Source organism: Curtobacterium sp. MCLR17_044 (assembly GCF_003234435.1).
Lineage (GTDB): Bacteria > Actinomycetota > Actinomycetes > Actinomycetales > Microbacteriaceae > Curtobacterium > Curtobacterium flaccumfaciens.
Genome location: NZ_QKTC01000015.1, coordinates 1 through 56,995 on the forward strand (window position 1 = coordinate 1; position 56,995 = coordinate 56,995).

50 protein-coding genes (1 of these 50 cut by a window edge) are annotated in these 56,995 nt (G+C 70.8%); 25 read left to right on the top strand and 25 right to left on the bottom strand.

The genetic code is table 11. The annotated features are described in order from the left end of the window. Positions 1–329: 329 nt before the first annotated feature. The gene (locus tag DEJ04_RS11805) at positions 330–1,355 is read right to left on the bottom strand and encodes a LacI family DNA-binding transcriptional regulator (protein ID WP_181437806.1); all 1,026 of its coding nucleotides are present in this window, start codon (positions 1,353–1,355) and stop codon (positions 330–332) included. Between the two features lie 196 nt (positions 1,356–1,551). Here DEJ04_RS11805 and DEJ04_RS11810 point away from each other — a divergent pair, with 196 nt between their 5' ends. From DEJ04_RS11810 to DEJ04_RS11825, 4 genes are all read left to right on the top strand, one after another. Next, complete coding sequence (locus tag DEJ04_RS11810; protein WP_071404236.1) at positions 1,552–2,496, top strand: carbohydrate ABC transporter permease; 945 nt, start codon at positions 1,552–1,554, stop codon at positions 2,494–2,496. Beyond that, entirely contained in the window at positions 2,493–3,464 is a 972-nt protein-coding gene (locus DEJ04_RS11815; protein WP_027466151.1) for a carbohydrate ABC transporter permease, read from the top strand. Before DEJ04_RS11810 ends, DEJ04_RS11815 begins: the two co-directional genes overlap by 4 nt. A 95-nt stretch (positions 3,465–3,559) precedes the next feature. Continuing rightward, positions 3,560–4,894, top strand: coding sequence for a sugar ABC transporter substrate-binding protein (locus DEJ04_RS11820; RefSeq protein WP_181242986.1), 1,335 nt, complete (start codon positions 3,560–3,562; stop codon positions 4,892–4,894). A gap of 87 nt (positions 4,895–4,981) precedes the next feature. Next, positions 4,982–6,811 (top strand): beta-galactosidase family protein, encoded by a 1,830-nt coding sequence (locus DEJ04_RS11825; RefSeq protein WP_111047183.1) that lies wholly within the window; start codon positions 4,982–4,984, stop codon positions 6,809–6,811. A 130-nt stretch (positions 6,812–6,941) separates the two neighbouring features. On the opposite strand, the gene DEJ04_RS11830 is transcribed toward DEJ04_RS11825, so the two are convergent. Then, positions 6,942–7,247: a biopolymer transporter Tol gene (locus tag DEJ04_RS11830; protein WP_111047184.1), complete on the bottom strand. Its 306-nt coding sequence runs from the start codon at positions 7,245–7,247 to the stop codon at positions 6,942–6,944. 44 nt (positions 7,248–7,291) lie between these two features. Between DEJ04_RS11830 and DEJ04_RS11835 the strand changes: the two genes are divergently transcribed. Then, on the top strand, positions 7,292–8,365 hold the full coding sequence (locus tag DEJ04_RS11835; protein WP_111032859.1) for a spore photoproduct lyase family protein: 1,074 nt from the start codon (positions 7,292–7,294) through the stop codon (positions 8,363–8,365). A 15-nt stretch (positions 8,366–8,380) separates the two neighbouring features. On the opposite strand, the gene DEJ04_RS11840 is transcribed toward DEJ04_RS11835, so the two are convergent. Further along, positions 8,381–9,481 (bottom strand): SDR family oxidoreductase, encoded by a 1,101-nt coding sequence (locus tag DEJ04_RS11840; protein WP_111047185.1) that lies wholly within the window; start codon positions 9,479–9,481, stop codon positions 8,381–8,383. Positions 9,482–9,603: 122 nt separating this feature from the next. Here DEJ04_RS11840 and DEJ04_RS11845 point away from each other — a divergent pair, with 122 nt between their 5' ends. Next, complete coding sequence (locus DEJ04_RS11845; protein WP_111047186.1) at positions 9,604–10,197, top strand: nucleotidyltransferase domain-containing protein; 594 nt, start codon at positions 9,604–9,606, stop codon at positions 10,195–10,197. A gap of 11 nt (positions 10,198–10,208) precedes the next feature. Further along, complete coding sequence (locus DEJ04_RS11850) at positions 10,209–10,595, top strand: hypothetical protein (RefSeq protein WP_146248701.1); 387 nt, start codon at positions 10,209–10,211, stop codon at positions 10,593–10,595. 22 nt (positions 10,596–10,617) lie between these two features. On the opposite strand, the gene DEJ04_RS11855 is transcribed toward DEJ04_RS11850, so the two are convergent. Continuing rightward, positions 10,618–11,016, bottom strand: coding sequence for a DUF3253 domain-containing protein (locus DEJ04_RS11855; protein ID WP_111047188.1), 399 nt, complete (start codon positions 11,014–11,016; stop codon positions 10,618–10,620). A gap of 81 nt (positions 11,017–11,097) precedes the next feature. On the opposite strand from DEJ04_RS11855, the gene DEJ04_RS11860 reads away from it, so the two are divergent. After that, on the top strand, positions 11,098–12,438 hold the full coding sequence (locus tag DEJ04_RS11860) for an alpha-amylase family glycosyl hydrolase (protein WP_258371367.1): 1,341 nt from the start codon (positions 11,098–11,100) through the stop codon (positions 12,436–12,438). Between the two features lie 105 nt (positions 12,439–12,543). Here the strand turns inward: DEJ04_RS11860 and mmsB are convergent, their stop codons facing one another. From mmsB to chvE, 3 genes are all read right to left on the bottom strand, one after another. Further along, complete coding sequence (mmsB, locus tag DEJ04_RS11865; protein ID WP_027466160.1) at positions 12,544–13,725, bottom strand: multiple monosaccharide ABC transporter permease; 1,182 nt, start codon at positions 13,723–13,725, stop codon at positions 12,544–12,546. Further along, a complete protein-coding gene (mmsA, locus tag DEJ04_RS11870) occupies positions 13,712–15,265 on the bottom strand; it encodes a multiple monosaccharide ABC transporter ATP-binding protein (protein ID WP_027466161.1) in 1,554 nt (517 codons plus the stop codon). Before mmsA ends, mmsB begins: the two co-directional genes overlap by 14 nt. A gap of 102 nt (positions 15,266–15,367) precedes the next feature. Beyond that, a complete protein-coding gene (chvE, locus tag DEJ04_RS11875) occupies positions 15,368–16,495 on the bottom strand; it encodes a multiple monosaccharide ABC transporter substrate-binding protein (RefSeq protein WP_111047189.1) in 1,128 nt (375 codons plus the stop codon). A gap of 179 nt (positions 16,496–16,674) precedes the next feature. Between chvE and DEJ04_RS11880 the strand changes: the two genes are divergently transcribed. Beyond that, positions 16,675–17,724, top strand: coding sequence for a substrate-binding domain-containing protein (locus DEJ04_RS11880; RefSeq protein ID WP_071404246.1), 1,050 nt, complete (start codon positions 16,675–16,677; stop codon positions 17,722–17,724). Between the two features lie 252 nt (positions 17,725–17,976). Here the strand turns inward: DEJ04_RS11880 and DEJ04_RS11885 are convergent, their stop codons facing one another. The 4 genes from DEJ04_RS11885 to DEJ04_RS11900 form a co-directional block, all read right to left on the bottom strand. Then, positions 17,977–18,930: a carbohydrate ABC transporter permease gene (locus DEJ04_RS11885; RefSeq protein WP_027466164.1), complete on the bottom strand. Its 954-nt coding sequence runs from the start codon at positions 18,928–18,930 to the stop codon at positions 17,977–17,979. A 4-nt stretch (positions 18,931–18,934) separates the two neighbouring features. Further along, positions 18,935–19,903, bottom strand: a complete 969-nt coding sequence (locus DEJ04_RS11890) for a carbohydrate ABC transporter permease (RefSeq protein ID WP_111023502.1) — start codon at positions 19,901–19,903, stop codon at positions 18,935–18,937. Between the two features lie 69 nt (positions 19,904–19,972). Further along, positions 19,973–21,280, bottom strand: coding sequence for a sugar ABC transporter substrate-binding protein (locus tag DEJ04_RS11895; protein ID WP_258367200.1), 1,308 nt, complete (start codon positions 21,278–21,280; stop codon positions 19,973–19,975). A gap of 5 nt (positions 21,281–21,285) precedes the next feature. After that, positions 21,286–23,361 carry a glycoside hydrolase family 127 protein gene (locus DEJ04_RS11900; protein ID WP_111047191.1) on the bottom strand — a complete coding sequence of 692 codons (2,076 nt, stop codon included), beginning with the start codon at positions 23,359–23,361 and terminating at the stop codon, positions 21,286–21,288. 164 nt (positions 23,362–23,525) lie between these two features. Here DEJ04_RS11900 and DEJ04_RS11905 point away from each other — a divergent pair, with 164 nt between their 5' ends. The 10 genes from DEJ04_RS11905 (at position 23,526) to DEJ04_RS11955 (ending at position 37,164) form a co-directional block, all read left to right on the top strand. Beyond that, positions 23,526–24,524, top strand: coding sequence for a LacI family DNA-binding transcriptional regulator (locus tag DEJ04_RS11905; protein WP_111047192.1), 999 nt, complete (start codon positions 23,526–23,528; stop codon positions 24,522–24,524). An 809-nt stretch (positions 24,525–25,333) separates the two neighbouring features. Beyond that, positions 25,334–27,037, top strand: coding sequence for a xylulokinase (locus tag DEJ04_RS11915; protein ID WP_111047194.1), 1,704 nt, complete (start codon positions 25,334–25,336; stop codon positions 27,035–27,037). Next, positions 27,034–27,744: an L-ribulose-5-phosphate 4-epimerase gene (locus DEJ04_RS11920; protein WP_111047195.1), complete on the top strand. Its 711-nt coding sequence runs from the start codon at positions 27,034–27,036 to the stop codon at positions 27,742–27,744. Before DEJ04_RS11915 ends, DEJ04_RS11920 begins: the two co-directional genes overlap by 4 nt. Continuing rightward, positions 27,741–29,276 carry an L-arabinose isomerase gene (gene araA, locus DEJ04_RS11925; protein ID WP_111029926.1) on the top strand — a complete coding sequence of 512 codons (1,536 nt, stop codon included), beginning with the start codon at positions 27,741–27,743 and terminating at the stop codon, positions 29,274–29,276. Before DEJ04_RS11920 ends, araA begins: the two co-directional genes overlap by 4 nt. A gap of 17 nt (positions 29,277–29,293) precedes the next feature. Further along, positions 29,294–30,568 (top strand): D-arabinono-1,4-lactone oxidase, encoded by a 1,275-nt coding sequence (locus tag DEJ04_RS11930; RefSeq protein ID WP_111047196.1) that lies wholly within the window; start codon positions 29,294–29,296, stop codon positions 30,566–30,568. A gap of 94 nt (positions 30,569–30,662) precedes the next feature. Next, positions 30,663–31,601, top strand: a complete 939-nt coding sequence (locus tag DEJ04_RS11935) for a cation-transporting ATPase (protein WP_258371368.1) — start codon at positions 30,663–30,665, stop codon at positions 31,599–31,601. 205 nt (positions 31,602–31,806) lie between these two features. Next, positions 31,807–33,474, top strand: coding sequence for an ABC transporter substrate-binding protein (locus DEJ04_RS11940; protein ID WP_110865217.1), 1,668 nt, complete (start codon positions 31,807–31,809; stop codon positions 33,472–33,474). Then, the gene (locus DEJ04_RS11945) at positions 33,471–35,231 is read left to right on the top strand and encodes an ABC transporter ATP-binding protein (RefSeq protein ID WP_111047197.1); all 1,761 of its coding nucleotides are present in this window, start codon (positions 33,471–33,473) and stop codon (positions 35,229–35,231) included. The genes DEJ04_RS11940 and DEJ04_RS11945 overlap by 4 nt, the downstream gene beginning before the upstream one ends. Beyond that, positions 35,228–36,163, top strand: coding sequence for an ABC transporter permease (locus DEJ04_RS11950; RefSeq protein WP_017888404.1), 936 nt, complete (start codon positions 35,228–35,230; stop codon positions 36,161–36,163). Before DEJ04_RS11945 ends, DEJ04_RS11950 begins: the two co-directional genes overlap by 4 nt. Beyond that, the gene (locus tag DEJ04_RS11955; protein ID WP_111047198.1) at positions 36,160–37,164 is read left to right on the top strand and encodes an ABC transporter permease; all 1,005 of its coding nucleotides are present in this window, start codon (positions 36,160–36,162) and stop codon (positions 37,162–37,164) included. Before DEJ04_RS11950 ends, DEJ04_RS11955 begins: the two co-directional genes overlap by 4 nt. 160 nt (positions 37,165–37,324) lie before the next feature. Here DEJ04_RS11955 and DEJ04_RS11960 read toward each other — a convergent pair whose 3' ends face one another. The 7 genes from DEJ04_RS11960 to DEJ04_RS11990 form a co-directional block, all read right to left on the bottom strand. Then, positions 37,325–38,314: a squalene cyclase gene (locus tag DEJ04_RS11960; protein WP_111029931.1), complete on the bottom strand. Its 990-nt coding sequence runs from the start codon at positions 38,312–38,314 to the stop codon at positions 37,325–37,327. A gap of 177 nt (positions 38,315–38,491) precedes the next feature. Next, positions 38,492–39,811, bottom strand: coding sequence for a GNAT family N-acetyltransferase (locus DEJ04_RS11965; protein WP_111047199.1), 1,320 nt, complete (start codon positions 39,809–39,811; stop codon positions 38,492–38,494). A gap of 635 nt (positions 39,812–40,446) precedes the next feature. Further along, positions 40,447–40,878, bottom strand: coding sequence for a hypothetical protein (locus DEJ04_RS18440; protein WP_111047200.1), 432 nt, complete (start codon positions 40,876–40,878; stop codon positions 40,447–40,449). Beyond that, entirely contained in the window at positions 40,844–41,644 is an 801-nt protein-coding gene (locus DEJ04_RS11975; protein ID WP_258371369.1) for a signal peptidase I, read from the bottom strand. Before DEJ04_RS11975 ends, DEJ04_RS18440 begins: the two co-directional genes overlap by 35 nt. Continuing rightward, entirely contained in the window at positions 41,641–42,537 is an 897-nt protein-coding gene (locus DEJ04_RS11980; protein ID WP_110865287.1) for a hypothetical protein, read from the bottom strand. The genes DEJ04_RS11975 and DEJ04_RS11980 overlap by 4 nt, the downstream gene beginning before the upstream one ends. Next, complete coding sequence (locus DEJ04_RS11985; RefSeq protein WP_111047202.1) at positions 42,534–43,112, bottom strand: TasA family protein; 579 nt, start codon at positions 43,110–43,112, stop codon at positions 42,534–42,536. Before DEJ04_RS11985 ends, DEJ04_RS11980 begins: the two co-directional genes overlap by 4 nt. Positions 43,113–43,157: 45 nt before the next feature. Continuing rightward, positions 43,158–43,712: an alternate-type signal peptide domain-containing protein gene (locus tag DEJ04_RS11990; protein WP_111022073.1), complete on the bottom strand. Its 555-nt coding sequence runs from the start codon at positions 43,710–43,712 to the stop codon at positions 43,158–43,160. 393 nt (positions 43,713–44,105) lie between these two features. Between DEJ04_RS11990 and pnuC the strand changes: the two genes are divergently transcribed. The 4 genes from pnuC (at position 44,106) to DEJ04_RS12010 (ending at position 46,318) form a co-directional block, all read left to right on the top strand. Further along, positions 44,106–44,771 carry a nicotinamide riboside transporter PnuC gene (gene pnuC, locus DEJ04_RS11995; protein WP_111047203.1) on the top strand — a complete coding sequence of 222 codons (666 nt, stop codon included), beginning with the start codon at positions 44,106–44,108 and terminating at the stop codon, positions 44,769–44,771. 90 nt (positions 44,772–44,861) lie between these two features. Further along, complete coding sequence (locus tag DEJ04_RS12000; protein WP_071404264.1) at positions 44,862–45,494, top strand: hypothetical protein; 633 nt, start codon at positions 44,862–44,864, stop codon at positions 45,492–45,494. 84 nt (positions 45,495–45,578) lie between these two features. Continuing rightward, entirely contained in the window at positions 45,579–46,013 is a 435-nt protein-coding gene (locus DEJ04_RS12005; RefSeq protein WP_111029938.1) for a chemotaxis protein CheY, read from the top strand. Then, entirely contained in the window at positions 46,010–46,318 is a 309-nt protein-coding gene (locus tag DEJ04_RS12010; RefSeq protein ID WP_111022077.1) for a transcriptional regulator, read from the top strand. The genes DEJ04_RS12005 and DEJ04_RS12010 overlap by 4 nt, the downstream gene beginning before the upstream one ends. A 10-nt stretch (positions 46,319–46,328) precedes the next feature. Here DEJ04_RS12010 and DEJ04_RS12015 read toward each other — a convergent pair whose 3' ends face one another. From DEJ04_RS12015 to DEJ04_RS12040, 6 genes are all read right to left on the bottom strand, one after another. Next, positions 46,329–47,549 carry an ABC transporter permease gene (locus tag DEJ04_RS12015; protein WP_111047204.1) on the bottom strand — a complete coding sequence of 407 codons (1,221 nt, stop codon included), beginning with the start codon at positions 47,547–47,549 and terminating at the stop codon, positions 46,329–46,331. After that, positions 47,546–48,481, bottom strand: a complete 936-nt coding sequence (locus DEJ04_RS12020; RefSeq protein ID WP_071404266.1) for an ABC transporter ATP-binding protein — start codon at positions 48,479–48,481, stop codon at positions 47,546–47,548. The genes DEJ04_RS12015 and DEJ04_RS12020 overlap by 4 nt, the downstream gene beginning before the upstream one ends. Before the next feature lie 223 nt (positions 48,482–48,704). Further along, a complete protein-coding gene (locus DEJ04_RS12025; RefSeq protein WP_111047205.1) occupies positions 48,705–50,363 on the bottom strand; it encodes a glycoside hydrolase family 13 protein in 1,659 nt (552 codons plus the stop codon). 32 nt (positions 50,364–50,395) lie between these two features. Further along, a complete protein-coding gene (locus DEJ04_RS12030) occupies positions 50,396–51,310 on the bottom strand; it encodes a carbohydrate ABC transporter permease (protein WP_071405176.1) in 915 nt (304 codons plus the stop codon). Beyond that, complete coding sequence (locus DEJ04_RS12035; RefSeq protein WP_111047206.1) at positions 51,310–52,266, bottom strand: carbohydrate ABC transporter permease; 957 nt, start codon at positions 52,264–52,266, stop codon at positions 51,310–51,312. The genes DEJ04_RS12030 and DEJ04_RS12035 overlap by 1 nt, the downstream gene beginning before the upstream one ends. Positions 52,267–52,278: 12 nt before the next feature. After that, positions 52,279–53,577 (bottom strand): ABC transporter substrate-binding protein, encoded by a 1,299-nt coding sequence (locus tag DEJ04_RS12040; RefSeq protein ID WP_110865282.1) that lies wholly within the window; start codon positions 53,575–53,577, stop codon positions 52,279–52,281. A 132-nt stretch (positions 53,578–53,709) separates the two neighbouring features. Here DEJ04_RS12040 and DEJ04_RS12045 point away from each other — a divergent pair, with 132 nt between their 5' ends. Continuing rightward, positions 53,710–54,939: an ROK family protein gene (locus tag DEJ04_RS12045; RefSeq protein ID WP_111047207.1), complete on the top strand. Its 1,230-nt coding sequence runs from the start codon at positions 53,710–53,712 to the stop codon at positions 54,937–54,939. On the opposite strand, the gene DEJ04_RS12050 is transcribed toward DEJ04_RS12045, so the two are convergent. Next, a complete protein-coding gene (locus DEJ04_RS12050; protein WP_258371370.1) occupies positions 54,851–55,543 on the bottom strand; it encodes a CoA pyrophosphatase in 693 nt (230 codons plus the stop codon). The genes DEJ04_RS12045 and DEJ04_RS12050 overlap by 89 nt on opposite strands. Positions 55,544–55,726: 183 nt before the next feature. Between DEJ04_RS12050 and DEJ04_RS12055 the strand changes: the two genes are divergently transcribed. Then, positions 55,727–56,995, top strand: the 5' portion of a protein-coding gene (locus DEJ04_RS12055) for an esterase family protein (protein ID WP_111047208.1). 63 nt of this gene lie beyond the right edge of the window; the window shows 1,269 of its 1,332 coding nt (coding positions 1–1,269); it begins with the start codon at positions 55,727–55,729; its stop codon lies off the right edge, out of view.

The following is a 56,995-nucleotide window of genomic DNA, read 5'->3' on the forward strand; positions in this document are numbered from 1 at the left end:
GCCGTGGCGGCTGCGGGGGCAGGGCGGGCATGCCGGTCCGCGAAAGCGACAGTTTCCAGGCTTGCCGCGGCGTGCGATCCGCGAAAGCGACAGATTCCCGCGAATGGTTGGCGGCAGACTGTCGCTTTCGGGGGTGTGTCCCGCAGGCGGACGGGAGGCCCGTGGCGGGCTGGCAGCGCGCCTCCCGTCCGGGTTGTGGTCGCGAAAGCGACAGATGTGCGGCCGGCTACGCCGTCCTGTCCGCGTCAGCGACAGTTCTCCGCGGAAGGTTGGCGGCACAGTGTCGCTTTCGCGAACCGGCGGAGCGCGATAACCCGCGCCGCGCCGCGTCAGTGCGCCGGCGGCGCCGCCGTGCTCGCGCGCTCGACGAGCCGCACCGGCACCAGGTCGGCCGCGACGCTGACCCGCTCGCCGTCGATCTGGGCGAGCAGGTTCGCGACCGCTCGGCGGCCGACCTCGTCGAAGGACTGGTGCACGGTGGTGAGCGGCGGCCAGAACGAGTCGGACTCGGGGGAGTCGTCGAACCCCACCACGCTCAGCGACGACGGCACCGGGCGTCCGGACTCGTGTGCGGCGCGCAGGACACCGAGGGCGGTCTGGTCGTTCGCGGCGAACACCGCGGTGATCTCCGGGCGTGCGGCGATCTCGAGCCCGGCCTCGTAGCCGTGCTCGGTCGTCCAGCCGCCGCGGAACACCGGGGGGACCGGTCGACCGGCGCGTTCCAGGGTGTCCTGCCACGCGGCGAGGCGACGGGCTGCCGAGTACGACGACTCCGGACCGGCGACGTGCCAGACGGTCTCGTGCCCCAGGTCGAGCAGGTGCTGCGTGGCCTGCCGGGCACCGTCGGCCTGGTCGGTGTCGATCGCGGGGTGGTCGGTGCTGCCCGTGGAGTCGATGATGACCATGGGCACGCCGTCGGGCAGCACGACCTCGGCGGTGTCGATGATGTGCGACTCGATGATGATCACGACGCCGTCGACGGCCTGTTCGTGCAGGCGCGAGAACGCGGAACGGACGCCCGCTTCGGTGCGCGAGGCCATGGGCAGCAGGGTGATCGTGAAGTCGGCGACCCCGGCGGCGTCGGCGATCGCCTCGAGCGTGCGCATGTTGCCGAAGGACGCGAGCGTGAACATGATCACACCGATGGTGCGGAAGCGGCCGGAGCGCAGGGCACGGGCGGCACGGTTGGGCCGGTAGCCGAGGGACTCCATCGCGCGCTGGACGCGGTCGCGGGTCTCCGGGCTGACGTTGTCGAAGCCCCGGGCGACGCGCGAGACCGTCTGCATCGACACCCCGGCGGCGTCGGCCACGGCGGCCATCGAGGGGGCGCGGCGGGTGCCGGCGGGGGACTCCATCGTCACGCTGGCGCTCCTTCCGGATCGAGGGGCCGAGCGGTCGGCCTCCCCGGACGCTAGCGCATGTTGACGTTGCCATGCTATCGTCGCGTCGTTCGATGTTGACGTCAACATCGGTGACCGCCCGGACACCCTGATCCGGCCCGGGCCGAGCCGCCGACATCGACCACCCGAACGCAGCAGACGAAGGAGTCACATGAGCACGCTCGCAGCGCGCCCCGGTGAGGCAGCACCGCGCCCCACCGCCGAGCGCCCGGCCGGCCGCCGCCCCAAGCCGCGGGGACGGCTCACCGGATGGCTGTTCGTCGGCCCGTTCGTCGTCGTCCTGGTCCTGATGCTCATCGTGCCGATCGGCTACGCGCTCTGGCTCAGCCTGTTCCGCGACCAGCTCATCGGCGGCAACCAGTTCGTCTGGTTCGCCAACTACGTGCAGCTCTTCCAGGACGCCAAGTTCTGGTCCGGGTTCGGCCGGGTCGCGATCTTCCTGGTCGTCCAGGTGCCGATCATGCTCGGCCTCGCGCTCGTCGCCGCCCTGGCTCTGGACAGCGCCCGACTGTGGGGGACGAGCTTCTTCCGCATCGCGGTGTTCCTGCCCTACGCCGTCCCCGGTGTCGTCGCCGCCCTGATCTGGGGCTTCATCTACGGCAACCAGTTCGGTCTGACGGGCGCCGCGAACGACGCGCTCGGCATCGACCTGCTGCAGCCGTTCAGCCCGAGCTGGGTCCTGACGTCGATCGGCAACGTGGTCACGTGGGAGTTCCTCGGCTACAACATGCTGATCTTCTACGCCGCACTCCGCACCGTCCCCGGTGAGCTGTACGAGGCGGCCGAGCTCGACGGTGCCGGCCCGATGCGCACGGTCTTCTCGATCAAGCTCCCGGCGCTCCGCGGCCCGATGGTCATCGCCACGATCTTCTCGATCATCGGCAGCTTCCAGCTCTTCAACGAGCCGAACCTGCTCAAGACGCTCGCCCCGAACGTCATCGGCAGCGCCTTCACCCCGAACATGTACGCCTACTCGCTGTCCTTCAGCGGTCAGCAGTTCAACTACTCCGCCACGGTCGCGATCGTGATGGGCGTGATCACCGCGGTGATCGCCTACGTCGTCCAGGTCCGCGGCACCCGCGAGGAGAACCGATGAGCACCATCCAGCACCCCGCCGGGCCCGCAGCGGCCACGGTGACCGAGGCGACCACGACGCAACGTGCGCCGCGCACCCGCTCGATCCGCGCCTCCAGGCAGCTCCGCACTGCGGAAGGCGGACGCAAGCCGAAGCGTTCCGGCCTGCTGACCGCGGTCATGGTCGTCTTCGTCGTGTACTCGTTCGCGCCGCTGTTCTACCTGCTCGTGAACAGCACGAAGACGCAGGCGTCGCTGCTCTCCACGTTCGGTCTGTGGTTCGGCGGGGACTTCAACCTCTGGCAGAACATCGTCGACACGCTGACCTACAACGACGGCATCTTCCTGCAGTGGTTCGGCAACACGCTGCTCTACGTCGTCGTCGGTGCCGGCGGGGCCACCCTGCTCGCCACCGTCGCGGGCTACGGCATGGCGAAGTTCCAGTTCCCCGGTCGCCGCGCGGTCTTCGCCGTCGTCCTCGGTGCCATCGCGGTCCCCGGCACGGCCCTGGCGGTCCCGACGTTCCTGCTGTTCTCGCAGGTCGGCCTGACCAACACCCCGTGGGCGATCATCCTGCCCTCGCTGATCAGCCCGTTCGGCATGTACCTGATCTGGACCTACGCGGTCGACGCGATCCCGGCCGAACTGCTCGAGGCCGCCCGCATGGACGGCGCCGGTGAGTTCCGGATCTTCTTCACCATCGCGCTCCGCCTGCTCGCGCCCGGTGTCGTCACCGTCCTGCTGTTCGCGGTCGTCGCCACCTGGAACAACTACTTCCTGCCGCTCATCATGCTGAGCGACCCGAAGTGGTACCCGCTGACGGTCGGCCTGAACCAGTGGAACGCGCAGGCCACCGGGTCCGGCGCGCAGCCGATCTACAACCTCGTCGTCACGGGATCGCTCCTCACGATCATCCCGATCGTGGTCGCGTTCCTCTTCCTCCAGCGCTTCTGGCAGTCCGGCCTCGCGGCCGGGTCGGTCAAGGCCTGACCCCGCGGACACCAGGCGCACGGCGACCCCGCCGCGACGCCCGGTCCGGCACACAGCAGCACCACCCCCTCCACGAAGAAGTGAAAGGCACTCCCATGAACAAGCGTCTCCGGCGCGGGCTCAGCGCCCTCGCCATCGGCGTCACCGCCGCGATCGCCCTCGCCGCGTGCGCCTCAGGCGGCTCCGGCTCCGGCGGATCGGCCGACGACATCGACAAGGCCCTGCAGGACGGTGGCACCCTGACCTACTGGTCGTGGACCCCGTCGGCGAAGGCCCAGGTCGCCGCGTTCGAGAAGCAGTACCCCAAGGTGAAGGTCAAGCTCGTCAACGCCGGCACCGGTGCCGACCAGTACACGAAGCTGCAGAACACGATCAAGGCCGGCTCGGGCGCCCCCGACGTCGCCCAGGTCGAGTACTACGCCCTGCCGCAGTTCGCCCTGTCCGAGTCGCTGCTCGACCTGTCGAGCTACGGCTTCGACTCGCTCGAGAAGGACTTCGCGAAGAGCACCTGGAGCTCGGTGTCGATCGACGGCAAGGTCTACGGCCTGCCGCAGGACTCCGGCCCCATGGCGCTGTTCTACAACAAGAAGGTCTTCGACAAGCACGACATCGCCGTGCCGAAGACGTGGGACGAGTACGTCACCGCGGCCAAGAAGCTGCACGAGGCGGACCCGAAGGCCTACATCGCGGCGGACTCCGGCGACGCCGGCTTCACCACGAGCATGATCGCCCAGGCCGGTGGCACCCCCTTCACCACCGACGGTGACAAGGTGACCATCAACCTGCAGGACGAGGGCACCAAGAAGTGGACGAGCACCTGGAACGAGCTCGTCGAGCAGGGCCTGCTGTCGAAGACGGTCGGCTGGACCGACGACTGGTACAAGCAGCTCGGCAACGGTGAGATCGCCACGATGATCACCGGCGCCTGGATGCCCGGCAACCTGGAGTCCGGCGTCGCCCAGGCCTCGGGTGACTGGCGCGTCGCCCCGATGCCGACCTACGACGGCGGCACCGCCCAGACCGCGAACAACGGCGGCAGCGCCCAGGTCGTCATGAAGCAGTCGAAGAACCCGGCCCTCGCCGCGGGCTTCCTCAAGTGGCTGAACTCCTCGAAGGAGTCCACGAAGGTCTTCATGGAGTCCGGCGGCTTCCCGTCGACCACCGCTGACCTCGACTCGTCGGCGTTCCTCGACGAGAAGCCGGAGTACTTCGGCGGTCAGCAGATCAACAAGGTGCTCGTCGACGCGTCGAAGTCCTCGGACAACGACTTCACCTACCTGCCCTACCAGGTGTACGCGAACAGCGTCTACGCCGACACCGTCGGTCAGGCGTACGAGAACGGCACCTCGCTCGACGCCGGCCTCGAGGCCTGGCAGAAGGCCCTCGCCAAGTACGGCAAGGACCAGGGCTTCACGGTCTCGTCGAAGTAGTTCGACAGCATCCCCGCGGGGCCGTGCGGACACGTCCGCACGGCCCCGCTCCACGCCCGGCCCGGCCGGCAACGAAAGAAAGACACCATGCGCTTCGCCATCGGCGACACCGACTTCCTGCTCGACGGCGAGCCGCACCGGGTCCTCTCCGGCGCGATCCACTACTTCCGCGTCCACCCCGACCTGTGGGCCGACCGGATCCGCAAGGCGAAGCTGATGGGCCTCAACACCATCGAGACCTACGTCGCCTGGAACGCGCACGCGCCGTCGCCCGGGGTGTTCGACCTGTCGGGTGGCCTGGACCTCGGCCGCTTCCTCGACCTCGTCGCCGCCGAGGGCATGCACGCCATCGTCCGCCCCGGCCCCTACATCTGTGCCGAGTGGACGAACGGCGGTCTGCCGTACTGGTTGTTCGCGGACGGCTCCGTGGGCGTCCGGCGCAACGAGCCCGGGTTCCTCGCAGCGGTCGAGACGTACCTGCAGCACCTGGCCCCCGTGCTGGTCCCGCGGCAGATCGACCAGGGCGGGCCCATCGTCCTGGTGCAGGTCGAGAACGAGTACGGCGCCTACGGGTCCGACCCCGAATACCTGCGCGCACTCGAGCAGATGCACCGCGACATCGGGCTGACCGTCCCCTTCACGAGCGTCGACCAGCCGATGGGCACGATGCTCGAGGACGGCTCCCTGCCCTCGCTGCACAAGACCGGTTCGTTCGGCTCACGGTCCGCCGCCCGCCTCGAGCGCCTGCGGCAGGCACAGCCCACCGGGCCCCTGATGTGCTCGGAGTTCTGGGACGGCTGGTTCGACAGCTGGGGCGAGCACCACCACACCACGCCGGCGTCCGCCAGCGCGGAGGACCTCGACGTCCTGCTCGCGGCCGGCGGCTCGGTGAACATCTACATGTTCCACGGCGGCACGAACTTCGGCTTCACGAACGGCGCGAACGACAAGGGCGTCTACCGCCCGATCGCGACGTCGTACGACTACGACGCCCCGCTCGACGAGGCCGGCCGACCGACGGAGAAGTTCCACGCCTTCCGTGCGGTGATCGCGCGCTACGCGCCCGTCCCGCCGCTGCCCGCGACGATGGAGCCGGGTGGATCGGGTCGCCTCGGTCCCGTGGACGCGTCCGGCGACGGCCTGGAGGCCCGGATCACCCCCGCCACGGACCTCGCCGTCCGTCTGGACCGCGTCGCGTCGCTCCGTTCCCTGCTGCCCACGCTCACGGCGTGGTCCGCGCACGACGAGCCGCCGACCTTCGACGCCCTCGGAGCCGCGAGCGGCTTCGTCGCCTACCGCGCAGAGGTCGACCTGCCCGCCGGAGGGGTGCTGACCGTCGGCACCGAGGTGCGTGACCGAGCGATCGTGTCCGCCGACGGTGTCGTGGTCGGGGTCCTGGAGCGCGAGCACCACGACCGCGCCATCACCCTGCCGCCGGTGACCGGCACGCTCGAGCTCCTCGTCGAGGACCAGGGCCGCGTCGACTACGGCGTCCGCATCGGCGAGCCGAAGGGCCTGATCGGGGGCGTCTCGATCAACGGCGTCCCGGTGGCCCGGTGGACGGCGTCGCCGCTCGCCCTCAACCCCATCGCGCCGGCAGCCGTGACCGCGCTGTCCGAGGTCGCTCCGACCGGCGGCGACGTGCTCGCCGGGCCGACGTTCGCAGCTGGCTCGTTCGACCTCGACACCGTGGACGACCGGTACCTGTCGCTCGACGGGTTCCGGAAGGGTGTCGCCTGGGTCAACGGGTTCTGCCTCGGTCGGTACTGGTCGCGAGGCCCGCAGCAGACCCTGGCGATCCCGGGGCCGGTGCTCCGCCGCGGTCGCAACGAGCTCGTCGTGCTCGAACTGCACGCCGCCGCGTCCCGCACCGCGTGCCTGCTCGTCGAGCCGGACCTGGGTCACACCGAGGCCTAGTCACGCCGCCTGGTCGATTCGGGCGTACCTGGTCGAATCGGGCGTCCCTGTTCGAATCGGGCGTACCTGGTCGGAAGGTTCGACCAGGGACGCCCGATTCTGCTTTCCATCGCGGGCGTCATGGGAAGGATCAGTCGCGGTCGAGGGCGTCCAGGGCGGCGAGGGCCTGCTCGGCATCGGCGATCCGGTCGGCCTCGGGGCGCGTCCACCACTCGGGGCCGCGTTCGCCCAGCCCGTGCTTGGCCAGGCCGTTCCGGTGCCGCGCCGCCGCCAGGGCCTCGTCATCGCCCGCGCGCTTCGCGGTCTTCACAGCGTTGCGCCCGCGCCCCAGGTGGGAGCGGAGCGCGGCGGCGAGTTCCTCGGGCAGGGCGGGGTCGGTGCGGCGCCAGCGTCGGCCGTCCACGACGAAGAAGTGGTCGTCGGGTTCAGCGGTCATGGTCCGAGTCTGCACCGTCGGTGGTGCCGGGTAGACAGGAGCCGATGAGCCACGAACGCGTCCGCCCGATGCTCGACGTCCGACGCATCTACGCCGAGCCGGCCGCCCTCGAACTCCAGCGCGGGCAGGAGATCGTCGGGCGCTGGCCGGACGCCGAGATCGTCCCGGTCGAGTCGCACTGGAACATCCCCGAGGTGCACGGCGACGAACGGAACGTCCAGCGCTGGGTGCGGATCAAGACCGAGGCGCTCGTGCTCGGCGTGAAGAAGTCGTTGGTGACCCGGCCGAACGGTCGCTCCGCCGACTTCATCGCACCGTCCACCGCGAACGGCTGCGCGATGGCGTGCGCCTACTGCTACGTGCCGCGGCGCAAGGGCTACAGCAACCCCGTGACGGTGTTCGCGAACATCGACCAGATCACCAAGCACGTGGCGCGGAACATCGCCAAGCAGGGGCCGAAGACCGAACCGAACCAGTGCGACCCGGAAGCCTGGGTCTACGACATCGGCGAGAACAGCGACTGCTCGGTCGACGCGATGATCAGCGACAACGTCCGCGACCTCTGCGACCTGTTCCGGATGACCCCGACGGCCAAGGCCTCGTTCGCCACGAAGTACGTCAACCGCGACCTGCTCGACTGGGACCCGATGGGTCGGACCCGGATCCGTTTCTCGCTGATGCCGCACGAGACCGCGAAGGTCACCGACATCCGTACGAGCCCGATCGCCGAGCGCATCGCCGCGGTGAACGACTTCGTCGACGCCGGCTACGAGGTCCACCTGAACTTCTCGCCGGTCATCCTCACGCCGACGTGGGAGTCGGACTGGGCCGAGCTGCTCCGGCAGGTCGACGACGTGCTGTCCCCGGGCGCCAAGGCGCAGCTCGCGGCCGAGGTGATCTTCCTGACCCACAACCAGCCCCTGCACGAGGTCAACCTCGGGTGGCACCCCAAGGCCGAGGACCTGCTGTGGCGTCCGGACCTGCAGGAGCAGAAGGTGTCCCAGAACGGTGCCGTGAACGTGCGCTACCGGTCCGGCATGAAGGGGCAGCTCGTCGAGCGCTTCCGCGAACTCGTGGCCGAGCACCTGCCGTCCTGCCGGATCCGGTACGCCTTCTGACCGGCCCCCGACGGATCAGGGGATGAGGCGGTCGGCCCGGTACCGGGCGAACAGGTCCGCGAAGGCCTGCTCGGTCCGGCGGAACGCCGTGAACCCGGCGTCGCGGCTCTTCCCCATGTCGGTGACGACCTCCATCGCACGACCGAGGTCGGCGTCGGTGTGCCACCACGAGGCGAGCCGGGTGATGTCGGCCTCGGCGAGACCGTGGCGCTCGGCGATGCCGGCCCACTCGGACTCGTACGGCGCCATCTGCTCCTCGAGCGGTCGCGGAGCGTCCTCGTAGCCCACGACGCGCGCGGGGTCGACACCGAGGTGCGCGGCCAGGCGCGGCCACATCCAGCGCCACCGGAAGACGTCACCGTTGACGATGTTGAACGGCTCGTCCGCACCCTCGGGTGACGTCGAGGCCCACACCATCTGCTCGGCGAGGATGCCGGCGTCGGTCATGTCGGTCAGGCCGTTCCACTGGGCCTCGCTGCCCGGGAACACGAAGTCCAGGTCGAGTTCCTTCGCCAGCGTGGCCTGCACGGCGAGTGTGAGGCCCATGTTCATGGCGTTGCCGACCGCGTGCCCGATCACGGTGTGCGAGCGGTGCACGGACCAGGTGAACCCCTGGCGCTCGGCTGCGGTGAAGAGCTCGTCCTCTTGCGCGTAGTAGAAGTTCGGGGTGTCGAGGCGCGGCTCCTCCTCGTGAAAGGGGGTGTCGGGCATCTCGCCGGCGGCGTACGCCTCGAACGGGCCGAGGTAGTGCTTCAGGCCGGTGACGAGGGCGACGTGCTCGAGCGGAGCGTGCGACAGTGCGGCGAGCAGGTCGCGGACCATGCCGCCGTTCACGCGGATGTTCTCCGCCTCGGTGTCCTGCCGCTGCCAGGCGGTGAAGAAGACGTGGGTCGGGTGCTCGTCGGCGAGTGCGGCCGTCAGGCTCTCCGGGTCGCGCAGGTCGGCCGCGACGGTCCGGACGCCCTGTTCGGCGAGCGGTCGGCGGGAGAGTGCCGTCACGTCCCAGCCGAGGTCGAGCAGGTGGCGCACCAGGGCGGAACCGGTGATGCCACTGGCTCCGACGACCAGGGCTTCGCGGCGGGCAGGGGTCGGTTCGGTCGATCCGGTTGCAGTCATCCCTCGATGCAACCCACGTTGGGCGACACGTGTTCCCTCACCGCGTCCCGGCGACTGGCCTGTGTACACAAAGACGCACCACTTGTACCGTTGAGCGGTACACTCCTCGCGGAGGAACCAACATGCAACTCGTGCAACCACTCGCCACGCTGCTGGGAGCCACACAGGCCGACGCGCTCCGCGTCCTCGCCCGGACCGATTCCGGCATGACCGGACGACAGGTTGCGCGGGTCGCGGGCGCTCCGCAGCACACCGGCATCAAACGAGCGCTCGACAAGCTCGAGGCGGCAGGGCTCGTGCAGGTCGAGCGCGGTCTGCAGCACTCTGCTTACCGGGTCAACCGGGAACACCTGCTCTGGCCGGCGGTGGAACTCGGACTCGAAGCCAGCGACGAACTCGAACGCCGGATCGGCGCGTACGTCGCGTCGGCGCAGGCCGGGGTCCTCTCGGTCTCGATCTTCGGTTCAGTTGCCCGAGGCACCGCGACGCCGACGTCCGACCTGGACCTCCTCGTCGTCTTCGAGGAGACCGTCGACACGGACGTCGTCGTCCGCCTCGGTGACCTCGTCCGGCGGTGGACCGGCAACGAGTGCCAGGTCTTCGACGTGACCCGCGCTGATCTCCGTCGGTTCGTGGCCGAGGGAGACGCGCTCGTCGGGTCGTGGCGAGAAGAAGCCCGAACAGTCTTCGGCGAGGAGATCAGGACGTACATCTGATGGGTTCCCGCGTGCGCGCCGTCGACAGGGCCGCAGTCGCGATGCGCCGAGACGAAGCGGAGTCCTACCTCGAGGTCGCGCTCCTCTACGTCGAGTCGACGAGTCACGCGGACTGGAAGGCCGCCGGTGCGAACGCTGTGCTCGGCGGGATCGCGGCGTCGGACGCGATCTGCGGTGCGATCCTCGGCCACCACCATCTCGGCGACGACCACGCCGCCGCTCGACGGCTGCTCGACACGGCCTGCGCACCGGACACCCGACCCGGCCTGCACTTCAAGCGCCTGACCGATGAGAAGACGAACTTCCAGTACTCGACGTCACGTGTGACCCAGGAGAAGACACGGGCGCTGGTGACCGCGCTCGAACGGCTCATCCGAACGGTTCACGAGCACACCTGAAACAGGCCCGCCGCGACCCGGATCACCGCGGACGGCGGATGCGGATCGGGCCCTTGGCGGTCGACGGGTCGACGACGGACCCGCCCTGGGTGATCTCGACCTCGCCGCGCGCGACCATGCGCCGGGCGGCTCGACGTGCGGGCTCCATCAGCGGTCGCCAGTCGTCCGGGTCGAGTGAGCGTGCGACCTCGGACGGGCAGATGCTCGAGGTCCGCGCCCGTGCCGCGAGCAGTTCGTCGATGCGCTGCTCGAGGGCCCGGTCGGTGTCGTCGAGACCGCGTCGGCGGCAGGCTGCCGAACACCACTTCGCCTCCGGTGCCGCCGAGGACGGCATCCGTCGCCCGCACGAGGCGCAGGTCCGTTCGGCGTGTGCCGACTCCGATGCCGACGCGTCGGCTTCCGTCCTGATCGCCCGTCCCATGGCCCCATCCTCGTCCTGCTCGGCAGGGCGGCACACAGCGACCACGCACACGGTCCAGGTGCGCCTGGCAGCATCGGAGCGGTGAACCCCGACACCGCCCCCGCCCGTCCGTCCGAGCCGGCCTGGGTCCAGCACGTGATGTGGTGGCACGTCTACCCGCTCGGCTTCGTCGGCGCCGAGGTCCGCCCTGCGTCACCGGTGGGGGAGCGTCCGCTCGAACACCGCCTCGACCGCTTGACCGGGTGGCTCGACCACGTCGTCGACCTCGGTCTGAACGGCCTGCTGCTCGGCCCGGTGTTCGCGAGCTCCACCCACGGGTACGACACGGTCGACCACTTCCGCGTCGACCCGCGCCTGGGCGACGACTCCGACTTCGACGCCCTGGTCGCCGCAGCGCACGAGCGGGGCGTGCGGGTGCTGCTGGACGGGGTGTTCAACCACGTCGGCCGTGAGCACCCGGCGTTCCGTGCGTTGTCGGACCAGGGCCCGGAGGCGCCCACCGCCGACCTGTTCGCCATCGACTGGTCCGGGTGGCAGCCGGGGCAGCCCGTGCCCGTCGGACTGTTCGAGGGCCACGACATCCTCGTCGCGCTCGACCACGACAGCCGCGCTACGGAGGACCTCGTGGTGCAGGTCATGACGCACTGGCTGGACCGCGGGGTGGACGGCTGGCGACTCGACGCGGCGTACGCGGTGCCGCCGGCGTTCTGGGCGCGGGTGCTGCCGCGGGTGCGGGAGCGGTTCCCGGACGCCTGGTTCAGCGGCGAGGTGATCCACGGCGACGCGGCGGCGATCGCACGCGACTCGACGATGGACTCGTTGACCCAGTACGAGCTGTGGCAGGGGATCTGGCACGGCATCGCGGACCGCAACGGCCACGAGCTCGCGCACGCGATCGAGCGGCACGACGCGCTGCTGGCCACCTTCGCCCCGACGACGTTCGTCGGCAACCACGACGTCACCCGGATCGCGAGTGCGGTGGGGGAGCGGTTCGCCGGGCATGCCGCCGCGGTGCTGTTCACGGTGGCGGGGACCCCGGTGGTCTACGCGGGCGACGAGTACGGCTGGACCGGGGTGAAGGAGGAACGCGAGGGCGGCGACGACGCGGTCCGCCCGGAGTTCCCGGCCGAGGTGCCGGAGCCGACGGACCTGACCCACGCGTACGAGGCGCTCATCGCCCTGCGCCGTCGGAACCCGTGGCTGCACCGCGCGCACACCGACGTCGTGCACCTGACCAACACCGCCGTGGTGCTGCGGACCGCGACGGCGGACGCCGCCGTGGTGACCGCCCTGAACCTGTCGGACGACCCCGTCGAGGTGCCCGTGGCCGACGCGACGCAGGTCGAGGCGGGCGGGGCCGATCTCGGGGACGGGACCCTGCGCCTCCCGGCCGGGGGTTGGGCCGTCCTGTCGCGATCGTGAGCAGAAACGGTCGGGTCCCCATCGAGGACCCGACCGTTTCTGCTCACCAAGCGAACGCGCGAACACGCGAACACGCGCACGCGCGAACGCGCACGCGCGCGAACGCTACTTGCGCGCGGACGCCGCCCGGCGCTTGTTGAACACGTCGAACGCGACGGCGGCGAGCAGCACCAGACCCTTGATCAGGGACTGGAACTCGGTGCCGACCCCGAGGATCGACATGCCGTTGTTCAGCAGGCCGATGATCAGACCACCGACGATGGCTCCCGGCACGGTGCCGATGCCACCGGTGACGGCAGCGCCACCGATGAACACGGCGGCGATGGCGTCGAGCTCGAAGCCGTTGCCCGCGCCCGGTGCCGCCAGGTTGAGCTGGCCGGTGAAGACCACGCCCGCCAGGGCCGAGATGACACCCATGTTGACGAAGAGCAGGAACGTGACGCGCTTCGTCTTCACACCCGACAGCTGCGCGGCCAGGGCGTTGCCACCGATCGCGTAGATGTGGCGGCCGAACACCGCGCTCCGCATGACGACCGAGTAGATCACCACGAGGGCGCCGAGCACGACGAGCACGATCGGGGTGCCGTTGTAGCTGGCGAGCAGGAGCGCCACGTAGATCACGAGCACGGCGCCGAAGGCCGTCTTCACGATGAACCAGGCGAACGGCTCGCTCTCGAGCTGGTACTTGCGACGCGTGATGCGACCGCGGAACGCGGCGATCACCATGACGGCCGCGGCTGCGAAGCCGAGGATCATCGTGAGCGGCTCGTACCCGGTGGTGCCGAAGGACGGCAGGAAGCCGGAGCCGAGCGAGCGGAAGCCGGCGGGGAACGGCGAGATCTGCTGGTTCTGCAGCACGATCTGGGCCGCGCCGCGGAACGCGAGCATGCCCGCCAGCGTCACGATGAACGCCGGGATCCCGAAGTACGCGATCCAGAAGCCCTGCCAGGCGCCGACGAGTGCACCGACCACCAGGCAGAGCACGACCGCGATCGGCCACGGGATGTTCCACTGCGTGATCATCACGCCGGCCATCGCACCGGTGAAGGCGACCACCGACCCGACCGACAGGTCGATGTGGCCGGCGATGATGACCATGACCATGCCGATGGCCAGGATGAGGATGTAGCTGTTCTGGACGATCAGGTTCGAGACGTTGATCGGGGCCAGCGTGATGCCGTTCGTGGTCACCTGGAAGAAGATGACGATGACGATCAGCGCGATGAACAGGCCGATCTGTCGGAGCTGCCCGGTGAGGTAGCCGACGGCGGACTTAAGCGCGTTCATTGACAGGGGTCTCCCGTTCCTGGGTCATGTACTGCATGAGGACCTCGGGCGTCGCCTCGGCGCGCGGGACGTCGGCCGTGATGGTGCCCTCGGAGAGGGTGTAGATGCGGTCGCAGATGCCGAGCAGTTCGGGGAGCTCGGAGGAGATCACGATGACCGCCTTCCCCTGGTCGGCGAGCTGGTTGATGATCGTGTAGATCTCGTACTTCGCGCCGACGTCGATGCCACGGGTCGGCTCGTCGAGGATGAGCACGTCGGGGTCGGCGTACATCCACTTCGACAGGACGACCTTCTGCTGGTTCCCGCCGGAGAGCTTCCCCGTCACGACGTCGACGTTCGGCGCCTTGATGTTGAGGCTCTTGAGGAACTGGGTCGCGACGGTTGTCTCCTCCGAGGAGTTCACGAACCCCCAGTTGGCGAGCTTGCCGAGGGCCGACCCGGAGATGTTCCGCTTGATGTCGTCGATCAGGTTCAGGCCGTAGCGCTTGCGGTCCTCGGTGACGTAGGCGATGCCGTTGTCGATCGCCTGCGAGACGGTGTGCGTCTTGATCGGGGTGCCGCGCTTGTAGACGGTGCCGCTGATGCCGGTGCCGTAGGACTGGCCGAAGACGCTCATCGCGAGCTCCGTGCGGCCGGCGCCCATCAACCCGGCGATGCCGACGACCTCGCCGGCGCGGACGTTGAGGTTGGCCTGGTGGATGATCTCGCGCGACGAGTCGAGCTGGTGGTGGACGGTCCAGTCCTCGATCCGCAGCAGTTCCTCGCCGATGACGGGGTTCTCGCGCTCGGGGTACCGGTTCGACAGGTCACGGCCGACCATCCCGCGGATGATCCGGTCCTCGGACACGTCGTCGGCCCGCATGTCGAGCGTCTCGATGGTCTTGCCGTCGCGGATGATCGTGACCTTGTCCGCGATCGCCTTGATCTCGTTGAGCTTGTGGCTGATGATGATCGCCGTCATGCCCTCGGCCTGCAGCGAGCGGATGAGCTCGAGCAGGTGCGCGGAGTCGTCGTCGTTCAGCGCTGCGGTGGGCTCGTCGAGGATGAGGAGCTTCACCTCCTTCGAGAGCGCCTTCGCGATCTCGACGAGCTGCTGCTTGCCGACACCGAGGTCGACGACCTTGGTGACGGGGTTGTCCTTCAGCCCGACGCGCTTGAGCAGCTCGGCGGCCGTCAGGTTCGTCTTGTTCCAGTCGATGAAGCCGCCCTTGGACTGCTCGTTGCCGAGGAAGATGTTCTCGGCGATCGACAGGAAGGGGCTGAGCGCCAGCTCCTGGTGGATGATGACGACGCCCGCAGCCTCGGAGTCGTTGATGTTCGCGAACCGCACGGGTTCGCCGTCGAGCAGGATCTCGCCGTCGAAGGAGCCGGCCGGGTAGACACCCGACAGCACCTTCATGAGCGTCGACTTGCCCGCGCCGTTCTCGCCGCAGATCGCGTGGACCTGGCCGCGCTCGACCTCGATCGAGACACCCTGCAGGGCCTTGACGCCGGGGAACGTCTTGGTGATGTCCCGCATCTCGAGGATGGTGTCCGCCATGTGGACGCCTTTCCGTCGTGCGCGCGTGCGCGCGCTGGTGGAGACGGACTGGAGGCGCGGTGCGGGCTGGCACCGCGCCTCCGGTCCGTGAGATGGGCCTGACTACTTCAGGTCGGCTTCGGTGTAGTACCCGGAGTCCACGAGGACTTCCTTGTAGTTGTCCTTCGTGACGACCGTCGGCTGGAACAGGAAGGTCGGGACGACCTTGACCTTGTTGTCGTAGCTCTTCGTGTCGTTGACCTCGGGGTCCTTGCCGGTGAGCAGGTCCTCGGCCATGGTGACGGACTGCTTGGCGAGCTTGCGCGTGTCCTTGTAGATCGTCGAGTACTGCTGGCCGGCGATGATCGACTTGACCGAGGCGGCCTCGGCGTCCTGGCCCGTGACCGTCGGGAGCGGGCGGTCACTCGTGCCGTACCCGGCGCTCTGGAGCGCCGAGATGATGCCGATCGAGATGCCGTCGTACGGCGAGAGCACGCCGTCGAGCGTGGTGCCGCCCGAGTAGGACTTCGCGATCAGGTTCTGCATGCGGGCCTTGGCCGTGGCCGGGTCCCACTGCTGCGTCGCGGCCTGGGACAGCTTGTCCTGGCCGGACTGGATCTTCAGCGTGCCGTCCTCGAGGTACGGCTTGAGCGTCTTCATGGCGCCGTTGAAGAAGAACCCGGCGTTGTTGTCGTCGAGCGAGCCGGCGAAGACCTCGATGTTGAAGGGGCCCTTCTCGCCGGTCTTCTTGCCGTCGGCGTCGAGCACGCCCAGGCCGGTGAGCAGGCTGTTCGCCTGGTCGACGCCGACCTTCTCGTTGTCGAAGGACACGTAGTAGTCGACGTTCTTGTTGCCCGTCAGCAGGCGGTCGTACGAGATCACCTTGATGCCGGCCTTGGCGGCGGCGTCGAGCTGGTCGGAGAGCGCGCCGCCGTCGATCGACGCGATGATCAGGACCTTCGCGCCCTTGGTGATCATGTTGCTGACCTGCTGGGCCTGCTGCTGGACCTTGTTGTCGCCGTACTCGAGGTCGACCTTGTAGCCGGCCTTCTCGAGGTCGCTCTTGACGGCGTTGCCGTCCTTGATCCACCGCTCGGAGACCTTGGTGGGCATGGCGACGCCGACGAGGGCGCCCTTGTTGTCGCCGCTGCCGCCACCATCGGTGGACGCACGGCCGCCGGCCGAGCAAGCGGCCAGCGAGATCGCGATGCCGACGGCTGCGACGCCCGCGATGATCCTGCGCTTCATCATCGAAGTACCTCTGTTCCTTCGCGTCGTCCTCGACGCGGTCGGGTGCCGGGGCTGCTGTGCCCCGTGGGATGCGCTCGTGTGAGCGCTCACATCTTGTGGGTTCCGTGACGGGGTGTCAACTCAACACCGCCGTTTCGTGATCTTGCCGCGGCGACCGGACCGAGCGGTACGGTTGGCGCGTGAGCACCACGACCGCCCCCGAGGGCAGGGGCGGCAAGCGCCGGAAGGCCCCGACGATCTTCGACGTCGCCGAACGCGCCGGCGTGTCCCACCAGACCGTCTCCCGCGTGATCAACGGCGATCCGACCGTCCGCGAGCAGTTCCGGACGCAGGTCACCGACGCCGTCACCGAGCTCGGGTACCGGCCCCGCGCCGCCGCCCGGGCGCTCGCCGGTGGGCGGAGCAAGGCGCTCGGCATCATCACGGCCGGCGACGCGCTGTACGGCCCGTCGAGCACCTCGATCGGCTTCGAACGGGCGGCCCGCTCCGCCGGGTACCACGTGCTGCTGTCGACACTGCCCGAGGAACCGCGGCCGTCCGACCTGTCCGGGGCGCTCACCACGCTGCTCGCGCAGGACGTCGCCGCGATCGTGCTCGTCGCCGCCGACAACCGGGTGCTCGACGCCCTCGCCTCGCTCACCGTGCCGGTCACCGTGCCCGTCGTGGTGTCGAACGCCGTGCAGCGCGACGCCGTCCGGACCCCGGTCGCGCCGAGCGTCGCCGCCGTCGCCATCGACCAGGCGGCCGGCACCTCGCTCGTCATGCAGCACCTGTTCGACCGCGGACACCGTCGGATCGTGCACATCGCCGGGCCGCACGTGTCGCAGGAGTCCGAGGTGCGCCGGGCCACCTACGTGCGGATCATGCAGGACGCCGGGCTCGAACCGGTCGTGCTCGAGGGCGACTGGACCCCGGCGAGCGGCTTCGCGGCCGCCCGGCACATCGACGTGGGGACGGTCGACGCCGTCTTCGCGGGCAACGACCAGATGGCGCTCGGGGTGCTGCACGCCTTCGCCGACGAGGGGCTGCGGGTCCCCGACGACATCGCGGTCGTGGGGTTCGACGACGTCCCCGAGGCCGCGCACTTCACGCCGCCGCTGACCACCGTGCGGCAGGACTTCCGGGCGATGGGAGAGCGGGTGCTCGACACCGTGCGGGCCCTGGTCGAGGGGGAGCCCCGCGACGAGACGCTGCTCGCGCCCGAGCTGGTGGTGCGGCGAAGCACGTAGCGCCCCCTCGCACCGTGCGGCGGTGTGCGGGTGGTGCGAGGTTCTTCCGTGCGCGGGCCCGCGGCGCACGGTGCAGCGTTGTGCGGCCGGTGCGAGGTTGATCGCTCGGTGCGGCGCTACAGTCCCGCACCGAGCGGTCAACCCCGCACCGGCCGAGCGGCCGCGCACGGTGCGAGGCCGCGCACAACCCCGCACCGACCGAGGGGCCGCGCACGGTGCGAAGCCGTGCACGACCCCGAGCTGACCCGACCGTCAGCCCTTCAACGCCCCGGACGACAGCCCGGCGACGTAGAACCTCTGCAACCCGACGTACAGCGCGATGCACGGGATCATCGCCACCACCGACCCGGCGACGAGGTTGCCGTACGACACCTGCCCGTACGCGCCGGTCTGCAGGTTGAGCAGCGCGACCGGCAGCGTGTACAGCGAGTCCTTCGTCAGGAACGTCAGGGCTCCGAGGAACTCCGTCCACGACGCCAGGAACGCGTAGAGCGCCGCGGTCGCCGCCCCGGGCAGGAGCAGCGGGCGGAGCACCGACACGACGACCCGGAAGCGCGAGGCCCCGTCGACGAACGCCGAGTCCTCGAGCTCGGTGGGGATCGACTCGAACGCGTTCCGCATCACGAACACCCCGAACGGCAGGTTCACCGTCGTGTAGAACAGCACGAGCCCGAGCAGCGAGTTCGTCAGCCCCATGGCGTTCATCTCGAGGTACAGCGGCGTGAGGATGGCCTGGAACGGCACCATCATCGTCAGCAGCACCAGGCCGAACACGAGCCCGGCGCCCCGGAACCGGAAGCGTGCGAACCCGTAGCCGGCCATCGTCGCGATCACCGCGGTCAGCACCGCCGTGGCGATCGACACGATGAGCGAGTTCACGACGCCGGTGAGCAGGTGCGATGACGAGGCGAACACGGCGGCGAAGTTCTGCCACCCGAGCTGGAAGAACGTCGCCGGGTCGGGGGCCTGCGTGATGACGGCCTCGGACTGGAACGCCCGCAGGATCGACCAGATGAGCGGGACGCCGAACACGAGCGCCGAACCGATGCCGGCGATCGCGTACAGGGTGCGCTTGACAGTGGTGTCGCGGGGGTGCTGAACGCTGCCCTGCTGGTGGCGCCGACGTCGGCCGTCACCCGTGGTGGTCAGGGTCCTGGTGGACAGGTCCGGCGCCGCGAGGGCCGCACGGGAGGTCGTGGTGCTCATGGCGTCAGTCCTTCTCTCGCAGTGCCCAGAACTGGAACACCGTCACGGCGGCGATCACCACGACGAGGGCGATCGACTGGGCGGTCGCGGCCCCGAGCTGCAGGTTCACGAACCCGCGGTTGTAGATCGCGTTCACGATCGTCGTGGTCTCGGTGCCCGGCCCGCCCTGGGTCAGGATGTAGAACTGGTTGAACGCCAGCAGCGACCCGATCACCGAGATGATGACGCTCAGCGCGACGGTGGAGCGGATCATCGGGAACGTGATGAGGCGTTCGGTCTGCCACCAGGACGCCCCCTCGAGCTGCGCCGACTCGTAGACCTCGTCGGGGACGCCCTGCATCGCCGACATGAGCAGCACCATGGTCAGCCCGGACACGGCCCAGACCACGAGCACGCAGATGAGCAGCGTCGCCAGCGGGCCGTTCACGAGCCACGCGGTGCTGCCGTCGGTGATCCCGAGCCAGCGGAGCACCATGTTGACGGCCCCGGAGTTCGGCTGCGCCTCGAGCACGAGCATGAACGAGAGCGTCGTCAGCCCGACCACGTACGGCAGGAAGAACACCGTCCGCAGGATCGTGCTGCCACGGCGTCGTGCGCGGACGAGCACGGCGAGGAAGTACCCGAGCGCCAGGATCGGCAGGGTCACGATCGCCGTGTACAGCAGCGTGTAGCCGATCGCGTGCACGAACGTCGGGTCCTGGAACAGCGTCAGGTAGTTCTGCAGCCCGATGAACCGGTACGGGCCGATCAGGGGCCAGTTCGTGAACGAGATGTAGAGCGCGAACACGAGCGGCACGAGCACGAAGACGGCGACGAACAGGATCGCCGGGGCGACGAGGACGGCGCCGGTGCGCGGTGGGTGGGTGAGCGAGTTGCGGGTCCGGACGGCGCCGCCGCGCCCCGGGCCGCGGCCCACGGTGGGACGGCCCGGGCCGGTCCGGCCGGCGGGGCGCCGGGTGGAGATGGTCGACATGCGTGCACCTCTCTGTGCATCAACAAGAGCGAGACGAGCGGGACGAGCGGAGAAGACAGGCAGGCAGGCTCAGGCCTGCACCTGGTCGAGGATCCGCTGGTAGTCGGACTGCGCCGTCCGCATGGCGGCAGCGCTCCCCGACCCGAACACGGCCTCGCGGAACATCGCGAAGTACGGCGACGACGGCTGGTTGTTGAGCAGGTTGTACGCCAGCGTCTGCGGTGCGTAGCCCTTGTCGATGGCGTCGAGCGGCCCGTACGCCAGTGGGAACCGCTTGCGGTACTCCGGGGTGGCGGCGTCGGACCGCGTCGGGAAGTACCCGCCGTCCGGCAGCGCCTGCTGCTGCTGGAGGCCGTTCGCGTACTGCATGAACGCCCACCCACCGGACGGGTTCGCCGCCCCGTTCGGGATGCACATGTTGTCGCCGCCGTCGAAGAACGACCGCTGGCCGTCCCACGACGGGATGAGCACCGTCTGCATCTTCGCCCGCATCGCCTTGGTGGCCGCGGGCACGGTCGCCCCGTACGAGGTCGGGAAGATCCCCACCTTGCCGGCCCGGAAGTCGGCACCCCACGTGGTGCCGGCATCGGAGTACGTCGCCTTCGACAGCACGCCGTCCTTCCACAGCTGCCGGTAGAACTCGAGCATGCGTTCGAGGGCCTCGTTGCCGGTGATGTTCGCCCGCTGGGACCCCACCTCGCCGGTCATCATGTCGACCCCGGTCGCCCAGACGTGCGGCTGCGTGACGAAGCCGATGATGCCGGCGGCGTTGCCGGAGATCGACCAGCCGTACACGTCGTCGTCGAGCTTCCGGATGGCCTTCGCCGCGTCGAGCAGCGTGGACAGGTCCTTCGTCGACTCCTCGACGTCGAGGCCCGCACGCTCGAACAGCTCGGTGTTCACGAACAGCTGCGAGTTGTCGGCCAGGTAGGGCAGGCCGTAGTACCGGTCGCGGTACTCGAGCAGGCGCAGGTGCCCCGGCGAGATCGCGTCGAAGTAGTCCAGGTCCTTGACCACGTCGGTCAGGTCGGCGAACGCCTCGCGGAAGATGAACAGCTGCGAGTTGATGTCGTCGATGTCGACGACGTCCGGCGGCTCACCCCCGCGGATCGCGGTCGCGAGCTTGGTCACGTACTGCGCGTCCGGCACGGGCGTCAGCTGGACCTGCAGCGCCGGGTTCGCCTTGTTGAACCCGGCGACGGCCGACGTCAGGCCGGCCTGGGTCGCCGACCGGCACCACACCTGCACGGTGCCGGTCGCGTTCTTCCCGAAGCTCGCGGGCTTCGCGACGACCTTCGGCAGGGTGCCGGAGCACCCGGCCAGGGCGAGGGCTGCCCCGCCGGCGACGCCGCCGACGAGGAACGCTCGGCGGTCCACGCCGGTCACCGCGCCAGCGGGAGCCAGACGCGCATCGGCGCGGCTCCCCGGTTGGCCCACGCGTAGTACGGGACGGCGATCGCGGTGACGTCGCGACCGGCCTGGAGGCCCGTGGTGGCGCCCTGCGGACCGGCCACGTCGTCGACGCTGGTCGCGTCTCCGGCGTTATCCGCGCCTCTCCCCACGTGCTCGGCCGCCACGTCGCTCCGCAGGCTCCGCGACGCGTCGGAACCGGCACGCGTGGGCCCAGACCGGGTCGCGTCCAGCCGCTGGTACGGCCAGGCCGGCTGCACGTGCTCGGCCGGGGCGTGCCCCGGGACCCGCAGCGTGACGACGCCGTCGAGCAGGTCGTCGCGGCGCTCCTCCGTGATCGGCGCATCCGCATCGACCGTCAGGTCGTCGACCGTGAAGCCCTGCTGGTCCGCCTGCTCGACCGCGTACACGAGCGGGCCGCGCTCGATCGCGACCTGCCCGCGTGCTGCGTCGATGCGGGCGTCGGCGACGTAGCGGTGCGGCGTCGTGTCGAAGACGAGCTCGACCGTGTCGCCCGCCGACCACTCGCGGTCGACGACGTGCAGCGTCCCCGCCGTGGGGTTCGCGGACCCGTCCGGACCCGTGACGGTCGTGGTGTCCGACCAGGCCGGGATCCGCAGACCCAGGGCGAGCGGGCCGTCCTCGGTGACCGTGACGCGGACGCGGCCCTCGTGCGGGTAGTCGGTCTCGACCCGCACCGGACCGAGGTCGGCGGTGGCGTACTGGTGGACCTGCAGCCCGCCGTCGGTCGCGGTCGCCAGGTAGCCGTCGAGGCTCGCGAAGGTGCGCATGATGTTCGGCGGGCAGCAGGCACAGTCGAACCAGCCGCGGCGCCCGTGGGCGGGGGAGCGGTTCTCGTCCTGGTGGGCGTGGTCGCGCTGCTGCAGCGGGTTCACGTAGAAGTACTCGGTGCCGGCCAGGCTCACCCCGGCGAGGAACGCGTTGTAGAGCAGGCGCTCGATCGCGTCGGCGTAGACCGGCTTGCCGGAGGCGAGCAGCAGCCGCCAGGCCCACTGCACCCCGCCGATCGCCGCGCAGGTCTCGGCGTAGCCGCGGTCGGTCGGCAGCTCGTACGGGTCGCCGAACGCCTCCCAGTCCCAGCGCGCCCCGAGGCCGCCGGTGATGAAGGCCTTCGTCGCCATCATGTCCGCGAACTGCGTCTCGCTCGCGGTGAGGAGCTCGGTGTCCCCGGTCTCGATCGCGACGTCCACGGCACCCGCCGCCAGGTACACGGCGCGGACGGCGTGCCCCTCGACGGTCGTGGCCTGCCGGCTCGGTACCCGGTCGGAGAAGTACGTCGGCTCGCCGCCGGCGCGCTCGATGATGCCGTGCCCGCGGGCGTCGACGAACCAGTGCGCCAGGTCGAGGTAGTCACGGTTGCCGGTCTCGCGGTACAGCTCGACCAGGCCCATCTCGACGACGGGGTGGCCGTCGACGTCGCGCGTCTTCGGCGTGCCGTCCGGTGCGGTGCCGTCGCCGAACGTGCGGACCAGGTGGTCGGCGTTCTTGATCGCGACGTCGAGCAGACCGGTGTCGCCCGTCGCACGGTGCTGGGCCACGGCCGCCTGGTACAGGTGCCCGGCGCAGTACATCTCGTGGCTCCACTTGAGGTCCGTGTACCGCTCGCCCTTCCCGCGCACCTGCTGCACGGAGTCGAGGTACCCGTCGTCGGCCTGTGCCCGGGCGTACAGGGCGGTGACCTCGCGCTGCAGGTCGAGCAGGTCCTCGGCGGGGGCGCGGCCGTACTCCCAGGCCACGGCCTCGAGCCACTTCGTCACGTCGGAGTCCATGAAGATCGGGCCGACGGCCTCGCCCTCCTCGAGTCCGGCGGCGATGCGGAGGTTGCGGAAGTTGCCGGCCGTCTCGAGCTGCTGGTAGCCGCTGCGGACGGCGTCGCGGCCGTTGCGCTCCTGGCGGAGCGCCCAGAAGCCGCCGGTGATCCGGGCGTCGCCGGTCGGCAGCGGCCGGAGCGTCAGGCGGGCGTCGGCGGTCGGGAGGACCGGGGTCGCGGTGTGCGCGCCGCGATCGGTCGCGAGCGTGGTGGTCATGTCGCCTCCTTGCGATGTGACTGGCACCGTCCGGATGGAGCAGGCCATCCGGAAAACGGTTTCTGCGGGGGACGCTACGACACGGGACGCACGCCGCGCAAGAGCATTCCGGCGGTTTTGTGTAAGGTCATCGGCACGCCCTGATCGTCGGAAAGGTGGTTGCCGTGACGCTCGAACGCACCGGACAGCCGATCCGGATCACCGACGTGGCGGCGCTCGCCGGGGTGTCGATCGGCACCGCGTCGAAGGCGCTGAACGGCACCGGGCAGCTGCGGGACGCCACCCGGCTGCGGGTGAAGGAAGCCGCCGAGAAGCTCGGGTTCGTCGGCGATGCCCGGGCCCGCGCGCTGTCCTCGGGGCGGACCTACACCGTCGGCATGATCACCACCGACTCGTTCGGACGGTTCTCGATCCCGGTGCTGCTCGGTGCCGAGGACGCCCTGTCCGCCGGGCGAATGGCCGTCCTGCTGTGCGACACCCGCGACGACCACGTCCGTGAGGCCCACTACCTGCGCTCCCTGGCGGCCCGCGGCGTCGACGGCATCATCGTGACGGGTCGTTCCGCCGACGCCCGGCCCCCGATCGACGTGTCGATCCCCGTCGTCTACGCCTTCACACCCTCGACCGACGACGCCGACGTGTCGGTCACCCTGGACGACGCCGCCGGGTCGGCACTCGTCGCCTCGCACGTGCGCTCGCTCGGGCGACAGCGGGTCGCGATCGTGACGGGGCCGGCGCGACACCGGTCCGCGGCACGACGGGTCGCCGGTGCCTCGTCGGTCCTCGGGCCGCACCTGGTCACCGACCCGCTGTACGGCGAGTGGTCGGAGCGCTGGGGACGGCAGGCGGTCGACGTGCTCGCGCGGGAGTCGCCCGACGTCGACGCGATCGTCTGCGGCAGCGACCAGATCGCCCGGGGCGTGTGCGACCGGCTGCGGGAACTCGGGCGTTCGGTGCCTGGAGACGTCGCGGTCACGGGGTTCGACGACTGGGACGTGATGGCGCTCGCCTCGAGGCCGCCCCTGACCACCGTGGACCTGCGGCTCGAGGAGCTCGGGCGCGTCGCGGGGCAGGCGCTCCTCGCCCTGATCGACGGCGGGACGGCGTCGTCGGCGGCTGTCACCCCGTCGCTCGTCATCCGCGAGAGCACCGTCGGCGCGTAGGGCGCGCGGGGCTCGGGGCTCGCGAGGTCGCGCGAACTGCCGCGCGTCGTGCCGTCGGGCGGCAGTTCGTGCGACCTCGGCGGACCGGTTGCGGCGTGTCGTGCGACCTCGGCGGCGCTGGTGCTGTTGCTCGTGCTGTTGCTCGTGCTGGTGCTCGTCGTCGAGCGGTCACAACACCCCGTCTGCCGTGGTCGAGCGGTCACGACTCGTCGCTCGGCGCGCCTCCAGCCGACAGTTCGTGACCGCGCGGTGGGGAGGCAGCGGGGTGTCGTGACCGTCCCGAGCGCCGCCGTTCGGGGTGTCACGGGTCCGGGGTGTCGCGGTTCGGAGGATCGGCGCTCGCGGGTGTGGGGTGATCGGTGGTCAGGACTTGCGCGGGTGCGGGGTGGTCGGTGGTCGGGACGTGCGCGGGTGCGGGGCAGTGAGTGGTCGGGACATGCGCGGGTGCGGGGCAGTGAGTGGTCGGGACATGCGCGGGTGCGGGGCAGTGAGTGGTCGGGACGTGCGCGGGTGCAGGGTGGCTGGTGGTCGGGACTTGCGCGGGAGCGGTGTTGCGGTGGTCGCACGTCGTGGTCGACCTCGTGCGTCGCGCGGTCACGACCCGTCGCGCTTGGGACCTCGAGTGGTCAGGAACCGTCGGCTGCGTGTGCGCCGGACGACGGTTCGTGACCGGTCGGGGGAACTGAGCGGGGTGTCTCGACCGCTGGCGGGACGGGCGCACCGGCGGCGCGCCGCGGCGTTGCACGAGTGAGCGCTCACGTGCCAGGATGTGAGCGCTCACTGAGGACGACGAGGTTCTGGAGGAACACATGGGTGACGACCGCCGACAGCGGATCGTGGACGGCCGCACCACACTCGGGATCGAGCTCGGCTCCACCCGCATCAAGGCCTGCCTGGTGGACGAGGACCTCGTGCCCATCGCGGCCGGTTCCCACGAGTGGGAGAACGAGTACGTCGACGGCCGCTGGACCTACTCGCTCGAGGCAGTCGAGACCGGACTCCGTGCCGCGTACGCCGCCCTGGTGGCCGACGTCGAGGCGCAGTACGGCGTCGCCCCGAGCACCTACCGCGCGGTCGGCGTGAGCGCGATGATGCACGGCTACCTGGCGTTCGACGCCGCGGGTGAGCTGCTCGTGCCGTTCCGCACCTGGCGCAACACCTCGACGGGGCCCGCGGCCGAACGGCTCAGCGAGGCCCTCGGGTTCAACATCCCGCTGCGCTGGTCGATCGCGCACCTGTACCAGGCGGTCCTCGACGACGAGCCGCACGTGGCCGAGATCGCCGGCGTCACGACCCTGGCCGGCTACGTCCACCGTCGTCTGACCGGCCGGAACGTGCTGGGCGTCGGTGACGCGAGCGGCATGTTCCCGATCGAGGGCGGCCCCGTCGACAGCGGCCCCGGCGACCCGGGCGCGAAGGACTTCGACCACGCCATGCTCGCCACCGCGCAGGACCTGATCGGCGTGCCGGACCTGCGGTCCCTGCTGCCCGAGGTCCTCGTCGCCGGTGCCGAAGCCGGTGAGCTGACCCCCGAGGGCGCGATCTGGCTCGACCCGACCGGCACGCTCGAACCCGGCGCACTGCTCTGCCCGCCCGAGGGCGACGCCGGCACCGGCATGGTCGCGACGAACGCCGTCGCCCCGCGCACCGGCAACGTCAGCGTCGGCACGAGCATCTTCGCGATGGTCGTGCTCGAGCAGCCGCTGACCACCGCGCACGAGGAACTCGACGTCGTCACCACCCCGGCCGGGGACGCCGTGGCGATGGTGCACTGCAACAACGGCGCGAGCGAGATCGCGAGCTGGGCCCGGGTGTTCGGGCGCTTCGCCGAGGCCTCGAGCGAGCGGACCGGCGCGACGCCGATCGGCATCGACGACGTCTACGCCACGCTGCTCGCCGAGGCCGTCGCCGACGACACCGACCCGGACGCCGGCGGTCTGCTCTCGTTCAACTACCTGGCCGGCGAACCCGTCACCCACGTCGAGGACGGCCGGCCCCTGCTGCTCCGCACCCCCGGCGCACGCTTCACGCTCGGCAACCTGGTGCGCTCCGAGGTGCACGGCGCCTTCGCGACCCTGGCCATCGGCATGGACGTCCTGCACGGCGAACAGGTGCAGGTGGACCGGATGACCGCGCACGGCGGGCTCTTCCGCACGCCGGGCAGCCCGCAGCGGCTCCTCGCGGCGACGTTGCGCGTGCCGATCGCGCTCGAGGAGACCGCGGGCGAGGGCGGCGCGTGGGGGATCGCCGTCCTGGCCGCCTACCTCGAGCACACCGACCAGCAGCTCGCCGACTACCTGTCCGACACCGTGTTCGGCGGGGACGCCGTGCACGTGGCCGAACCCGAGCCGGCAGATGTCGCCGGGTTCCAGACGTACCTGGACCGCTACCGGGCCGCACTGCCCGTGCAGGACGTCGCCGCGGCGGCGACCCGCCCCAGCGCGACCACAGGACCGACCGAGCAGACCGACGGCGCCGACCCGCGCCTCCAGACAGAGGAAGTGACCCGATGACGGACGCGATCGACGAGACCACACGCCAGGCGGTGGCGACGACGCGGGAGCGCGTCGCGCGCCTGCACGGCGAACTCGTCCGCTACGGCCTCGTGATCTGGACCGGCGGCAACGTCTCCGAGCGCGTACCCGGCACGGACCTGTTCGTCATCAAGCCGAGCGGGGTGTCGAGCGACGACCTGACGCCCGAGAACCAGGTCGTCTGCACCCTCGACGGCGTGCCGGCCGAGGGCTGGGGCAACGAGCACGGCCCGTCCAGCGACACCGCCGCGCACGCCTACGTGTACCGGAACATGCCCGAGGTCGGCGGTGTCGTGCACACCCACTCGACGTACGCGACCGCCTGGGCCGCCCGCGCCGAGGCGATCCCGTGCGTCATCACGGCGATGGCGGACGAGTTCGGCGGCCCCATCCCGGTCGGCCCGTTCGCGATCATCGGCGACGACTCGATCGGTCACGGGATCGTCGAAACCCTGAGCGGCCACCGCAGCCGCGCGGTCCTGATGCAGAACCACGGTGTCTTCACGATCGGCAAGGACGCGAAGGACGCCGTCAAGGCGGCCGTGATGTGCGAGGACGTGGCACGGACCGTCCACATCGCGAAGCAGGGCGGCGAGGTCGTCCCGATCCCCGAAGCAGACATCGATCGACTCTTCGATCGCTACCAGAACGTCTACGGACAGAACCCCGAAGGAGCCATGCGATGACGCAGGACACCACCGTCGCCCCCCAGGCCACGCTCGACAGCTACGAGGTCTGGTTCCTCACCGGCTCCCAGGGGCTGTACGGCGAGGAGACCCTGCGCCAGGTCGAGGAGCAGAGCAAGGCCGTCCACGCAGAGCTCGCCGGACACCTGCCGGTGAAGCTGGTCTGGAAGCCCGTGCTCAAGGACGCCGACGGCATCCGCCGGGCGCTCATCGAGGCGAGCGCCGACGACAAGGTCATCGGTGTCACCACGTGGATGCACACGTTCAGCCCGGCCAAGATGTGGATCGGCGGCCTGCAGGCGCTGACCAAGCCGCTGCTGCACCTGCACACGCAGGCGAACGTCACGCTGCCCTGGGCGGACATCGACTTCGACTTCATGAACCTCAACCAGGCCGCGCACGGCGACCGTGAGTTCGGCTACGCCCTGGCCCGCCTCGGCGTCCGGCACGCCACGGCCGTCGGCCACGTCTCGGACCCCCGCGTCCAGCAGCGCGTCGCGAACTGGACCCGTGCCGCCGCCGGCGCCGCGGCCGTCCGTGAGCTGAAGCTGACCCGCTTCGGCGACAACATGCGCTACGTCGCCGTCACCGAGGGCGACAAGACCGAGGCCGAGATCGAGCTCGGCGTGCAGGTCAACACGTGGGCCGTCAACGAGCTCGCGGCAGCGGTGGACGCCGCCGCAGCGGACACGGCAGCGGTCGACGCGCTCGTGGCGACGTACGAGCGCGACTACGACGTGGACCCGTCACTCCGCAGCGCCGGCGGCGAACGGCACGCCGCGCTCCGCGACGGTGCCGCCATCGAGATCGGCCTCCGCACCCTGCTCGCGCAGAACGGCAGCGCCGCGTTCACCACGAACTTCGAGGACCTCGGCTCACTCAAGCAGCTGCCGGGCCTGGCCGTGCAGCGCCTGATGGCCGACGGCTACGGCTTCGGTGCCGAGGGTGACTGGAAGACGGCGGTCCTGGTCCGCGCGATGAACGTCGCCGGCGCCGGCCTGCCCGGTGGTGCCTCCCTGATGGAGGACTACACCTACGACCTCACACCGGGCGCCGAGAAGATCCTCGGGGCACACATGCTCGAGGTCTCGCCGACGCTCACCACCACGAAGCCGACGCTCGAGATCCACCCGCTCGGCATCGGCGGCAAGGACGACCCGGTCCGCCTGGTCTTCACCGCCGACTCCGGCGAGGCCGTCGTCGTCGCGCTGTCCGACACCCGCGACGGCTTCCGCCTCACCGCGAACGTCGTCGACGTCGTGCCCCCGACCGAGGCCCTGCCGAAGCTGCCCGTGGGCCGCGCGGTCTGGGAGCCCCGGCCGTCGTTCCCCGTCGCCGCCGAGGCCTGGCTCACCGCCGGCGCCGCCCACCACACCGTGATGACGACGGCGGTCGGCCTGCAGGTCGTCGAGGACTTCGCGACCATGGTCGGCACCGAGTTCCTGGTCATCGACGAACACACCACCGCACGCGGGTTCCGCGACGAGCTGCGTCTCCAGCAGACGTGGCACCGTCTCGACCGCGGCTTCTAGAGGAGTCAGGACCCACGATGGACGACGTGATCGCGGCCGAGCGCACCCGCACCAACTGGGCGGGCAACGTCACCTACCGCGCCTCGGCGCTGGCCCGGCCGACGTCGGTGGACGAGCTCCAGCAGCTCGTCGCCTCGACGCCGCGCCTGACGGCGCTCGGCTCGCGACACTCGTTCAACACCATCGCCGACACCGATGCCGTCCAGGTCGCGTTGTCGGACCTGCCGCCCGTGCTCGACATCGACACGTCGCGTCGCGTCGTGCGGGTCGCGGCCGGCATGACGCACAGCCAGGTCGCGGCCGGTCTGGAGGCCCGTGGCTGGGCACTCGGGAACCTCGCGTCCCTGCCGCACATCTCCACGGCCGGGGCCGTCGCCACGGGCACGCACGGCTCCGGTGTGCGGAACCCGTCGCTCGCGCAGGCGGTGGTCGGCCTCGACGTCGTCCGCGCCTCCGGGGGCCTCGAACACGTCGACGCCTCGTCGCCGGACGGGCTCCTCGACGCCCACCGGGTCGGGATCGGCGCGCTCGGCGTCGTCACCGCTGTGGAGCTCGCGATCGTGCCGACGTTCCAGGTCGCCACGACGGTGCACCTCGACCTGCCGTGGGACGCCGTCGCCGCGCAGTTCGACCAGGTGATGTCCGACGCCTACTCGGTGTCGATGTTCACCTCGTTCGACGACCGCGGTGCCCGGCAGGTCTGGGTCAAGCACCGCGTCGACGAGGCCGCACCGACCGTCGACCTCGTGGCCCTCGGAGCCCGTGCGGCCTCGGGTCCGGTGCACCCGGGTGAGAACGACCCTGCCGGGGTCACCGAGCAGGGCGGCGTGCCGGGGCCGTGGTCGGAGCGACTGCCGCACTTCCGGTCCTCGTTCACCCCGTCGACCGGGGCCGAGATCCAGGCGGAGTACCTGATCCCCGCTGCCTCGGCGGTGGCGGCACTCGAGGCGCTCCGACCGCTGGCGTCGCTGTTCGCCCCGATCCTCATCGCCGCCGAGGTCCGCACCATCGCGGCCGACACCGCCTGGCTCGCGCCGTCGTCCGGACGACAGTCGGTCGGCCTGCACTTCACGTTCCGCCGGGACGCCGCCGCCGTGGCCGCGGCGGTTGCCCGGATCGAGGACGTGCTCGAGCCCTTCGACCCGCGGCCGCACTGGGGCAAGGTCTCCGCGGCCAGTGCCGAGCGGCTGCACGAGGCGTACCCGCGGCTGTCCGACTTCGCCGCACTCGCCCGTGACCTCGACCCCACGGGGCGGTTCCGGAACGCGTTCCTCGCGCGCATCCTGTCCTGAGCCGCGCCGGTTCCCAGCGGATCGGGATGCGTTGTCCGGGTGTCGCACCGGAGCAGCGCCGGGCGTTCACATGTGAGGACGCAAAGGTCGGGGCATGGCGAACCTCAACCGCATCATCGGCATGGCCTCCAAGGTCATCGACAAGCAGCTCCAGAAGCGTGGGCAGGGGGGAACCGCGCCCGGCGCCGGATCGCAGCAGGGCGGAACCGACTGGCGCGGCATCGTGCGCAGCGCCGCGGACAAGCTGACCGGCGACGACCGGAACCAGCAGCAGCAGCCGCAGCAGCAGTACGGCCAGCAGCCGTCGCAGCAGTACGGCCAGCCGCAGCAGTACGGCCAGCCACAGCAGTACGGCCAGCAGCCGCAGCAGCACGCCGGCACGCCGCAGCACGGGGCCGACGCCGACAAGGTCGCCCTGGCGAAGTACGACTACCTGCTCCGCACCTCGTCGCCGGAGCAGCTCGAGCAGGTCCACCACGACGCCTTCGCGCGGCTCACCCCCGCGCAGCGCCAGCAGGTCCGTGACCGCCTGAACTCCGAGCTCCCGCCCCACGAGCACCTGCGTGACGACTCGGCGGGCGGCATGGCCCGTGCGATGACGCGCGGGGAGATGTCGCGTCCGGGTCTGGTCCGACGGGTCCTCGGCGGTTCCGGCCGCTCGGGCAACGGCAACGGCAACGGCCGCGGCCGCGGCGGGGCCTTCGCCGGTGGTGCAGCGGTCGGCGCCGGCGCGATGGCGTTCGGTGGCCTAGCCGCCGCGGTGGCCGGGGGAGCGGTGCTCAGCGCTGCCGCCGGTCCGGTCCTGGCAGGGGCGGCCGACCTCGGCGTCGACTTCGAGGGCATCGCCTCGGGCATGGGCGACCTCGGGCTCGGTGACCTCGGCGGTGGCGTCGAGGGACTCCTCGGCGAGGGCGAGCAGCTCCTCGGCGGGTTCGGTGAGCAGGCCGCGGGGTTCGGAGAGCAGGCGTCCGGGCTCGGCGAGCAGGCGTCGAACCTCGGCAACGACTTCCTCGGTGGGCTCTTCGACCGCTGACGCACTGCGGTGCGAACGCATCGGGAATAGCGGGACGGCGTCCGGCGCTTGCAATGTTTCGTCGTGCGTCGTCCGACGCACGCGAGATTCGGACGGGCCACCGTCGCGGTGTCAGGATGGACGCCGCCCGGCGGGTGAACCGTTCCGCCGTCGCAGCGACCGCCACCGCGATCGCGACCCCCCTTCCCCGAGGAGCAGCACCGTCATGAGACGCCCCAACCGCCTGACGATCACCGCGGCCGTCGCCGCAGCAGCAGCCCTGGTCCTGACCGGCTGCTCGGGTGGGGGTTCGTCCGACGACGGCGCCGAGGGCACGGCCAAGGGCGGCACGCTCAACATCCTGACGCCGCAGACCTCGTTCCACCTCGACCCCGCGACCAGCCAGAGCCTCGGCATCACGTCGATGGGCCTCGTCGCCCGACGGCTCACCACGTGGGACGTCGAGCCGGGCAAGACGGCGAAGGTCGTCCCCGACCTGGCGACCAACACCGGCGTCTCGAGCGACGACGGCAAGACCTGGACCTACACGCTGAAGGACGGCGTCGAGTTCCAGGACGGCACGCCGATCACCACGAAGGACATCAAGTGGGGCATCGAGCGCTCGTTCGCGCCGACCCTGAGCGGTGGCCTGAGCTACCACAAGTCGCTCCTGGTCGGTGGTGACTCCTACAAGGGCCCGTTCGACGGCAAGTCGCTCGACAGCATCGAGACCCCGAACGACAAGACCATCGTCTTCAAGCTGAACGACGCGTACGGCGACTGGCCGTGGCTCGCGTCGATGCCCGCGTTCACCCCGGTGCCCGAGGGCGACGGCAAGGACACCGGCGCTTACGACCTGAAGCCGGTCGCGTCAGGTCCGTACCAGGTGCAGTCGAACACGCAGGGCTCGCAGGTCACGCTCGTCCGCAACAAGAACTGGAGCGCGAAGACCGACGAGGTCCGCACCGCCGGCCCGTCGAAGATCGTCTTCAAGGAGAGCCAGGACCAGTCCACGGCGACGCAGACGCTGATCGCGGACAACGGCGACGCCAAGAACTCGTTCGGCGCCATCTACCTGGGTGCCGCCGAGCTCAACCAGGTCCGCAGCAACCCGGCCGCCCAGGACCGCCTCGCCACCTCGAAGGCCGGCCCGATCAGCTACATGGCGATCAACACGCAGCGCGGTGAGCTCAAGGACCTCAAGGTCCGACAGGCGCTGCAGTACGCGGTCGACCGCAAGTCCTTCCGGATCGCCGCCGGCGGCGCGATCGCCGGTTCGTACGCCTCGACGCTCATCACCCCGGGCATCGCCGGCCGCCAGGACTACGACCTGTACAAGACGAAGGCCACCGGCGACGTCGACAAGGCGAAGGAGCTGCTCAAGGAGGCCGGCGTCAGCAACCTGAAGCTGACCCTGGTCACCCAGAACGACCCGACGTACCTCGCGCAGGCGCAGGCGTTGCAGTCAGGCCTGAAGCGTGCCGGCATCGCCGTGACGCTCAAGCCGCTCGACTACGACTCCTTCACGCAGGCGACCACCAACGGCACCGACTTCGACCTGTCGCTGTCGAGCTGGCAGCCGGACTTCCCGAGCGCGAACGCCAACCTGCAGCCCCTCTACGACTCGTCGCAGATCGGTGGCGGCGGCTACAACGTCTCGAAGTACAGCAACCCCGAGGTCGACGCCCTCATCGCGAAGGCCAGCTCCACGGTCGACCAGGACGACGCGCAGAAGCTCTGGGCCCAGGCGGACCAGAAGATCATGGCCGACGCCCCCGTCGTGCCGCTGATCTACGCGAAGCAGTCCTTCCTCGCCGGTTCGAACGTGCAGAACTTCCAGATCGCGGACTTCCCCGCGTACCCGAACTACCTCAAGGTCTCGCTCAAGCAGTGACCGAACCGATCCTGCAGGTCGAGGGGCTCCGCGTCGCGTTCGGCGACGCGGAGCCCGTCGTCCGTGACGTCTCCTTCGACCTGACGCCCGGCCGGGTCCTCGCCCTGGTGGGGGAGTCCGGCTCGGGCAAGTCCGTCAGCGCCATGAGCGTGCTCGGGCTCCTGCCGACGCAGGCCTCGGTGTCGGGCAGCGCCCGGTTCCGTGGCGAGGAACTCATCGGTGCCCCCGTCGAGACGGTCCGCGCCGTCCGGGGTGCGGGCATCGGCGTGGTGTTCCAGGAGCCGATGAACTCGTTCACCCCCGTCCTGTCGATCGGCACGCAGATCGCCGAGGCCGTCCGGGCGCACCCGACCGGGCTCGACCGTGCCGGCGTCCGGGCACGCGTCGACGAACTGCTCCGTGACGCCGGGCTCACCGACCCGGAGCGCATCCGGAAGGCCTACCCGCACGAACTGTCCGGCGGTCAGCTCCAGCGCGCGATGATCGCGATGGCCCTGGCCGGCGACCCGGTCGCACTCTTCGCCGACGAGCCCACGACCGCGCTCGACGTCACCGTGCAGGCCGGCATCCTCGACCTGCTGCGGCGGCTCGGCCGCGAGCGCTCCCTCGCCGTGCTGCTCATCACCCACGACATGGGCGTGGTCGCGGACGTCGCGGACGACCTGCTGGTGCTGCGCCGCGGCGACCCGGTCGAGCACGGGACCGTCGCCGAGGTCTTCGCCCACCCGACCGCCGACTACACGCGCGAACTCCTCGCGGCCGTCCCTAGCCTGGAGGCGCGTGGCAGCTCCGCAGCGCCGGCTGCGGACGCGGACGCTCGGGCCGACGAGCCCGGCTCACGCGCCCAGCGACAGCTCACGGCTCCTGGTGCGCGTGAGGTGTCGCCCAGCGCGAAGACCGCTGCGGTGACCGACGAGGCGGACGCGAGTCGCGCCTCCCGGCCGCTGGTGGCGCGCCTGCGCGACGTCGCCGTGCGGTACTCGCGCCGAGGCGGACCGACCGTGTCCGGCATCGACCTCGACCTGCACGCCGGCGAGACCGTCGGCCTGGTGGGCGAATCCGGTTCCGGCAAGTCCACGATCGGGCGCGCGCTCGCGGGCCTGGTGCCCGTCGTCGCCGGCTCGGTCGAGGTGGACGGCAGCGACCTGCGCACCGCTCGCGGACGACGACTGCGCGAGTTGCGCAGTCGGGTCGGCATCGTGTTCCAGGACCCGGCGTCGTCGCTCAACCCGCGGCAGACCATCGGCTGGAGCATCGCGGAACCGCTGCTCGTGCACGGCACCGACTCCGCCGCCGACCGGGCCGAGCGGGTCCGTGAACTGCTGACCGCCGTGCAGCTCGACCCGACGTGGGCCGAGCGGTTCCCGCACCAGCTGTCGGGCGGCCAGCGGCAGCGCGTCGCCGTCGCGCGTGCGCTCGCACTGCGGCCGGCACTCGTCATCGCCGACGAACCGACCTCGGCACTCGACGTGACGGTGCAGGCCGCCGTGCTCGACCTGCTCGCCGGGCTGCAGCGGGAGTTCGGCTTCGGCATGCTGCTCATCAGCCACGACCTCGCCGTCGTCCGCCAGCTCGCCGACCAGGTGATCGTGCTGCGCGACGGCCGGGTCGTCGAACGGGGGAGCACCGATGCCGTGCTCGACGACCCGCAACAGGACTACACGCGCATGCTCCTCGCCGCAGCGCCCGTCGCCGATCCCGTGCGACAGGCCGCTCGCCGCGAGGCGTGGCGCGCGTGGGAAGGAGTGGCCTCGTGACGGCCAACGTCGTCGACCGACCGGTCGCACCGTCCGGCCGCACGACCGGCTTCCGGGCCGTGGTGCGACGCGTCCGGCAGGACCGCTGGGCGGTGGCTTCAGCCGTCGTCATCGCGGTGTTCCTGGTGGTCGCCGTGGCGGCCCCGCTCATCGCGAAGGCGTCCGGGCAGGACCCGTACTCGTACGACATCGACGCGCTCAACTCGTTCGGTGCGCCGCGCGGTCCGGGTGGCGGCATCAGCGGCGAGCACTGGTTCGGCGTCGAGCCCCTGACCGGGCGCGACCTGTTCTCGATCGTCACGTACGGTGCGCGGACCTCGCTCGGCATCGGACTCGCCGCGACCCTGGTGTCGATCGTCATCGGCGTGCTCGTCGGCGTCACGACCGGGTTCTTCGGCGGCTGGTACGACCGGGTGCTCTCGCGGGTCGTCGACGTGATCTTCGGGTTCCCGTCGCTCGTGTTCATGATCGCCCTCACCGCGATCGTGCCGTCGTCGTTCCCGAAGCCCGTGCTCGTCGTGCTCGTCATCGGGTTCTTCGGCTGGCCGGCCGTGGCCCGTGTCGTGCGGGGACAGACGCTGTCGCTCGTCAGCCGCAACTACGTCGTCGCCTCCACCGCGATGGGCGCCGGCCGGTGGCACGTCATCCGCACGCAGCTGTTGCCGAACCTCGCCGCGACGATCACCGTCTACGCGACCATCTCGATCCCGTCGATGATCGGTGCCGAGGCCGCGCTCTCGTTCCTGGCCGTCGGCGTCAACCCGCCGACGCCGTCGTGGGGTCGCAGCATCGGCGACGCCATCGGCTGGGTGCAGACCGATCCCATGTACCTCGTGTTCCCCGGAGCCGCACTGTTCCTCATCACCCTCGCCTTCAACGTGCTCGGTGACGCCCTGCGCGACGCCCTCGACCCGCGAGGGGGCACCGCGTGAACGCCGCCACCCTGCGCTTCCTGGCGATCCGCGTGCTCGGGGCCGCCGTCGTGCTGCTCGTCGTCGCGGCCATCACGTACGCGCTCTTCATGCTCCTGCCGACCAACCCGGCCCGGGCGATCTGCGACAAGCCCTGCACGCCGGACCGGCTGCGAGAGGTCCAGGCGTTCCTCGGCACCGACAAGCCCTGGCTCGCGCAGTTCGGCGCCTACCTGGCCGGCATCTTCACCGGCCGCACCTTCGGCAGCGGCAACAGCGTCATCGAGTGCGCGGCGCCGTGCTTCGGGTACTCGTTCCAGCTGCACGAGAGCGTCACCGAGCTGATCCTGGCGCGTCTGCCCGTCACGGCCTCGATCGCCGTGGGCGCCGCCGTGCTGTGGCTCGTCGCCGGGGTGTTCGGCGGCACCGTCTCGGCGCTGCGCCGCGGCACCTTCGTCGACCGGGCCGTGATGACGGTCGCGGTCGCCGGTGTCTCGTCCCCGGCGTACCTGGTCGGGCTGCTCGGCATCCTGCTGTTCGGGTTCGTGCTGGGGATCCTGCCGACGAGCGGGTACGTGGCCTTCAGCGACGACCCGGTCGGCTGGTTCACCCACCTGATCCTGCCGTGGTGCGTGCTGGCCTTCATCAGCGCGGCGATCTACGCCCGGTTGACCCGTGGCGAGATGCTCGAGTCGATGTCACAGGACTTCGTGCGGACCGCCCGGGCCAAGGGGCTGCGCGAGCGACAGGTCGTCGTGCGGCACGGGCTCCGGACGGCGATCCTGCCCGTCGTGACGCTGTTCGGGCTCGACCTCGGGTCGCTGCTCGGTGGTGCGGTCATCACCGAGAAGGTGTTCTCGATGCAGGGCCTCGGCGCGCTGCTCATCGACGCGGTGCACACGCTCGATCTGCAGGTGGTCGTCGGCTTCACGCTGTTCTCGGCGCTGCTGATCGTCACCGCGAACGTGATCGTCGACGTGGTCTACGCGTTCGTCGACCCGCGGGTGCGGCGCCGGGCGTAGGGCCGCGGCGCGCTCCGCTCGTGCCGAGCCTCGCACCGTGCGAGGTCAGGTGCCCCCGCCGCTGTTGTGGTGCGAGGTTCCGTACTCCGTGCGAGCGCATCCGCCTGCCACGGAATCGGGAACCTCGCACCAGAGCGCTCGCCCCTCGCACCGTGCGAGGTCAGCCGGCCGTTGCCGCGCCGTCCCACCACCGCAGGACCCGCGTCCCCATCAGGGTGAGCCACTTCGAGCGTTCGCCCGCCGGGACGTCGACCTCGAACCACTGCCGCCCTGGTGCACGTTCACCTTGGGTCCAGGTGCCGTCGGCGTTGCGAGCCGCCCGGACGAGCTCGATCGCTTCGGCAGCACGTGGGTCCGGCGGGGTCCCGTCCTGCAACCCGGCCGCCCGCAGGTGATCGGTCGCCCGAAGCGCGGTGTAGATCCATCGCGACGGGTACGCGAAACGGTGCACCCAGGAGCCGACGAGCTCGCCGTCGGACTTCCGGTACAGCAGCCGCCGTTCGAGCAGGTACTCGGCTCCGCGGTGTCGGGCGGCGCGGAGCTCCGTGGCGCGCGGGTGCGATCCCTCGGACAGCTGCTCGTGCTGCAGCAGCCCGTCGAGCACGTTGAGGGTCGAGTGGAACGACGACACGGTGGACCCTTCGACCCACTCGCAGTTCCAGCCACCGTCGGCGAGCTGGTGCTCGAGGATCCACTCGGCGATGTCATCCACGTCAGCACCGAGCCAGGTGCCGTTGGCGAGCGTGAAGGCGTTGATGCAGCAGTCCACTTCACCGCCCCAGTACGGCAGGTCGTCGTAGTCCCACCGACTGTTCTCGGCGAGGCGCACGGCGGTGTCCCCGAGCACAGCGGCGTCGAGCCCCCAGTCGCGCAGCGTGTTGAGCGACCAGGTCGTCGCCGTGTAGGGCTGTCCGGCGGCCTGGGCCTCGGGACCGTCGGGGTCGAAGTCGGCGGGGAAGTACGAGCCGCCAGCCCACTGTCCGTCCGGGTCCTGGTGAGCGAGGAGCGCTGCGCCGAACCCCTCGGTCGCGACTCGGGCACGGGTGGCCTGCCACGTCGCGGCGGGGGCGTCGACGAGGTCCCGCTCGACCTGCCAGCGCAGTGCCGGGTCGGAGGCGACGAGCCAGTCGACCACCGTGTCGTCCGTCATGGCGGGGAGACTACTCGCTGCTGCGCGCCCGGGGCGGCGATCGCGCGAGGGGAGGCGCCCGGTGCGAGGTTGTTCACCCCGTGCGGCGGAACAACCTCGCACCGTGTGACCGACCTCGTACCGACCGACCTCGCACCGACCAACAGACCGCGCGCCCCACCACGCGGGCGACGTCCATCAGAAGTACGTGATGCCGTGCGGCGTCCGCGGCGGCAGCAGCATCGCGCGGAGCAGCTCCACCGACGCCGGGTCCGCAGCGCGGACGAGCCCCGCGGCGGCCAACGTGACGGGGGAGACCGAGCCGATCAGCAGCGCACCGAGCTCTGCGACGTCGAGCTGGACGTCAGACCCGGCCACGTCGACGTCGTCGGCGATGCGCGTGACGGTGCCACGGGCCTCCTGGACGTCGAGGCGGTACGTACCGGTGGTGAAGCCGAGCGCGTCGGTGACCCCGAGTGTCAGCGACCCGTCGACGGCGAACGGCCGCGAGGCCAGCACCGTCGGCACGTCGAGCACGCGCAGCCAGACGTGGTCCTCTTCGTGGTCGACGTCATACGCACGGTTGTCGCCGAGCGCCGCGACGATGGGGTCGTCGAGGCGGGAGCGGTTGTACTTCACGACGTCGTTGAGGTCGACCGAGAGCAGGAACTCCCACAGGGCGGTGTAGGCCTGGTCGTCCGCGTAGACCAGGTCGACGATCTCGAGCGCGGTGTCGGAGCCGCGGTCCTCCTTGACGCGCCAGGTGACGTAGCCGTCGATCTCGTCGGAGCCGTCGGGACGGTGCACCGCCGCGCGGACGTCCTTCGCCTTCTGCCCGTCGTGGCCGAGCAGGCCGAACGCGATCGGCCAGGTTCCGGTGTTGCGGACCATCGAGCCGGGGGTGCGGACGTGGAACCGGTCGAAGACCGCCTTGCCCGGGCCGTCGGCCAGCCACTGCGGCGTGACGACCGACACCGTGCCGGAGGTCGGGGCGAGCAGGGGGAGCGCGCGCTCGCGGCGGACGTGCACGGCACGCTCGCGGATGGCGCAGCCGAAGCCGAAGCGGCGGTAGATGGTGCCCTCGGACGCGGTCAGCGACGCGACGGCGTAGCCCTCAGCGACCCCGCGCTCGAGCGCGTGCGTCATCATCCGGCGCAGGATGCCGCGGCGACGCTCGGTCGGGCGGACGGTGACCGCGGAGATCGCCTGGGTGTCGACGGAGGACCCGTCGCCCCAGCTCAGCGCCTTGCGGAACCACGTGAAGGTGCCGGCCGGCCACGTCTCGTCGACGGACCCCGGGAGCGGCTCGCGCACGTAGACCCCGAGGAACGTCTCTTCGTCGGCGATGAAGTGCGACGCCATGCGGGCTGCGCCCTCGGCGTCGGGGTCGGCTTCGTGGAAGCCCATCCCGACGGCCTGCATCCACGCTGCCGTCTCGGCGTTCGGTGCCCCCTTGTCGTCCGTCCCGGGCGCGAACTCGCGCAGCTCGTAGCGGTCGTCGAATGCCTCGTTGCTCACGTTCCGACACTATCGGGACCGGGTGACGTCGTGACAGGCGCGTGGTCGGTCCGGTCGGACTGGAGGCCCGGATCGCGTCCGGCGGACGGGCTGCGGGGTGCGGGTGGCCGGTTCGGGTGCCGGGTTCGGGTGCCGCGGACGCACGGTGCGGGACGTCGGGTGGCGGGCCGCACGGTGCGGGATGCAGGGCGGGCCGCACGGTGCGGGGTTCCGGGTGGCGGGCCGCACGGTGCTGGGTTCGTCAGTGGGGGCGGCGGAGGTGGTTCGGTGCGCGGTCGTGGCGGGGCACGGGGCGGGCAAGTTCGCACGAGTCAGGAGATCCGGCACGGTGCGGTTGTGTGGCTCTGGGCACGAGTTCGCACCGGGAGCGGGAACGCGCACGGAGTTGCCGCCGCTGCACCGTGCGCATGCTCGAGGAACCGGCACGAATGACGAACCCGGCACGGTGCGGTTCCGTGGTCGCGTCCTTCGGGCTCACCCGGAGCCGCACGGTGTGGGGTTCGTGGGTCGGGGCGGCGGAGGTGGTTCGGTGCGGGGTCGTGGTGGGGCACGGGGTGGGCAAGTTCGCACGGGTCGGGCGATCCCGCACGGCATGACGAACCCAGCACCGTGCGATTCCGTGGCCGCTGGCCGCGTCAGTCGGTTGCGCCCCGAGGGGGATCGACGAGCAGCCCGACACGGTCGTCCAGGTAGTCGGCGAGGGGGACCGCGGCGCCGGCGGTCGGGGACCACCGGACCGACGGCACGTCGTCGATGACGACGAGCACGCCCTCGGCGCCGACCAGGGAGTCGTCGACGGCGATCGGGACGGCTCCGTGGTTCACCGTGTCACCGGCACCGAAGTGCCCCTTCGCGGCGGCGGCTCGGTAGGCGCGGCGGACCTCGGCGGAGACCGACTGGTACTGCGACCGACCGGGTTCGGTGACGCGGGTGATCGACCCGGTGGCCCAGACACGGCCGGCGGTCTCGGGGGACGACCCGATCAGGAGTGCTCCGACCCGCCACACCCGGCCGAGGGGTCGCATCGTCGGGTCACGACGGATCCCGAGGACCGCCTTCGGCTGCACGTACTCGCCGAGTGCTTCGTCCGGGACGTCCGCGTCGCGGAGCCGTCGTGCCGCTGCGTCGAGGAGCTCCCGCGCCCGCTGCACTCCGTCCGTCACGTCCACCGAGCCTAGACCGGGTGGTGGCCGTCGTCTCGGTCCTGTTCTCGCTGGTGATCCGCTCGACGTGGTGCGCTGCGCTGCGGCGTCCGTGGCTGGTGTCGGCGCGGCTCGTGCCGGCGCGGCGACGACGCGCGGCACTCACAAAGCCCGCGGTCATCATCACCGCCCCGTACGTCAGGAGCACGCCGGCGACCGCGGGGATGAGCCAGCTCCGCGACCCGTTGACGACCTGGTTGACGATGCCGATCTCCGGCACGGAGTACCAGACCACGCCACGGATCTGCACGGCGGTGACCGGTGCCGGATCGGCCTCGGCGTTGTTGTCGCCCTTGAGCACGAAGGTCCGCTCGCCGTTCGACGACGACGACACCGAGACCACGCGGTGGCTGACGACCGCGGGCTGGCCGGACACGATCTGGTAGGTCACGACGTCGCCGACCCGGATGTTGTCGATCGGGGTCGGACGGACCACGAGCAGCGTCCCCGGCGGCAGGGTCGGCTCCATCGACTGCGTCAGGACGGTGAGTGGCATCGAGCCGGTGGCCTTCGGCACGACGATCAGCACGACCGCCAGGGCAGCGACGAGCAGCAGGAGTCCGGTGCTGAGACCGAGCACGACGGCGTGGACGACGGCGCGCCAGCCGGAGCGCGGGGTGGGGGTGCTCATGCGCCGCATCGGATCGCCGCCCCGTTGTCCTGCGTGAAGAGCGTGACCTTGCCGGTGCCCGCGACGGTGCTCGTGGGGTTGCCGGCGCTGTCGAGCACCTTGACGGTGACGGTCAGCGTGCCAGCGGTGCCGGCGCTCGCGGGGACGTCCGGCGGCGCGATCGTGATGAACGCGGAGTAGTCCTGCGCCTTCTGCCCGACCGGGGTCGAGCCGACGAACGCGCCGTACCAGGTGTCCATCGGCCGGTTCGCGGCGTCCCACCGGATCTCGACGTACCAACCGCCGTGGTCCGTGCAGACCAGCGAGGGCGTGGTGTCGACGGTCGCCGCCGGGGTGGTCAGGGTGAAGCCGCCGGCGACGACGCCCGAGGTCCAGGTGCCGCTCGTGACGGTGAGGTTGACGTTCACCTTGGCGGTCGAGCCGGCCGGGGCCGATGACTGCAGGGTGCTGCGGGTGCACCAGACGGCGGAGGCGCCGGCGGCCAGCTTCGCGCTCATGCTCGGCAGCGACGCCCAGGTGCCGGTGACGGACCCGGTGCCGACGGCCGTGCTCGTGGTGCAGCCCGCGGTCGAGGCGACCGGCCAGGCGACGACGGTGACGGCCTTGGCGAGCGCGGTCGAGCTGCCGGACACGACGGAGACCGTGGTGGTGGCGGTGCCGGCGAGAGTGCCCGAGTCGGTCAGGGTGATCGGCTTCGTCGTCGAGGTGACGCTCGACGAGAACGCCGTGGTGAGGGCGCTCGTGCCGCTGATGGACGCCGCGACCGTGCCGACCGTGGTGCTCGCCGCGGTGGTGCCCGACGCGCTCCACAGTGCCCACGCGGCGCTCGAGGTGCCACCGACGAACACGGCGGTGAGGAGCACGGCGACGAGGAGCCGGAGGCGGCGGTTCATGCGGAGACCTGCGTTCCCGTGACGGTGAGGGTGAAGTCGGTGGTGGCGCCGGCGACGCTCTGCGGGGCGTCGGCGTCGAGCGCCATCTCGAGGCAGGCGATGCCGCTGACCCCGGCCGGCAGGGTGAAGGACCCGGTGCCGGTGTCGAAGGTGGCGAGCCGCGCGCTCGTGCCGGTGAGCCCGGGCACGCACTTCGCGGCCGAGGACACCATCGCGAGGTGGAGCGTCAGCTCACCGGTCGCCGCCGCGACGGACGACTTGGAGGCCGTCGTCGTGACGCGCATGGACAGGGGGATCGAACCGGTGTTCCGCACCGTGAAGGTGCCGGTGGTACTCGTGCCCGGCCCGAGGACCGCGGTGTTCATCGCCGTGGTGCTGCCGACGGTGATGGTCGCCGTGGCGGAGCGCACCGTGGTGGCTCCCGTGCTGGCGGTCCCGTTCCAGAGGGCGTACGTGCCGCCGGCGCCGAGGAGCGCCGTTCCGACCGCGACGACCAGGGCGATCGCGACCGGCCACACCCAGCGGTACCGTCGGGCTGCGCGGTGGCGTCCCGTCGTCCGCGGTGTGGCGGTCATGTGCGTGCTCCTGGTCGTCGTGGTCGGTGGGGTGCGATCGGGGGATCAGGAACCGATCGCGGTCTGGGTCAGCGTGAAGGCCAGCGCGCTGAGGTTGATCGAGCCCCCCTGACCGGTGGTCGCCGACGAGGGGAGCGTCACCGTGAAGACGACCTTGACGGTCGACGTGGACGAGGACGGCGAGACCACGAAGGTGTTCGTGTTCGACGAGGACTGCACGACCGAGGCGCTCGTCGACGTGACGGCAAGCGTCTTCGTCGTCGCGGCGAGCAGCGCGGCGTCGCCGGTGATGCTCTGGTTGGCGTAGGTCAGGTTCGCCTTGAGGTCCTGGCCGGTCGCGCCGATGTTCAGCGTCTGCGTGAACTGGAACGTGTTGCCCGGCACCATCAGGGCCTTCGTCGGGTCGATCGCGGTGGAACGACCGTTCGTGATGTCGGTCCAGGCACCGTCGTTGTTGGCGCTCAGCGTCAGGGTGCCGGCGCTCACGGCGGACGCGGCGCTCGAGGCGCTGGCGTTCCAGAGGGCGAACGTGCCCGCACCGCCGAGGAGGAGTGCGACGCCTGCTGCGCCGGCGATGGCACCGGTGACGATCTTGTGCATGGGGTGGATCCGTTCCTGCGTGCTCGGGGCACGCTGAAGCCCACCGGGGACATTCGGGCGTCGTGTCCGGTGGGGAGGTTGTCATCGACCCAGTGGTTGGAGGGGGTCGCGGCTGACCGGTGCCGAGAACGGTCGCCGGGCCTCGGAGCGCATGCGCTGCTGCTCGGGCGGGCTGGACTCGCTCTGGTGACGACGTTAGCTGTCCCCCAAAGTGCCGACAAGCGAGAACGATCGTTCACCCGGGCCCCAGAACAGGGGTCATTTTTGTCCCCCCTTGGGAGGACACGGTTTGTACCCCGATTTCTGGGTGCGCGCTTCGCGTGCGCAGGGCGATCGCGGAAGGAATGCCGGTATGCACCGCGTCGTTGCACCGTCCGGAAACGAGGAGGGCCCATGGACATCGTGCGCTGGTTGTTCGACGCGCAGATCGTCATCGGCGACCAGACGGTGCTCTGGCGCGAGGTGATCGGCAACGTCTTCGGGCTGCTCAGTGCCCTCGGTGGCATGCGCCGGAAGGTCTGGGCCTGGCCGGTCGGACTCGTAGGCAACGCCCTGCTCCTCACCGTCTTCATGGGTGCGCTCTTCGACACCCCGAACCCCGTCAACCTGCTCGGGCAGGCTGGCCGCCAGGTCATGTTCATCATCGTGAGCATCTACGGCTGGTACCGGTGGACGCACCGCCCCGAGGACGCGACGACCGTGATCGAGCCGCGCTGGGCCTCCTGGCAGACCCGTCTGCTGCTCGTCGTCGGCATGGTCGGCGGCACCGCCCTGCTGACCCCCGTCTTCCGCGCGCTCGGGTCGTACGAGCCGGTGTGGAGCGACGCGTGGATCTTCGTCGGATCGCTGCTCGCTACGTACGGCATGGCGAAGGGGTGGGTCGAGTTCTGGCTCATCTGGGTGGCGGTCGACCTGGTCGGCGTGCCGCTGCTGTTCTCGGCCGGGTACTACGCCTCCGGGTTGATGTACGTCTTCTACGGCGTCTTCACGCTGACCGGGTTCTTCGTGTGGATGCGCCAGCGGGTCCGCCCGCCGGCGGCGCCCGTCACCGTCGGCTGACCGCCGTGATCACGACGCGCTGACGCGGCCCGGAGCACGGCCCCCGCTCTGGGACGAGACAAACGGCCCGGAATGCGCTGCAATGGTCGGATGGAACCCCTGCACGGCGAACGCGTCGAGGACGACGAGTCCCTCGCAGAGCGCACGGTGCGCGCGGCCATCCGTGCCTACCGGCTGCACCCGTTCGACACCGTCGACGCGGCTGTCGTCGCCGAGGTGGCCGGTATCCCGCTCGAGACCGTCGAGCGGCTGTTCCCGACCTGGCACGCCCTGCTCCTGGTCACCTACGACCGGTGGGCGCAGCTGCGGGGGACCCGGCGGAAGAACCCGCCGACGTGCACGATCGAGCACGTCCGCCTGACCCTGGCCGAGGACGTCGCCGACCCCGGGCTCGTCCGGGTGCTCGCGGGGCTGATCACCGTGGCCAGCTCGGAGTCCGGGTTCGCCGAACTGTTCCGCAAGCGGTTCGAGGAGTACGCCGAGCAGCTGACCGTCGGGCTGCAGCGCGACTTCGACAAGGGCTCGGAAGAGGCCGGCATCCCCGCGTACCAGGCTGCGACCCAGCTGCTCTCGGTCTACGAGGGGCTGCAGATCCAGATGCTGGTCCGCCCGCACATCGACGTCCTGGTCGAGTTCGACCGCGCGGCGAACACCCTGCGCCAGGGATGGAAGCGGCACGCCGTCCCGTCGTGGGACCTCGACGAGGCACCCGTCCGCGTCTGAGCGCAACGGCAAGCTCTCCGGCTTGGAAAGTGCTTGCCAAACTGGAAAGTCCTTGCAACACTGGTGTCAACGAGAGGGGACACCATGGAGGACACCACCGCACGACCCGGACCCGCCGAGGCGGCCCGACTGCTCGACCAGGCGGACCGGATCGGCCGACGTGCGCACGACGCCGTCCGCTGGCCGTACGTCACGTTCATCACCGCGCTCGGCGTCGCGACGTCGCTCGGCACGCTCGGCATGGGGCTCACGACCGGGGACGCGTTCGCCGCCGTCTACGTCGGCACCCTCGTGGCCCTGTTCGCCCTGGTGGTGTTCTTCATGGTGAGCATCCGCGGCCGCTCGGCCTTCGCCCGGAGCCGCCGCTGGACCGTCTACATCGCCAGCTGGGCGGTCACCTACCTGGCGGCGATCGCCGTGGTCGGGTGGGTGCACGGCTCGGTGCTCTGGTCGGGCATCACCTCGGGGCTGGTACTACTGGTCGCCCTGGTGTGCGCGGCGCGCGAGGCCCGCTCGTGAGCACCACCGACCGGGTGCACCCGCGGCACGAGCTCGACGACCTGCTGCAGCACCCCGTGCGCTTCTCGGTGATCGCCGCCCTGACCCGTGCCGGCACCCTGGGGTTCCGCGAGGTGCGGGACGCGGTCGAGGTCAGCGACTCGGTGCTGAGCAAGCAGGTCTCCGCGCTCGAGGCGGCCGGCTACGTGTCGGTGGGGAAGGGGTTCGTGGGCAAGACACCCCGCACGTCGATCACCCTGACGGCGTCGGGTCGGGCCGTCTGGGCCGCCCACCTGGACGCGCTCCGCCGCATCGCCGCCGGCTGATCGGTGGGGATCAGCCCCGCCGCCCCCGCCGCCACGACAGCATCTGCCGCACCGTCACCTTCGACCCGTACTGCGCGACCGAGTGCCGGAACAGGTGCTCCGCGAACCACAGCAGCAGCCCGGCGACGACGAACACCTCGACGATGCAGACCACCGACTCTGTCACGGTCAAGGCCCCGACGGCGTTCCGCACCATCGCGGTGATCGGGGTGAAGGTCGGGAAGTACGTGAAGAACTGCGCGACGGGCGACGTCGGCGTCGTCATCACGAAGAACGCCGCGTACAGGGGGATGATCAGCGCGAAGATCGCTGCCGACTGCAGGGCCGAGGCGTCCTTGATCGACGGGACGGCGGCCCCGACGGCGACGAACAGCCCGGACGCCAGCAGCACCCCGCCGACGAGCAGCAGCGCCCCGGTCACCATCCGCCACGGGTCGACGGTCAGCCCACCGAGCTGCGACGACACCAGCGGCAGGGCGACGAGCAGCCCGACCAGCCCGGGCACGACGAACACGCTGACCTGCACGAAGCCGACGAGCAGCATCGCGATGACCTTGCCGCGGATCAGGTCGCCCGCGGTCACCGTGGTCAGGATCATCTCGGAGATGCGGTTCTCCTTCTCCTCGACCACGACGGTGACCATCCGGGCGGCGAGCAGGATGACGAGCCCGAAGAACGCGGCGACGAACAGGAACGGCGGCACGACGGACAACCAGCCCGGTGCAACCCGGCCGTCGGCGTAGGTGGTGACGTCGGTGGCGGGCGGACTGCGGAGCAGCTCCACGGTCTCGGGGTCGTCGACCGACGCGGCGACGCTCTGCTCGAGCACCCGCTCGGCCAGCGACGAGTAGACCCCGTTCGCGAAGAGTCCGCGGTCGGCGGCGTCGACCCGGATGGCCGTCGTGGACGGCGACGACGGGAACACGATGAAGGCGTCGAGGGCACCGGATCGAACGGCTGCACGGTCGGCGGCGGCCTCGGTGGAGGGGGTCCCGCCCCACTTCGCGGCCACGGACTCCGACACCAGGCCGGACTCGTCGACGTAGTGGAACGGGGTCTTCGTGGCCGACGACCCGGACACCACGGAGTTGGTGCCGGCTGCCTGTCCGATGCCCACGAGCAACGAGACGACCACGATGACGACCGGCAGCGCGAGGGTGCCGATCCAGAACGCGGGCTTCTTGACCGCGCGGACGAACTCGAACCGGACGACCGTGCCGAGGTTGCTCATGCCGCTGCCCCGTCGGTCGACGCCGCAGCCAGGGCGTCGTGCCCGTAGACCTGCACGAAGATCTCGTCGAGCGGGATCCGGCGCATCTCGAACGCGGTGACGTGCACCCCGGCCGCGACCAGTTCTGCCAGGACGTCCGCACCGTCCGGAGCGGCGGCCTGGGTCGGGACGAGGTAGGCGACGTGCCCCTCGTGGCGCGCGAGCCGGTACAGCGGTGACTTCGGTACGGGGCCGTCGAGCCCGACGCGGGCGACGGCGCCGCCGAAGGCGTCCTGCACGTCGGGCACGGATCCGTACGCGGCGGCCCGGCCGTCCTTGAGCAGCAGGATGCGGTCGCAGAGTCGTTCGACCTCGTCCATGTGGTGCGTCACGAGGACCACGGTCGCCCCGTCGGCCTTCCGTTCGTCGACCAGGTCGAGCAGGAGCCGCCGGTTCACGGGGTCGAGGCCCTTGGTCGGTTCGTCGAGGATGAGCAGCCGCGGCTGGTCCATGATCGTGATGCCGAGCTGCACCTTCTGCTGCTGCCCGCCGGACAGCTTGTCGACGCGCAGCTTCGCGCGGTCGGCGAGCCCCACCCGGGCCAGGTAGTCCATGCTCCACGCGGTCGCCTCGGCACCGCGGAGCCCGCGCAGGCGCCCGAAGTAGGTCATCACGTCGATGACGGACTCCTTGCGGTACAGCCCGCGCTCTTCTGGCAGGTAGCCGATGCCGCCGGTGGCCGGTCGGTAGGGACGGCCGTCGATCGTCAGCGTGCCCGCCGTCGGGGTGGTGATGCCGAGCAGGGCCCGGATCGTCGTGGTCTTGCCGGAGCCGTTGCTGCCGAGCAGCCCGAACGTCTCGCCGGGGGCGACGTCGAACGACAGCCCGTCGACCACGTTGCGGTCCCCGAACCGCATCACGAAGTCCTGCACGCTGATGCTCGCCCCGCTCATGCGGCGACCCTACCGGGACTTCCTTCCCAGAACGGCCGCGATGGGATGCGAGAACGGGCGTACCTGGTCGGAACTCTCGACCCGGTACGCCCGTTTCCGCCGGGTACGCCGGGTACGCCAGGTTCCGCGGGCAGACGCGGGCAGACGACGGACGGGAGGCGCGGTGCCAGCTGGCACCGCGCCTCCCGTCCGTCGTCCGGTCGCGCCCAGGGCGCGGGTCGCGTCAGGAACGCAACCAGGCCGTCCCCACGCCCGACAGGGCGCCGTCGACCACGGGGGCCGAGGCGAGCAGCAGCTCGCCGGCCGGCAGCGCGAAGGGCTCGTCGCCGAAGACCGTCACGCTCGTCCAGCCGTTCGGCCGACGGAACGCGAGCACGTCGTCACGGCCGGTCTCGATCCACTCGAGCTGTTCCTCGGACTGCAGCTGGCCACGCAGGCCGAGCGCCTTCCGGTACAGGTTGAGCGTGGAGTCGGGGTCGGCGTCCTCGGCCTCGACGCTGGAGTCGGCGAACCACGCCGGCTGCGGCAGGTGCGAGCCGTCCGGACCGAAGCCGAACGACGAGCCGGTGCGCGTCCACGGGATCGGCACGCGGCAGCCGTCACGACCGACGTCGACGCCCGGGTTGCGGAAGAACGCCGGGTCCTGGCGGTCGGCGTCGGGGATGTCGCCGACCTCGTGCAGGCCGAGCTCCTCGCCCTGGTACAGGTAGGCGGAGCCGGGCAGGGCGAGCTCGAGCAGCGTCGCGGCCTGTGCGCGACGCAGGCCGAGCGACCGGTCGAGCGCGTCCTGCGAGCCACCGGCGAGCAGCCACGCGCTGCCCTGCTTGTCGGTGCCGCCGGCGCGGGGCGGCAGGGCGTAGCGGGTGGCGTGCCGGACGACGTCGTGGTTCGAGAACACCCACGTGGTCGACGAGCCGGACTGCTCGGCGAGGCCGAGGTTGAACTCGATGATGGTGCGGAACTGGCCGGCGTCGAAGTCAGCCTCGAGCAGGTCGAAGTTGAACGCCTGACCGAGCCCCTCGGCGCTGGCGTAGCGGGCGCGGCGGTGCGCGGGGACCCAGGCCTCGGCGACCGCGGTGCGGGCCGGCGTGTACTCGTTGAAGACCGTCCGCCACTCGGCGTAGATCTCGTGCACGTCGTCGCGGTCCCAGAGCGGGTGCGTGCCGTCCTTCGGCATCTCGGCGAGCTCGGCCCAGGTGGGCAGGGTCTCGCCCAGGTCCTTCGCCAGGCCGTGGGCCACGTCGATGCGGAACCCGTCGACGCCGCGGTCGGACCAGAAGCGCAGGGTGTGCAGGAAGTCGTCGCGGACCTCGCGGTTCGCCCAGTTCAGGTCGGGCTGCTCCTTCGCGAAGCTGTGCAGGTACCACTGGCCGTCGCCGACGGCGGTCCAGGCCGGGCCGCCGAAGATCGAGATCCAGTCGGCGGGGGCTTCCTCGCCGGACGGTCCGCTGCCGTCGCGGAACACGTAGCGGTCGCGGGCGGGGGAGCCCTTGGGTGCTGCGAGTGCCTCGCGGAACCACTCGTGCCGGTCGCTCGTGTGGTTCGGGACGACGTCGACGATCACCCGGATGCCGGCGGCGTGCAGTGCCTCGACCATCCGGTCGAAGTCGTCGAGGGTGCCGAGGCGCGGGTCGACGTCGCGGTAGTCGTCGACGTCGTAGCCGCCGTCGGCCAGGGCGGACGGGTAGAAGGGGCTGAGCCAGACGGCCTCGATGCCGAGCGAGGCCAGGTAGGGCACCCGCTCGGTGATGCCGGGCAGGTCGCCGATGCCGTCGCCGTTCGCGTCGGCGAACGAGCGGGGGTAGATCTGGTAGACGCTGGCCTGGCGCCACCAGGTCTCGTCGTGCGAGGTGGTGGCGGGCTGGGCGAGGGTGTCGGTCACGTCGGGCCTTTCGTTCGAGGGGTGTGTGTCGGTCACTTGATGGCGCCCTGGGTCACGCCGGCCATCACCCACCGCTGGGTGACGAGGTAGACGATGATCGCCGGGGCCATCGCCATCAGGTACGAGGCGAACGACACGTTGTAGTTGTTGCTGAACTGCGTCTGGAACATCTGCTGCAGCACCGGCAGGGTCTGCAGCGCCGGATCGGAGGTGATCAGCGACGGCATCACGAAGTCGTTCCAGGACGCGAGGAACGCGAAGATGCCGACGGTGGCGCTCATCGGTGCCAGCAGCGGGAACACGAGTCGCCAGAACACCTGCCCCGTGCTCGCACCGTCGATGCGTGCACTCTCCTCCAGCTCCGCCGGGATCGACCGCAGGAAGGCCGTGAAGAGCAGCACGCTGAAGGACAGCTGGAACATGACGTGCAGGATCGCGACGCCGAGCGGGTTGTCCAGGTGCGCGAGCCCGGTGAGCTTCACCTGCGACAGTGCGAGCACCGGGAACGGCAGGAACATCGCCGCGAGCAGGTAGAAGAACGACCAGCGGAAGAGCCGTCGGTCCCAGTTCCGGGCGATCGCGTAGGCCGTGAACGAGGCGAGCAGGATCGTGCCGACGACGGTGATCGCGGCGACGAACACCGAGACCCCGAACGCACGCGGGAAGTCGGTCAGCTGCCACGCCTGCACGAAGCCGTCGACGCTGAACGGTGCCGGCAGTGAGAACGCGTTGCCGTCGACCGCCTGGCCGGTGGTCTTGAACGCCATCGTCAGGGTGACGTACAGCGGCACGAGCACCGACAGCGCACACAGCACGAGGACGACGGTGACGGGCCAGTTGGAACGACCGCGGCCGGCCTTGCCCGAGCCGGAGGACCGGTCGGCGTCGACGGAACGGATGCTGCCGGTGGCGGTGGTCCCCGGTCGCAGGGGTGCTTGCAGGGACATCAGAGCGCTGCCTTCCCGCGGGTCGCCCGCAGCTGGATCACGGCGATGACGACCGCGATGACGAAGAAGATCGTGGCGTTCGCCATCTGGTAGGCGTAGTCGCCGCCGTTGAAGCCCTTGAAGATCGACATCGCGACACTGGTGGTCGAGGTGCCGGGGCCGCCGTCGGTCAAGCCGACGATGATGTCGTACGAGTTCAGGAAGTTCTTGAACCCGATGACCAGGTTGATCAGGATGTAGCCCGCCGTCAGCGGTGCGGTGATCGAGACGAGCTGCCGCCACGCGCTGGCACCGTCGAGGGCGGCCGCCTCGTACACCTCGCCGGGGATCGAGAGGACGCCGGCGATGTAGATGAGGAGCGTCGACGGGATCGCCTGCCAGGCGGTGACGACGACGATCGCCAGCCAGGCCAGGTCGGGGTTCGCCAGGATGCTCTGCTCGAGCGGCCCGAAGCCGATCGCGGTGGCGAAGGCCGGCAGGCTGTTCGCGAACAGGAACGAGAACACGTAGGCGATGACGATGCCCGAGATCACCATCGGCAGCACGAACACCGCACGCAGCGCGATCTTGCCGCGGATCTTCGACGTCAGCGCGATGGCGAGCAGGAACGCGATCGCGTTCACGACGATCACGGTGACGAGTGAGAAGCCGAGCGTGAACAGGTACGCCTGCAGGATCGCGGGGTCGGAGAACACCGCGATGTAGTTGGTGAGCCCGGTGAAGCGGAACTCGCCGAAGCCGACGGAGTTCGTGAAGCTCAGCACGATGCCCATCACGGCCGGCAGCGTGATGGCGAGCGTGAAGAGCACCAGGGTGGGCAGCAGGAACGCCAGGAAGAGCGGGTCGACGCGGGGCTTGCGTCGTCCGTCCCGTCGTCCGGCCTGGAGGCCCGGTGCGGCCCCGCGACGGCGGCGGCGGTCCGCCGTCGTGATGGATTCGGTGGTCGTGGTTGCCATTCGGACGTCTCCTTACGCGGCCGTGCGGAGCGCGAGACGCGCCCAGTCGGCGTCGAGGGTGCGGAGCTGGCGCTGCGGGTCGCCGCCGAAGGCGATCGACTGCGCGTAGTTCGCGACCGGGATCTCGGCGGGGATGAGCTGCGAGGCGCCGAGGTAGAAGGCTGCGTCGTCGTAGTACGACTGCATGCCACGGAGGGCGGGGTTCGACGCCGGGGGAGCGTCCTTGCGCACGCCGAAGCCGTTGTTGTCCGCGTTGTACTTGTCGTTGACCTGCTTGGTCATCAGGAACGACAGGAACTCGCGGGCGGCCTCCTGCTTGCGCGACGCCTCCGGGATCCAGAGCGCCAGGTCGACGTTCACGCGGACCTTGCGGTCGGCCGGGTCGTCGGTGACGGGGAGCGGGAAGGTGCCGAGGTCCATGTCCTTCGTGGTCTTGGCGATCTCGCCGAGGGCCCACGGCCCCTGCAGGTACATGCCCGCCTTGCCCTGGGCGAAGGCGAGGTTGCCGTCGCCGTACCCGCGGCTCGCGGCGCCGTCCTGGTGCCAGGCGCGGAGCTGCACCATGCGCTCCATCGGCTTCCGCAGGTCGCGCTCGAACGAGACGGCGGATCCCTTGCCGACGTTCGTGCCCTCGCGCCGGAGTGCCTCGAAGGTCGCCGGGGTGTCGATCATGCCGCCGATCGAGTAGTCGAACATGCCCTGGGCGATCGTCCAGTTGTCCTTGAACGTGCCGTAGATCGGCGCGATCCCGGCCTTGGTCAGGCGCTCGCACACGTCGGCGAACTCGCTCCACGTCGTCGGGACCTCGAGCCCCTGCTGCGCGAAGAGCGCCTTGTTGTAGATCACCGACGCCGCCGTCACCGAGTACGGCAGGGCGCTCTTCCGGCCGGGGTAGTCGGCGGTCTGCTCCATGAGCGGCCACAGGTCGGGGTTGATGGTGTCGGCCTGCGGCAGGTCGGACAGGTCGGTCAGCGCGCCGTGCTCGACGAACGGCACGACCGAGAAGTTGTAGTTCCAGCAGCCGAGGTCCGGCGGCCGGTTCCGCACGAAGTTCGCGGACATGCTCGAGGTCGAGTCGCGCACGACCCGGACCTTCGACTGGCTCTGGTGGAACTGCGCGATGACGTCGTCGAAGTAGCCGATGACCTCGGGCTTCGACACGTAGAACGTGATGGTCTCCGGCTTGGCGCTCGAGGACCCGATCGGGGCGCATCCGGCGAGCGCGAGGCCCGCCCCGATGCCGCCCGCTCCCAGCAGGAACCCGCGTCGGCTGACCGATGCTGCGCTCCTGGCGGTGGCGTGTGCTTGCACGTCGTCTCCGTCCGTCCGGACCCGGCGTCCCTGCCGTTCCGTCCCGCGAGCGGCTCCGATGCTGCCCGCGGAACTAAATGTAGCGAGAAAATCTAATTCCGCAAGGAACTCGTCGCGCGATAGGGTCACGACATGCCGCCACCCCGTGGAACGAGCGCAGAGACGCTGCTCGCGTACGCCTTCGACTCGTCCGCGTTCACCGCGACCGAGGCGATCGACGCCACCGGCCTGACCCGGTCGACCGTGCTCGGGGCGGCCGAGGAGCTCGTGCGGCTCGGCTGGCTCCGCGAACTCGACGATGCCCGGGCCGCGGGGGAGTACCGGATGGGACGCCCCGCCCGCCGCTACGAGCTCGACCCGGTCGCCGGGGTCGTCGTCGGTGTGGACGCCGGCCAGCACCGGGTCACCGCCTTCGTCGCCGACCTGCGCGGCACGGTGCTCGGTCGCGCCGAGGGGTCGCTCGGAGAATCAGGCCTCGACGTGCCCGTTCGACTCGGGGTCCTCGCCGACACCGTGGCCGCCGCCCTCGCCTCGGCCGACGTCGACCGCACCCGGGTCCTGGTCACGGTCGTGGGCATCCCGGCGCCGGTCGACGCCGCCGGGGCCTCGCCCGACGACGGCGGCTTCTGGGTCCGGATGAACCCGGGGTTCGCCGACGCCGTGCCGGACGGGCGGGTGCTCGTCGAGAACGACGCGAACCTCGCCGCGCTCGCCGAGCGGCCGTCCTCGGGTGACGCCTCGTTCGCGGCGCTGCTGTCCGGCGAACGCTTCGGCGCGGGCCTCGTCGTCGATGGGGTCCTGCTGCGCGGTGCCCACGGTGGTGCCGGGGAGATGCGGGTGCTCGAACTCGTCGAGGGTGTCGGCTCCTCCGACGGCATCGGCGCGGTCGCCCGCACCTTCGTGGCCGACGCCGTCGTCGCGGGGCACATCCCCGCGGACGCCGCGCTCGCCGCTGACGCCGCCCTGGTGTTCGAGGCCGCACGGAGCGGTGATCCGGTCGCGCGCACGATCGTCGACCGTCTGGGGGACCGCCTGGCCCGGGTCTGCATCCTGCTCGCGAGCCTGCTCGACATCGACCGCGTGGTGGTCGCCGGCGCGATCGCCCAGCCCGCGGTCGCCGTGATCGACCGTGCGCGCGAGCTGCTCGCGAAAGGGCACTTCGACCCGGTGCCGGAACTCGTCGCGTCGTCGCTCGGGGCCGACGTCGTCGTCATCGGGGCCGTGGCCCACGCGGTCGACGCGGTGCGGGCCGACCCGCTGTCGTTCCCGGTGCTCAGTCGGGCAGCGGCACCTCGAGGCTCCGGTCCCACGGTTCCGTCCAGCCGAGTCGGTCGAACAGTGCATCCAGCAGCATCGCGGTGAAGCCCCACACCAGGTGCTCGTCCCCGTCGGCCTCGATGGTGAACGCCGGTCCGCGCCACTCCTGACCACTGCGGCGGATCACGGTCACGCCGCGGTTCGCCGGGTCGAGCAGGTCGGCCACGGGGACCCGGAACACCGCCGCCGACTCGTGCTCGTCGACGACGCGGATCGGTGAGGGGTCGCGCCACCAGCCGATGACGGGCCGGACCAGGTGGTTCGAGAACGCCAGGGGCACGGCTGGCAGGGCGCCGAGCACCTCGACGCCAGCGGGGTCGAGCCCCGTCTCCTCCTGTGCCTCGCGGAGGGCGGCGGCGACGGCGTCCGCGTCACCGGGGTCGATGCGTCCACCGGGGAACGCGACCTCGCCGGCGTGCGCGCGCAGGGTCGTGGCCCGGGCGAGGAGCAGGACGTCGAGGTCCCGCGGGACACCGGGCGCTGCCGCCGGTCGGTCGCTCGGCGTGTGGTCGAGCGCGCCGAACAGCATCAGGACCGCGGCCCGACGTGGTGAGGCCGTGCCGCCGGGTTCGACGAGCGGCCCACCGTCACCCCAGCCGTCCGCTGCGACCGCCGCGAGTGCAGCCCGTACCGATCCGTCGTGCGTCACCCGTTCACCCTAGGTGCGCGCCACCGAGCGGCCCCGCGGCAGCGTCGCACCGGACGCCTCACTGGGCGTTGTTCGAGTGCCGCCTGAGAGCCGCACAGGTGGGAACTGTGCGAACCGGAAGCGCCTCGGTGCCCCGTTCGCAGCGGGCCGCCGCCACGATTGCACCGTCCGCCGGGAGGCCCCATGTTCCACGATCTGCTCCGACCCCTGTTCCACGTCGCCGTCGTCGCGCCGACCGTGCTCGTCCCGGTCGACGTCGCCGCGGGGCTCCTCACCGTCGCCGCGCTGCTGCCGGCGTTCGGTCGTCACTCCCGGCATCCGGTCCGGGGCCTGCTCTGGCGACTCGGCGCCGTGGCCGTCGGCGCCGCGATCGGGCTGGTCGCGGTGTGGTGGTTCGGGGACGTGCAGGACCTGTACGGGGTGTCGTTCACCCCGATCACCCGGATGTGGGTGGCCCTTGCCTTCGGTGGAGTCGGGCTCCTCGTCGTGACGGTCGTCCAGGGCGGCTGGCTCCGCCGCGTGCTCGGCGTGCTCGCGGCGGTGGCGGTGGCCCTGGCCGCCGTCCTCGGCGTCAACGTCGACTTCGGGGCGTACCGCACCATCGAGCAGGCCGTGACGACCGATCCGTACCCGTCGGGTCCGCTGGGACACGAGACGGGGGTGGGGCGCGCCTCCAGTCCGGTGGTGGACCCGGCCACTTGGCGGGCGCCCGCCGACATGCCGCGACGCGGGAAGGTGCTCTCGGTCACCATCCCGTCGACCGTCTCCCACTTCCACGCACGGCCGGCGGTGGTGTACCTGCCGCCGGCCGCCCTGACCGAGCGACCACCGACCCTGCCGGTCGTGATCAGCCTGGCCGGGCAACCCGGGCAGCCGAGCGACATGTTCCAGGCCGGTCGGCTCGGCGCGGTGATGGACGCGTTCGCCGAGGCCCACCACGGACTCGCCCCGATCGTCGTCGCGCCGGATCAACTCGGGGCACCGGACCGGAACCCGATGTGCGTCGACTCGTCCCTCGGCCGTTCCGCGACGTACATCATGACCGACACCACGAACTGGATCCGGCAGCACCTGCGCGTCGGGGCAGCGCCCTCGGCCTGGGGCATCGTCGGGTTCTCGCAGGGAGCCACGTGTGCCATGCAGTTCTCCACCGCACACCCGGACGTGTTCGGCACGACCTTCGCGATCTCAAGCGAGCTGGCACCCCTGAACGGCTCCGTCCAGCACAGCATCCGGTACGGGTTCGGCGGCTCGGCCTCGCGGTACGCCGCGGCGGCACCACGGGCGATCATGCGGGCGCACGGGCCGTACCCCGGGCACCTGACGGTGTTCGCCTACGGCGGTGAGGACGCCCCCTACGTCGCCTCGACCACCGCGCTCCGCACGGCTGCGGAGGCCGCCGGCATGCGGACCCGGCTGTTCGTGTCCGAGGGCTCCGCCCATGACTGGAAC

Excerpts from the sequence above, each read along its gene's own strand:
- DEJ04_RS11805 (WP_181437806.1), bottom strand. The coding sequence starts at position 1,355 with ATGGAGTCCCCCGCCGGCACCCGCCGCGCCCCCTCGATGGCCGCCGTG.
- DEJ04_RS11810 (WP_071404236.1), top strand. The coding sequence starts at position 1,552 with ATGAGCACGCTCGCAGCGCGCCCCGGTGAGGCAGCACCGCGCCCCACC.
- DEJ04_RS11815 (WP_027466151.1), top strand. The coding sequence starts at position 2,493 with ATGAGCACCATCCAGCACCCCGCCGGGCCCGCAGCGGCCACGGTGACC.
- DEJ04_RS11820 (WP_181242986.1), top strand. The coding sequence starts at position 3,560 with ATGAACAAGCGTCTCCGGCGCGGGCTCAGCGCCCTCGCCATCGGCGTC.
- DEJ04_RS11825 (WP_111047183.1), top strand. The coding sequence starts at position 4,982 with ATGCGCTTCGCCATCGGCGACACCGACTTCCTGCTCGACGGCGAGCCG.
- DEJ04_RS11830 (WP_111047184.1), bottom strand. The coding sequence starts at position 7,247 with ATGACCGCTGAACCCGACGACCACTTCTTCGTCGTGGACGGCCGACGC.
- DEJ04_RS11835 (WP_111032859.1), top strand. The coding sequence starts at position 7,292 with ATGAGCCACGAACGCGTCCGCCCGATGCTCGACGTCCGACGCATCTAC.
- DEJ04_RS11840 (WP_111047185.1), bottom strand. The coding sequence starts at position 9,481 with ATGACTGCAACCGGATCGACCGAACCGACCCCTGCCCGCCGCGAAGCC.
- DEJ04_RS11845 (WP_111047186.1), top strand. The coding sequence starts at position 9,604 with ATGCAACTCGTGCAACCACTCGCCACGCTGCTGGGAGCCACACAGGCC.
- DEJ04_RS11855 (WP_111047188.1), bottom strand. The coding sequence starts at position 11,016 with ATGGGACGGGCGATCAGGACGGAAGCCGACGCGTCGGCATCGGAGTCG.
- mmsB (WP_027466160.1), bottom strand. The coding sequence starts at position 13,725 with ATGAACGCGCTTAAGTCCGCCGTCGGCTACCTCACCGGGCAGCTCCGA.
- mmsA (WP_027466161.1), bottom strand. The coding sequence starts at position 15,265 with ATGGCGGACACCATCCTCGAGATGCGGGACATCACCAAGACGTTCCCC.
- chvE (WP_111047189.1), bottom strand. The coding sequence starts at position 16,495 with ATGATGAAGCGCAGGATCATCGCGGGCGTCGCAGCCGTCGGCATCGCG.
- DEJ04_RS11885 (WP_027466164.1), bottom strand. The coding sequence starts at position 18,930 with ATGAGCACCACGACCTCCCGTGCGGCCCTCGCGGCGCCGGACCTGTCC.
- DEJ04_RS11890 (WP_111023502.1), bottom strand. The coding sequence starts at position 19,903 with ATGTCGACCATCTCCACCCGGCGCCCCGCCGGCCGGACCGGCCCGGGC.
- DEJ04_RS11900 (WP_111047191.1), bottom strand. The coding sequence starts at position 23,361 with ATGACCACCACGCTCGCGACCGATCGCGGCGCGCACACCGCGACCCCG.
- DEJ04_RS11915 (WP_111047194.1), top strand. The coding sequence starts at position 25,334 with ATGGGTGACGACCGCCGACAGCGGATCGTGGACGGCCGCACCACACTC.
- DEJ04_RS11920 (WP_111047195.1), top strand. The coding sequence starts at position 27,034 with ATGACGGACGCGATCGACGAGACCACACGCCAGGCGGTGGCGACGACG.
- araA (WP_111029926.1), top strand. The coding sequence starts at position 27,741 with ATGACGCAGGACACCACCGTCGCCCCCCAGGCCACGCTCGACAGCTAC.
- DEJ04_RS11930 (WP_111047196.1), top strand. The coding sequence starts at position 29,294 with ATGGACGACGTGATCGCGGCCGAGCGCACCCGCACCAACTGGGCGGGC.
- DEJ04_RS11935 (WP_258371368.1), top strand. The coding sequence starts at position 30,663 with ATGGCGAACCTCAACCGCATCATCGGCATGGCCTCCAAGGTCATCGAC.
- DEJ04_RS11940 (WP_110865217.1), top strand. The coding sequence starts at position 31,807 with ATGAGACGCCCCAACCGCCTGACGATCACCGCGGCCGTCGCCGCAGCA.
- DEJ04_RS11960 (WP_111029931.1), bottom strand. The coding sequence starts at position 38,314 with ATGACGGACGACACGGTGGTCGACTGGCTCGTCGCCTCCGACCCGGCA.
- DEJ04_RS11975 (WP_258371369.1), bottom strand. The coding sequence starts at position 41,644 with ATGAGCACCCCCACCCCGCGCTCCGGCTGGCGCGCCGTCGTCCACGCC.
- DEJ04_RS11980 (WP_110865287.1), bottom strand. The coding sequence starts at position 42,537 with ATGAACCGCCGCCTCCGGCTCCTCGTCGCCGTGCTCCTCACCGCCGTG.
- DEJ04_RS11985 (WP_111047202.1), bottom strand. The coding sequence starts at position 43,112 with ATGACCGCCACACCGCGGACGACGGGACGCCACCGCGCAGCCCGACGG.
- DEJ04_RS11990 (WP_111022073.1), bottom strand. The coding sequence starts at position 43,712 with ATGCACAAGATCGTCACCGGTGCCATCGCCGGCGCAGCAGGCGTCGCA.
- pnuC (WP_111047203.1), top strand. The coding sequence starts at position 44,106 with ATGGACATCGTGCGCTGGTTGTTCGACGCGCAGATCGTCATCGGCGAC.
- DEJ04_RS12000 (WP_071404264.1), top strand. The coding sequence starts at position 44,862 with ATGGAACCCCTGCACGGCGAACGCGTCGAGGACGACGAGTCCCTCGCA.
- DEJ04_RS12005 (WP_111029938.1), top strand. The coding sequence starts at position 45,579 with ATGGAGGACACCACCGCACGACCCGGACCCGCCGAGGCGGCCCGACTG.
- DEJ04_RS12015 (WP_111047204.1), bottom strand. The coding sequence starts at position 47,549 with ATGAGCAACCTCGGCACGGTCGTCCGGTTCGAGTTCGTCCGCGCGGTC.
- DEJ04_RS12020 (WP_071404266.1), bottom strand. The coding sequence starts at position 48,481 with ATGAGCGGGGCGAGCATCAGCGTGCAGGACTTCGTGATGCGGTTCGGG.
- DEJ04_RS12030 (WP_071405176.1), bottom strand. The coding sequence starts at position 51,310 with ATGTCCCTGCAAGCACCCCTGCGACCGGGGACCACCGCCACCGGCAGC.
- DEJ04_RS12035 (WP_111047206.1), bottom strand. The coding sequence starts at position 52,266 with ATGGCAACCACGACCACCGAATCCATCACGACGGCGGACCGCCGCCGC.
- DEJ04_RS12045 (WP_111047207.1), top strand. The coding sequence starts at position 53,710 with ATGCCGCCACCCCGTGGAACGAGCGCAGAGACGCTGCTCGCGTACGCC.